The 57671-nt window shown below is 40.1% G+C and carries 45 protein-coding genes, 1 tRNA gene and 1 riboswitch (1 of these 47 running past the window's edge); of the genes, 23 read left to right on the top strand and 23 right to left on the bottom strand.

Going from position 1 to position 57671, the window contains the following annotated elements:
- Positions 1-847 precede the first annotated feature (847 nt).
- Positions 848-924: transfer RNA gene (locus tag AB4153_RS01080), tRNA-Trp, on the top strand.
- A gap of 207 nt (positions 925-1131) precedes the next feature.
- Positions 1132-1656, top strand: a complete 525-nt coding sequence (locus AB4153_RS01085; protein ID WP_102528949.1) for a DUF3087 domain-containing protein — start codon at positions 1132-1134, stop codon at positions 1654-1656.
- Positions 1657-1779: 123 nt separating this feature from the next.
- Here the strand turns inward: AB4153_RS01085 and AB4153_RS01090 are convergent, their stop codons facing one another.
- Positions 1780-2202: an organic hydroperoxide resistance protein gene (locus AB4153_RS01090; protein WP_102528948.1), complete on the bottom strand. Its 423-nt coding sequence runs from the start codon at positions 2200-2202 to the stop codon at positions 1780-1782.
- Between the two features lie 489 nt (positions 2203-2691).
- On the opposite strand from AB4153_RS01090, the gene AB4153_RS01095 reads away from it, so the two are divergent.
- Entirely contained in the window at positions 2692-3345 is a 654-nt protein-coding gene (locus tag AB4153_RS01095) for a hypothetical protein (protein WP_303513425.1), read from the top strand.
- A gap of 242 nt (positions 3346-3587) precedes the next feature.
- On the opposite strand, the gene AB4153_RS01100 is transcribed toward AB4153_RS01095, so the two are convergent.
- Positions 3588-4418: a TIGR03899 family protein gene (locus tag AB4153_RS01100; RefSeq protein WP_303513423.1), complete on the bottom strand. Its 831-nt coding sequence runs from the start codon at positions 4416-4418 to the stop codon at positions 3588-3590.
- A 32-nt stretch (positions 4419-4450) separates the two neighbouring features.
- Complete coding sequence (locus AB4153_RS01105) at positions 4451-5647, bottom strand: MFS transporter (RefSeq protein WP_371996083.1); 1197 nt, start codon at positions 5645-5647, stop codon at positions 4451-4453.
- A 182-nt stretch (positions 5648-5829) separates the two neighbouring features.
- On the opposite strand from AB4153_RS01105, the gene AB4153_RS01110 reads away from it, so the two are divergent.
- From AB4153_RS01110 to AB4153_RS01130, 5 genes are all read left to right on the top strand, one after another.
- Positions 5830-7254, top strand: a complete 1425-nt coding sequence (locus AB4153_RS01110) for a hypothetical protein (protein WP_371996085.1) — start codon at positions 5830-5832, stop codon at positions 7252-7254.
- Positions 7255-7360: 106 nt separating this feature from the next.
- The gene (locus AB4153_RS01115) at positions 7361-8530 is read left to right on the top strand and encodes an imelysin family protein (protein WP_371996087.1); all 1170 of its coding nucleotides are present in this window, start codon (positions 7361-7363) and stop codon (positions 8528-8530) included.
- 250 nt (positions 8531-8780) lie between these two features.
- Entirely contained in the window at positions 8781-10358 is a 1578-nt protein-coding gene (locus tag AB4153_RS01120) for a di-heme oxidoredictase family protein (protein WP_371996128.1), read from the top strand.
- A 276-nt stretch (positions 10359-10634) separates the two neighbouring features.
- On the top strand, positions 10635-11156 hold the full coding sequence (gene hemG / locus AB4153_RS01125) for a menaquinone-dependent protoporphyrinogen IX dehydrogenase (RefSeq protein ID WP_303513414.1): 522 nt from the start codon (positions 10635-10637) through the stop codon (positions 11154-11156).
- 128 nt (positions 11157-11284) lie between these two features.
- The gene (locus tag AB4153_RS01130; RefSeq protein ID WP_248954832.1) at positions 11285-11815 is read left to right on the top strand and encodes a cytochrome b/b6 domain-containing protein; all 531 of its coding nucleotides are present in this window, start codon (positions 11285-11287) and stop codon (positions 11813-11815) included.
- A 199-nt stretch (positions 11816-12014) separates the two neighbouring features.
- Here AB4153_RS01130 and AB4153_RS01135 read toward each other — a convergent pair whose 3' ends face one another.
- Both AB4153_RS01135 and AB4153_RS01140 read right to left on the bottom strand, forming a co-directional pair.
- Positions 12015-12761: a thiol:disulfide interchange protein DsbA/DsbL gene (locus tag AB4153_RS01135; protein ID WP_371996089.1), complete on the bottom strand. Its 747-nt coding sequence runs from the start codon at positions 12759-12761 to the stop codon at positions 12015-12017.
- 189 nt (positions 12762-12950) lie between these two features.
- The gene (locus AB4153_RS01140; RefSeq protein WP_303513524.1) at positions 12951-13598 is read right to left on the bottom strand and encodes a DNA-J related domain-containing protein; all 648 of its coding nucleotides are present in this window, start codon (positions 13596-13598) and stop codon (positions 12951-12953) included.
- Positions 13599-13803: 205 nt separating this feature from the next.
- On the opposite strand from AB4153_RS01140, the gene AB4153_RS01145 reads away from it, so the two are divergent.
- The 6 genes from AB4153_RS01145 (at position 13804) to AB4153_RS01170 (ending at position 21176) form a co-directional block, all read left to right on the top strand.
- On the top strand, positions 13804-14370 hold the full coding sequence (locus AB4153_RS01145; protein WP_102528939.1) for a phosphoribosyltransferase: 567 nt from the start codon (positions 13804-13806) through the stop codon (positions 14368-14370).
- A gap of 141 nt (positions 14371-14511) precedes the next feature.
- Positions 14512-16440, top strand: a complete 1929-nt coding sequence (locus AB4153_RS01150) for a U32 family peptidase (RefSeq protein ID WP_371996090.1) — start codon at positions 14512-14514, stop codon at positions 16438-16440.
- A gap of 108 nt (positions 16441-16548) precedes the next feature.
- On the top strand, positions 16549-16866 hold the full coding sequence (locus AB4153_RS01155; protein WP_102528937.1) for a DUF3622 domain-containing protein: 318 nt from the start codon (positions 16549-16551) through the stop codon (positions 16864-16866).
- A gap of 108 nt (positions 16867-16974) precedes the next feature.
- Positions 16975-17631 (top strand): hypothetical protein, encoded by a 657-nt coding sequence (locus AB4153_RS01160; RefSeq protein WP_102528936.1) that lies wholly within the window; start codon positions 16975-16977, stop codon positions 17629-17631.
- 243 nt (positions 17632-17874) lie between these two features.
- Positions 17875-18115, top strand: a riboswitch (cobalamin riboswitch).
- A gap of 138 nt (positions 18116-18253) precedes the next feature.
- Entirely contained in the window at positions 18254-20239 is a 1986-nt protein-coding gene (locus AB4153_RS01165) for a TonB-dependent receptor (protein WP_371996092.1), read from the top strand.
- A 184-nt stretch (positions 20240-20423) separates the two neighbouring features.
- A complete protein-coding gene (locus tag AB4153_RS01170; protein WP_102528934.1) occupies positions 20424-21176 on the top strand; it encodes an HDOD domain-containing protein in 753 nt (250 codons plus the stop codon).
- A 96-nt stretch (positions 21177-21272) separates the two neighbouring features.
- Here the strand turns inward: AB4153_RS01170 and AB4153_RS01175 are convergent, their stop codons facing one another.
- Positions 21273-22184, bottom strand: coding sequence for a LysR family transcriptional regulator (locus AB4153_RS01175; RefSeq protein WP_102528933.1), 912 nt, complete (start codon positions 22182-22184; stop codon positions 21273-21275).
- Positions 22185-22752: 568 nt separating this feature from the next.
- On the opposite strand from AB4153_RS01175, the gene AB4153_RS01180 reads away from it, so the two are divergent.
- Positions 22753-22962: a dodecin gene (locus AB4153_RS01180; RefSeq protein WP_102528932.1), complete on the top strand. Its 210-nt coding sequence runs from the start codon at positions 22753-22755 to the stop codon at positions 22960-22962.
- Positions 22963-23147: 185 nt separating this feature from the next.
- On the opposite strand, the gene queG is transcribed toward AB4153_RS01180, so the two are convergent.
- From queG to AB4153_RS01200, 4 genes are all read right to left on the bottom strand, one after another.
- Positions 23148-24296: a tRNA epoxyqueuosine(34) reductase QueG gene (gene queG / locus AB4153_RS01185; RefSeq protein WP_371996130.1), complete on the bottom strand. Its 1149-nt coding sequence runs from the start codon at positions 24294-24296 to the stop codon at positions 23148-23150.
- A gap of 146 nt (positions 24297-24442) precedes the next feature.
- On the bottom strand, positions 24443-26437 hold the full coding sequence (locus AB4153_RS01190) for a diguanylate cyclase (RefSeq protein ID WP_371996093.1): 1995 nt from the start codon (positions 26435-26437) through the stop codon (positions 24443-24445).
- The gene (locus AB4153_RS01195) at positions 26434-28359 is read right to left on the bottom strand and encodes a diguanylate cyclase (protein ID WP_371996094.1); all 1926 of its coding nucleotides are present in this window, start codon (positions 28357-28359) and stop codon (positions 26434-26436) included. Before AB4153_RS01195 ends, AB4153_RS01190 begins: the two co-directional genes overlap by 4 nt.
- 6 nt (positions 28360-28365) lie before the next feature.
- Positions 28366-30210, bottom strand: coding sequence for a GGDEF domain-containing protein (locus tag AB4153_RS01200; protein WP_303513392.1), 1845 nt, complete (start codon positions 30208-30210; stop codon positions 28366-28368).
- Between the two features lie 575 nt (positions 30211-30785).
- On the opposite strand from AB4153_RS01200, the gene AB4153_RS01205 reads away from it, so the two are divergent.
- Together AB4153_RS01205 and AB4153_RS01210 are read left to right on the top strand one after the other, a co-directional pair.
- Positions 30786-31220 (top strand): DUF3069 domain-containing protein, encoded by a 435-nt coding sequence (locus AB4153_RS01205; protein ID WP_102528928.1) that lies wholly within the window; start codon positions 30786-30788, stop codon positions 31218-31220.
- 28 nt (positions 31221-31248) lie between these two features.
- Positions 31249-31932 carry a Crp/Fnr family transcriptional regulator gene (locus AB4153_RS01210; RefSeq protein ID WP_229369450.1) on the top strand — a complete coding sequence of 228 codons (684 nt, stop codon included), beginning with the start codon at positions 31249-31251 and terminating at the stop codon, positions 31930-31932.
- A gap of 100 nt (positions 31933-32032) precedes the next feature.
- Here AB4153_RS01210 and AB4153_RS01215 read toward each other — a convergent pair whose 3' ends face one another.
- Positions 32033-33721 carry an NAD-dependent malic enzyme gene (locus AB4153_RS01215; RefSeq protein WP_102528926.1) on the bottom strand — a complete coding sequence of 563 codons (1689 nt, stop codon included), beginning with the start codon at positions 33719-33721 and terminating at the stop codon, positions 32033-32035.
- A gap of 401 nt (positions 33722-34122) precedes the next feature.
- Between AB4153_RS01215 and AB4153_RS01220 the strand changes: the two genes are divergently transcribed.
- A complete protein-coding gene (locus AB4153_RS01220; RefSeq protein WP_371996096.1) occupies positions 34123-34710 on the top strand; it encodes a hypothetical protein in 588 nt (195 codons plus the stop codon).
- Positions 34711-34769: 59 nt separating this feature from the next.
- Here AB4153_RS01220 and AB4153_RS01225 read toward each other — a convergent pair whose 3' ends face one another.
- Positions 34770-35240, bottom strand: coding sequence for a DUF1456 family protein (locus AB4153_RS01225; protein WP_102528924.1), 471 nt, complete (start codon positions 35238-35240; stop codon positions 34770-34772).
- Between the two features lie 404 nt (positions 35241-35644).
- Positions 35645-36907 carry an Nramp family divalent metal transporter gene (locus AB4153_RS01230; RefSeq protein WP_229369435.1) on the bottom strand — a complete coding sequence of 421 codons (1263 nt, stop codon included), beginning with the start codon at positions 36905-36907 and terminating at the stop codon, positions 35645-35647.
- A gap of 315 nt (positions 36908-37222) precedes the next feature.
- On the opposite strand from AB4153_RS01230, the gene AB4153_RS01235 reads away from it, so the two are divergent.
- Complete coding sequence (locus AB4153_RS01235) at positions 37223-39817, top strand: TonB-dependent siderophore receptor (RefSeq protein WP_248954840.1); 2595 nt, start codon at positions 37223-37225, stop codon at positions 39815-39817.
- A gap of 157 nt (positions 39818-39974) precedes the next feature.
- Positions 39975-40634, top strand: a complete 660-nt coding sequence (locus AB4153_RS01240; protein WP_102528921.1) for a glutathione S-transferase family protein — start codon at positions 39975-39977, stop codon at positions 40632-40634.
- A 72-nt stretch (positions 40635-40706) separates the two neighbouring features.
- On the opposite strand, the gene AB4153_RS01245 is transcribed toward AB4153_RS01240, so the two are convergent.
- From AB4153_RS01245 to AB4153_RS01260, 4 genes are all read right to left on the bottom strand, one after another.
- Positions 40707-41207: a DUF4447 family protein gene (locus tag AB4153_RS01245; RefSeq protein ID WP_102528920.1), complete on the bottom strand. Its 501-nt coding sequence runs from the start codon at positions 41205-41207 to the stop codon at positions 40707-40709.
- A 58-nt stretch (positions 41208-41265) separates the two neighbouring features.
- Entirely contained in the window at positions 41266-41670 is a 405-nt protein-coding gene (locus tag AB4153_RS01250) for an SMI1/KNR4 family protein (protein ID WP_102528919.1), read from the bottom strand.
- Positions 41671-41844: 174 nt separating this feature from the next.
- A complete protein-coding gene (locus AB4153_RS01255; protein ID WP_371996097.1) occupies positions 41845-42639 on the bottom strand; it encodes a RelA/SpoT domain-containing protein in 795 nt (264 codons plus the stop codon).
- Positions 42640-42937: 298 nt separating this feature from the next.
- Entirely contained in the window at positions 42938-45010 is a 2073-nt protein-coding gene (locus AB4153_RS01260; protein ID WP_371996098.1) for a M13 family metallopeptidase, read from the bottom strand.
- Between the two features lie 317 nt (positions 45011-45327).
- On the opposite strand from AB4153_RS01260, the gene rsuA reads away from it, so the two are divergent.
- Positions 45328-46020, top strand: coding sequence for a 16S rRNA pseudouridine(516) synthase RsuA (rsuA, locus tag AB4153_RS01265; RefSeq protein WP_102528916.1), 693 nt, complete (start codon positions 45328-45330; stop codon positions 46018-46020).
- 83 nt (positions 46021-46103) lie between these two features.
- Here rsuA and AB4153_RS01270 read toward each other — a convergent pair whose 3' ends face one another.
- Positions 46104-46373, bottom strand: a complete 270-nt coding sequence (locus tag AB4153_RS01270) for a hypothetical protein (RefSeq protein ID WP_371996099.1) — start codon at positions 46371-46373, stop codon at positions 46104-46106.
- Positions 46374-46927: 554 nt separating this feature from the next.
- Positions 46928-51928, bottom strand: a complete 5001-nt coding sequence (locus AB4153_RS01275) for a S8 family serine peptidase (RefSeq protein WP_371996100.1) — start codon at positions 51926-51928, stop codon at positions 46928-46930.
- A 448-nt stretch (positions 51929-52376) separates the two neighbouring features.
- On the opposite strand from AB4153_RS01275, the gene AB4153_RS01280 reads away from it, so the two are divergent.
- A complete protein-coding gene (locus AB4153_RS01280) occupies positions 52377-53294 on the top strand; it encodes a LysR family transcriptional regulator (protein ID WP_102528914.1) in 918 nt (305 codons plus the stop codon).
- Here the strand turns inward: AB4153_RS01280 and AB4153_RS01285 are convergent, their stop codons facing one another.
- The 4 genes from AB4153_RS01285 to AB4153_RS01300 all read right to left on the bottom strand — a co-directional run bounded on the left by AB4153_RS01285 (position 53295) and on the right by AB4153_RS01300 (position 56491).
- The gene (locus AB4153_RS01285; RefSeq protein WP_303513356.1) at positions 53295-54236 is read right to left on the bottom strand and encodes a LysR family transcriptional regulator; all 942 of its coding nucleotides are present in this window, start codon (positions 54234-54236) and stop codon (positions 53295-53297) included.
- A gap of 181 nt (positions 54237-54417) precedes the next feature.
- Positions 54418-55377, bottom strand: a complete 960-nt coding sequence (locus AB4153_RS01290) for a DUF4097 domain-containing protein (RefSeq protein WP_371996102.1) — start codon at positions 55375-55377, stop codon at positions 54418-54420.
- Positions 55374-55967, bottom strand: coding sequence for a hypothetical protein (locus AB4153_RS01295; RefSeq protein WP_371996103.1), 594 nt, complete (start codon positions 55965-55967; stop codon positions 55374-55376). Before AB4153_RS01295 ends, AB4153_RS01290 begins: the two co-directional genes overlap by 4 nt.
- Entirely contained in the window at positions 55964-56491 is a 528-nt protein-coding gene (locus AB4153_RS01300; RefSeq protein WP_229369494.1) for an RNA polymerase sigma factor, read from the bottom strand. Before AB4153_RS01300 ends, AB4153_RS01295 begins: the two co-directional genes overlap by 4 nt.
- A 342-nt stretch (positions 56492-56833) precedes the next feature.
- Between AB4153_RS01300 and AB4153_RS01305 the strand changes: the two genes are divergently transcribed.
- On the top strand, positions 56834-57671 hold the start of the coding sequence (locus tag AB4153_RS01305) for a methyl-accepting chemotaxis protein (RefSeq protein ID WP_371996104.1). 1028 nt of this gene lie beyond the right edge of the window; 838 of the gene's 1866 nt are visible here — the first part of the coding sequence; its start codon is at positions 56834-56836; the stop codon falls past the right edge of the window.

Below are 57671 nucleotides of genomic sequence, written 5' to 3' on the forward strand. Positions count from 1 at the left end.
TCGTGTCTGGCGTTTATAGCCCTATCACTTCTTGTTTATAGAGAGTGATATGGCTTTTTGTATATAAAATATTCTAACTAGTTGTTGTGGCGTCGCGGACTTTTACAAAAATAGTCCGCCTTAGCTTCGCGTTCGTAAGCTCACGGCTATCGCCGTACTCACCCACAAATACGAAAGCCTCATCGAAAGGTGAGGCTTTTTTCGTTTGGATGTTTCAAAGAAAGGTAACATGAACTGTATATTTACCCACTAAAGCAGCTACATTTTAATTTTCCCTTGTTAAAACTGGTAATGTAGCGCATATAAGAGTTATGTGGGCTCTCTAAAGTATTCAGTAGGCTTGTCATTAGGCAGGTTGCTAGTAGTTTGTCGTTAATTAGTGAAAGGCCGCTCAGCCAGTATTACGAAAAGCTCAACAGCTTTGTTAGGGGAGGGGCTGAAATATTTATTCCTTTCCTTTGCGCCTTAATCAATACATTTTCTTCACAATAACGCGGACTAAGAATGTACTTAATAAAAGCGAAGACACTAATGTTCTCATATCTTGTGTTAGCCGCTTAGTGCCGTTCAATCATGATCTAATGGTATGCTTACGGCTTTTCTCGTTTTTGTTAATTCAACAATAAAACTTTCGATATTGTATTCCTCCATTAAAATTAGAGTCTGTTAACATTTGAAAGTATGTGATCTGTTGCAGCACAAATAGCGTATTTAAGTTTAATGTCTGTGTATAAGCTAAAATGGATTATATATCGCTATATTTGGCTGAAAAACCCACAGTCAGTGCGTTTGTGATAAATAATGCTTTACCTTTTGCAGTGGTTTTAGCATAATGCATTCCGTCAACAGGGGTATAGTTCCAATTGGTAGAACAGCGGTCTCCAAAACCGATGGTTGCGAGTTCGAGTCTTGCTACCCCTGCCAAATTTAGAAAAAGCCGAGCATTAGCTCGGCTTTTTTGTATCTGTAATTTATATAAATAGCTTATCCTATGAGGTGTCAAGCCAATCTAGCTTTTTATAATATTAAGTCATATAACCTACATTAAGTTACCTTTCAATTAGTAAAAACAACACGCTGTTTGGTTTTATAGGTGTAAAATAGAAACACTATCCTTAAGTAAGGTACTTCATGCAATTTATTCCAATCGACAAGCCACAATACCGTAAACGACTTAATGTGTTGCTCATTTCATTAGTCGCTTCTCTAACGATACTTTCATTAGCTTTCGGCTCAATATTGATTCAATTTTTTGGCAGTGATGAGTTAGTCAGAGGTGAACCAACAGGGCATTTTCACCTTAATCTTATCGGTGTGTTACTTGCTGTTGTAAGCTGCAGTTTAGTGATGAATGCGATTAAAACCAAGCCTTACATGAAAGAGATTTATTGGGTATGGCAAGTTAAGCAATTACAGAACCGCATCTATCGAAAATTGAAGAAAGTGCTCGCTGCGGCAAAAGAAAACGATGTTGATGCGATTACAATTTTACTTTACTACTATCACAGTCAAAAGAAGGTGTATGAGCTAGATAATAACACTTTGACCATGGTAACTGTTGATAGTGATATTAGAAGAATAGAGGCACAAATTGCTGATTTAAACTTAACTATCACCCTTGATGATTTCTCCACTGATTTACTCGAAGAACTTTAATTGATGGGCTTTAATCACTCTAAAGTAGAGTAGGAACAATATATTTCTTGGTTCAGATAAAACAGCCTATCAATTGCTTGATAGGCTGTTTTTATAATGCTTTAAAAATGTGATATTCAGCTGTTACAGAACAATAAGCTCAACACGGATATTGCCACGTGTCGCATTTGAATAAGGGCAAACTTGATGGGCTTTTTCGACTAGTGCTTCAGCTTCATCTTTTGTCATACCTGGTAGGGTGACTTTAAGTTCGACATCGATAGCAAAACCGACGCCAGCTGTATTAGCCCCAATACCTACTGTGGCTTCAACTGAAAGGTCTGAGCTCAATATTTTCTTTTCTTGGCCGGCAACAAATTTCATCGCGCCAATGAAACAAGCTGAATAACCTGCTGCAAATAGTTGTTCTGGATTTGTTCCTTCACCACCTGCGCCCCCTAGCTCTTTAGGGGTACTAAGATTAACTGATAGCTTATTATCAGATGATACTGATTTTCCGTCTCTTCCGCCTGTAGTTGTTGCTGTTGCTGCGTATATGATATCCATTGAAAACTCCTAATCGATTTAATTCTATATTGATAATGAGTGACTCAATTGGATACCCACTATCCATTGACTCAATGATAAATACGATACGCCAAAATTAAATTGCGCGCAACTTAATTTGTGATGAATTATTGAATAGAAAATTTTTGTATTTAAAAACAATATTCTACTGGCTGTGGCTATTGCTATACTTGCGGCTTGTAGTTGGGAAAAGCAGATGATCTAAAAGAAAAGCTAATCCGTACAATATTTATCTAATTAATCCGGTCTTATTTAATGATGAGTCAATTTTAACTGCAACTTTTATATCTTTCACTGGTCATATAATAAGCGCAGTTCAATAAAGTTAGAAGTAACACATATCAGTTACTAAACCAGTAAAGTCATTCTTTTCTTTATAGTTTTACGTATATATTTGCTGATTATTTGTGCGCTAAAGTTGTACATGTTAGGATTGTTACAAAGTTTAACAGGTGGAGTGAGTAGAAAATGAATACCAATTTAACAAAAGAAGAATTAGCTTGTTTTAGCGAATTATTTGCTAAGAAGCCTTCTGCTGTTAAAGCTTCTGATGATACTCATTCTGACACCGTTGCTGTAACAACTGAAATCCCTTCAACATTAGCGAGGTTGCTTGGTAAAACTCAATTAACCCTATTGGCTGAAATTAGTCATTACAGACTCTGGTTTCCATTAAGTATTGCAATGGATGAATTGGGACAGTTTGCGCCTACACTTGGCATTCCTGAAGTTGTTGATACACGCGGAGCCGATCGCAGTTGGAGAATGAAAGAACTTGATAATGTCAGAATCATTGATTTTGATACCAACCTTGCTATTGAAGTGTTATCGCTTTCTAGTACGGGCTTAACTCTTTATGCTCCAAACATTTCGGATGATGTTGAATCACGTCGTGCTAAGTTGATTTTAACCAAAGACATCAGTTTTGAAATCGAATATCAAATTGTACGATCTGAAAATGGCGTTATTGCAGCTACTATCGTGGTGAGTGATGAATCAAGAGAAACCCTAAGACAGTTTCTATTCTCTATGCATAAATCAAAATATTCATACCTTTACGAACATCAAGCTAACCCATCTAAAGATGAAGAAGATAACATCTTAAAAATAAACCCTTATTAGGTGATTCTAACCTTTGTGTTGGTTAATAATAAGCGTCGTTATACACCTAATCTAGGATGTTATAGTCACTAAGTTAATTGTTTAAAATTAATTGCTATCTCTTAGCTCTATCTTCTCTTCTTTCTTCTTTCTTCTTTCTTCTCTCTTCTCTTCTTATCTCTTTTCTTCTTATCTAGCTCTTGTCGTTATTAAGCACTTGTTCCTCGACAAGCAAGACAGCTGTTCAATACCACTTCCTGAAATCACGTAACATTAAAATCAACTTTCAAGCTTTGGGCTAAAGCCTTAGTGAAGTCATTGTCGGCTTTAGCTTGGACTAAGATACACAGCTCATCTCCAACTGGCGTAAAGCGATAGTAACTGAATAATAAGTTATTACTTCTTGGGGATATTTTGATTTGATGGTCTGTCATGCTAAGTAAAATAGCAGCATTTTTTTCTAAAATACCGGTTTCAAATTCACTGCTATGCAATATCCCAGCATCCATTAAAGTGAGAATACTTGAATAGGGCAGGCCAAACTTTGAAAGGCCGACATTTACAGTCGATGTCTTTCTAAAATACTGCTGTATCCCACCTTGAATTCGGTAACCGTTCAATAGTTTATAACGGGTTTCGGTGTTTAATTTAACTGACATTCCCAGCGCTTTTTCAAGTATTTGCGCTTCACGTTGCGTGAGCTGCTTTAAAATAGCTAATGTTCTGAGACTAAACTTACCTGGTTTGACTATTTCACTGGCAAGGATCCTTGCCCACAAATCCTGCATTCTGCGAGAGCTGATTTGTTCAGCCATTTGAAAGAATTGATAACTCCAGTCTGGGTCAAGGTCTTCACCTGTTACATCTGAAGGGGTGTAATTGAGCGCGAGTGAAAAAATCGTTTCTAAATTTAACTGATGCAAAATCTGATTTTTTTGTAATCTGAATTGCGAACGTTCACCGATAGATGCTTGAGATGGACGGTATTCCTCTTCACTTGCTAAACCGAGCATTTTGCCAAGTAACAGTGCCTTTTTACGTGCAGAAACGCCTGCATTTGTTTTGTCAGCTTGTTTTGGATGATTCTCTGCCATTATTGCTCTCTTAGCCCAAGTACTTGACTGGGTTATATCGTATCATCATTTATTTTAGTTGATTTGCCCCAATTTGTTTCGTTTCCAGGTTGAGGCATTGACGGAATATTTAACGATAATATCAATGAACATAACGCAAACAACACACCGATCATAAATACCCATTGTGGTGAGCTTAACCATAAAATACCCAGTAAGGCTGGAATGATGACAGCAGCAATATGATTAATGGTGAAACTGACTGACATACTTGCAGCAATATCTTTAGGGTCTGCAATTTTTTGAAAGTACGTCTTCATAGCAATAGCCATAGCAAATAGTAGGTGGTCGATAACATACAAAGCTGCTGCAACTTGTGCGTGCTCTACAAAGGCGTAGCTAGCAAAGACAATGATAAGCCCGACATACTCGATAACAAGAGCATTTCGTTCGCCAATTCGTCCAATAAAACGACCAAGAGCTGGAGCAAAAAAGAGATTAACAACGTAATTTATTAAGAATAATGCAGTAATTTCTGAAACCGAGTAGCCGAATTTTTCCACCATCATGAACCCAGCAAATACCATGAAGATTTGTCTTCTGGCACCGGATAAAAATGTCAGTGCATAGTAAAGCCAGTATCGTTTTCTAAAGATAAGTTTCTTATGCTGCGGCTCAGCGATTTCAAACCTTGGGTAATAGAAAGCCATGATTAAGACAGCTATTAATCCCAATGTGCCAATGATGCCATACATCCAAACATAGTCGAGCTTCATCCAGCTCATCACTAGCCAAATACTACCGTAGCCCATCAGTGCAGCAGCTGATCGCCATGCTAACGCTTTACCTAAAAAACCAGCCGTATCTTGCTTATCTACCCACTGTAATGTGAGCGATTGGTTAATTGTTTCAAAGTAATGGAAGCCAATCGACATCAGAACAGTGGTGAGATATAAGCCCAGCACAGAAGGAAAAAAACCTGTGATGGCAATACCGATGGATAAGACAGCGAGTGAGATTAATGCAAAAGATTGTTCACGAATAAGTAATAAAACGAAAATAGCGGTGAAAGCTAAAAAACCTGGCACTTCGCGCAAGCTTTGAAGCATTCCTATTTCAGCACCACTAAATGCCGCTTTCTCAATAACAAAATTGTTGAGAAGCGCTTGCCAGACAGCAAAAACCATCGACATAACGAAGGTCATCCACAATAAAAGCTGCTGAGGGTTCTTACTCGAATGGGCTGGCATAAGGCTATTTTCCTGAATTTAATCCATTAAACGCATGGTTACACAGTTTGCAATTTTACGCCAAGTGTAAATCTATTGTAAATGAGGTTGCAAAAATAAATGTAAATTTTAATGCAAATGATTATCATTTGGAGTATTGTATTGCCGTAATAACAAAGCACGCAATTATTGTGGAGAATGAGATGAGCAAAAAGTTAACGCTGTTGGCAGTATCTATAGCGAGTGTAATTGGGTTAGGTGCAACAAATGTGGCACATGCAGCAATATCGGCTGATGATTTAGCTAAAGCAATAGCAAAGCAAGAAGCTGAAATTGCGGCACTTAAGCAACAATTACAAGAATTGGCTAAGCAGCAATCTCTTCAGAGTGAATCTCAAAAGCAAATTGAAGTGGCTCAACACGAGCAACAAGTAGCAGTTAAACAAGTCAGTGAAACGGTGTCACAAGCGGAAGAGCGTTACAGTAAATTCTCATTTAAGTCTTATGGTTCAGCCAACTTCACCAGTGATGAATACTTCGATAATGTTCAAGACACGACGCCAGAAAGAAGAAATCGTTTTGATTTAGAACGAATAGTCACTGAGTTTGGTTATCAATTTAACGATGCATGGAGCATGGAAGTTGAAATTGAATATGAGCACGGCGGAACAGGGGCTGCGCTCGAATATGATGGCTTTGATGAGTTTGGTGAGTTTGAAACCGAAACAGAAGCAGGCGGTGAAGTCGTTGTTGAAAAAGCTGAAGTACGTTATCGCCCAAGTGATGCTTTCGGGGTTAAATTCGGTAATATCCATTTGCCAATCGGCTTAACTAGCACTCTGCATAAACCTAATCAATATCTCACAGTATTACGCCATAAAAGTGAAGCGGCGATGATCCCTGCTGTATGGAATGAAAACGGTATTGGCGTTTATGGTGAAATCTCTGATTTTCATTATCAAGCACAGATCGTCAGTGGCCTTAACTCAGAATATTTCAGAACTTATGATTGGGTTGCATCTGGTCATCAAACGCGCTTTGAGCACGTAAACGCAGATGACTTAGCATTTGCGGGTCGATTAGATTACGGCAATTTCAAAACCGGTAGCGCAATTGGTGTGTCTTATTATTACGGTAATACCTCAGGCAACCGCAACAAGAGTAACAAGCTAAATGTTGATGGCACGTTGAGCATTGTGACAGCATCAGCAGCCTTTGTTGAAGGCCCATGGGTGCTTCGTGGTCAGTACATGTATGGCACATTAAGTGATACTGATGCGATCACTCAAGCGAACAAAACCACCCCTGGTTTACGTCCTGGAAACTTCGCTCAGTTAGGGTCTAAATCTCAAGCATTTTTTGTTGAAGCGGGCTTTAAGCTTGATGATTATCTCGATATCCCAATGACAGTCTTTGCCAATATCGATTATTCAAATCCATTAATGGAAGTAGAGAGCGGCACTGCAACTAAGCGTTATGAAAACACGTGGAGCAGTATCGGCGTTAACTATTTCCCAATCCCTGAAATTGTCATTAAAGCCGAAGGTGGTTTACAGCAAGTCGCTGTTGCCAGTATTCCAGATACCAACTTTTTTGCCTTAGGTGTGGGTTACCAATTCTCGCTTTAATGCAGGTGTAAAGGCTGACTGCTTTAACGGCATTCAGTCAACAAGTTTTAGAAATGAACGTGCTGAAGTTAGTCAGCAAATATTATTGATTTAAATGGAGTTTTACATGAATTTTAAGTATACAGCGATTGCATTAACTTTAATGGGTACATTGGCAGCATGTGGCGGTTCTGGCTCAGATTCGAGTGACACAGGAACAACGGATCCTGTTGTACCTGAAACGGGCTTCACTTTCGCTGCAACTGAGATGGTCACTAATTTAACTGATGATGTGATTGTTGCTGGATATGCTGATTTAGCGGCACAAGGTGATGCACTGTTACTGGCTACCCAAAAGCTATTAAATTCAACGTCTCAAGTTGATTTAGTGGCTGCACAAGATGCATGGAAAGCGGCTCGTAAACCTTGGGAACAGGGGGAATCACACATTTTCGGTCCTGTTGATTCACTGAGTATCGATCCTCATTTAGATAGCTGGCCTTTAAATACCACAGATCTTCAAACTCAGCTGGATAACAGCAATGGTTTTGACGCTGAAACAATTAAAAGCTGGAATGATGATGTTCAAGGTTTCCACACTATTGAGTTCTTGTTATTTGGTGACGGTGTTAATGACAACACTAAGTTAATTAGTGAGCTAACTACAGCTGAACGTGAATACGTGATTGCGTTATCAGAAGTTTTCCGTGACTACGCAGTGCAACTTGATGATGCTTGGCAGGTTTCTCATAACCCACAAGATACTAACGCATTACCATACGCTGACTTATTAAAAACACCTGGTAGCGACAGCAATACCATTTATTCATCAGAGCTTGCTGTTATTGAAGAGTTAATTAACGGCATGATTGGGATTGTTGATGAAGTGGGTAACGGTAAAATTGCCGATCCATTCGGTGACTCACTTGCCAATGCAGATACGTCAAAAGTTGAATCTCAATACTCTTGGAATTCATTAACCGACTTTGCTGACAACATTCAAGGTGTTCGCAATGTGTACCAAGGTGAGTTTATTGGCGGTGCTGACAAGCAAGGCATTATCGACTTTGTTGCCGCTGCAGACAGTGATTTATCAGTGCGTATAGCAAGTGAAATTGATGATTCAATCCTAAAAATCCAGGCGATTTCTGGCAGCAACAACATGCCATTTCGTCAAGCTATTTTAGATGAAGATGGACGTGCTCGTATTGAAACGGCAGTGACCGCATTAACAACCTTACAAGCCTCATTAGAGTCAGATGTTATTCCACTATTATCTGAGTGGAATGCCCAGTAATTTCTATTAAATAGTAATAACGATAGCGCTACTGATACTGAGCCAGTGTCAGTAGCGCGATTTGATGACATTGATGAAGTTGGCCGTAAGAGCATGACAAGTCAAATAAAGTGTTTTGAACACCGTCGGTAGAGATACCGGTCTTGATATAAGAGTGTCTAAGATGAGCAAGAATCCCAAAGCTGTTAACGCCCCTAATTATCCTAGTTTAAATGGTAAAACCTTACTGGCCTCCATTGTCAGTGTACTCATGTTATCTGCCTGTGGTGGCAGTGGTGATGATGAAACCCCGACAGTAACCGAGCCTCCAGTTGTCATCTACCCTGACTTTACTGATATTACTGCCAGTGGTGGTGATACCACTACTTATGATGCGGGTAATTCAGGCCATGGTTTTTCAACGCCTTCACCCAATTTAACCGAAGCCGATTTAGCCCTGCATCTCGAAGGTGACGCTAATTTTGAGATCTCGTTTACCACAGCACCCAATGAACAGCATCCAGAACAAGATGGCTTAGGTCCAGTATTTAACAATGCTGATTGTAATTCTTGTCACCAACGTGACGGCCGCAACTCAACCCCATTTTTAGCGGCAGATGAAACACGGGTTAAATTAGGCTCTGATGCGGGTATTTTTTTACGTATTAGTAAAACTCCCGATGAAGAGTGTATTACCCCAACTGCGGATAACGACTATTGTGCGCCGATTGCAGTCCCTGATTTTGGCGGGCAGTTATTTCACCGTGGCGTATTAAAAGCACGTGCTGACTGGCAGGATAATGCTTTTGGTGGTCAAGCGGATGTGTACTTGTCTTATGAGCGCAGTGCAGTGACTTATAGCGATGGAACTAGTGTCGAATTGAAAAAGCCAATTTTTGAAGTCGAGAATCCTTATGATGCTCCAGGTGAAACTAAGCAAAGCGCTAACGTCACGTCCAATCTACTCCAAGATGACGTGTTAATGGGCTGGCGAAATGGCATGCCTGTTTTTGGATTAGGTTTACTTGAAGCGATCCCTGAAGCGGATATTTTAGCCCTTGCAGATGAAAATGATGCGAATGACGATGGCATATCTGGCCGTCCAAACTGGGTGTTTGATGCTATTAAAGACCGTAACGGCGATGAAACGCCAGTATCACTAGGGCGTTTTGGTTGGAAAGCGAATACCCCAAGTGTCAGAGTGCAGTCTTTAGGTGCACTTCGCGGTGATATTGGCATTACTAATCCATTATTCCCTGATGAAAGTGTTGTTGGCACCAGCTTGCATGACTCTTACTTAACCCGTACCGGTTTTGTTGATACTGGTAGTGATGAAAATGGGGCGCCAGAGGCGGATCAGGCCTTTAGTGACGCAGTAGTATTTTATGCTGAAACATTAGCGGTACCGGCAAGACGTAATGTAGATGATAGTGATGTGCGTGAAGGCGCACGTTTATTTACACAAGTTAATTGTAGTGGCTGTCACACACCAAGCTTTACCACTAAAACGGTAGGCGATATTGGTGGTATTGAGATAATAGATTCGCTCAAGGGACAAGTCATTTACCCATTCACCGATATGTTATTACATGATATGGGTGATGACTTAGCCGATGGTCGCCCTGACTTTTTAGCCAATGGTAATGAGTGGCGCACGCGTCCTTTATGGGGCTTAGGCTTAACGCAAACCGTTAACCCGCAAGCGGGCTTTTTACATGATGGCCGCGCAGCCACAGTGGAAGAAGCCATTTTATGGCATGGCGGTGAAGCAAGTAATAGCAAAGAGGCCTTTATGGCACTAACTAAAGCTGAGCGCGACCAGTTAGTATCATTCTTAATGTCGCTATAACTTTTAAACCCGCAGTTGCCATAATCAACAATTTTAAATTGCTGATTTGAAAAAATTAAGTGGATAACTCATCAGAGTTATCCACTTTTTTGTGAGCCACTCAAAAGTCTTAACTATTAATAGTCGATGTTGCTAATTTGGCGTGATCTGATCCATGTAATTATATTTCGCTTTCTATTAAGATTAGATGTAATAGCATGGTTGGATAAAATCTTGCTGAGTCGTTAACGGTTTAATAATCGTAACTGCTTTTTCTTTATTATCGTCGAGGTGAACGTGAGCAATATTCTAATTATTTATTCAACTGTCCACGGTCAAACCCGTAAGATTTGCGATTACATGCAAGACAAGCTCACCGCAGAAGGTGAAACCGTCACCCTCGCAGCACTTGAAGATAAGCCTGATTTAACTGCTTTTGATAAAGTCTTTATCGGCGCCAGTATTCGCCATGGTAAACATCGCCCTGAACTTTATCAGTTTGTTGCTGATAACAAAGAGGTGCTTGATAGTAAGGCTAATGGATTCTTTTCAGTGAGTTTAGTGGCCAGAAAACCAGGTAAAAATACACCAGATACCAATATGTACATGCAGGCCTTTTTAAAACAAAGTGAATGGCAACCTAAGGTATTAGAAGTGTTTGGTGGCAATTTAGATTATCAATTTTATGGCCCGATGGATCGCAATATCATTCGTTTCATTATGTGGATAACTAAAGGCCCAACGGATCCAAATACCAAAGTTGAATATACTGATTGGGCGAAGGTAGATAACTACGTCGCGCAAATTCAGTCAGCGTAAATAAGTTTAAAGCCAACAATGTACTTGTTGGCTTTATTGATTAAATGACTTGCATTATTAAGCCTCATACAGCACTTAACGCTAAATGAAGAACCAAGCCCTTAGTTAGGAATGCAACAAGGAACAATATGAGCCTAAAATCATCAAAATTTGTCAAGCTGATATCAGAAAAGCTTCATGTCATTGTGATCACGTTAAGTGTTTTTCTGGTAGTGACGAGTCCGTGGATTTTAATTGGTAGCCGATTACGTGCTAAAGCCAGTATTTGGGATAGCTTACATGTTTATATTGGCTTAATCGCAGCGATTTTCGGATTGCTGTTTTTGTTGAAAAACTTACTTAATGGCCATTGGCGTCAGTTCTTTCCTTGGCTTAAATTAGACTTTTCCCAATGCGTCGATGAAATTAAGCAATTAAAACAAGGCAAGTTACCGAGTTCTGGCGGTAAAGGTATTTTCAGTATCGTGGAAGGTATTGGCTTACTATTAATGGCGTTAGTCAGTATTACGGGGATTGCTTGGTTTATCCTACAAGGCACCAGTGATGCTTTGATGTGGCGTAAATACCACATTATGTTTGCGCAAGGATTTGTTGGCTTTTTAATGCTCCATATTGTGTTTGCTGCATTTCATATTATCGACATGGTGCGTAACTCATAACACAGCTGAAGTTATGATAGTGGTTTACCGATTATTATTTTTGTCCGAGTTTACCTAGTGTTTGTTACAAACGGCATTTATAAACGGCATTTATAAAAATACAGAGATAAAAATACAGATACAAAAAGCCCGACTTTATCGCTAAAGTCGGGCTTTTTAATGTCTTAAAGAGCGCGAGTAGCGCTCATGACTAAATGAGTTACTTCTTTTCTAACGCTAAGTAATTCATCACATCAATCAAGTCACCTAAGGTCGCCATTTCGTTCATGTTGATTGCGTACTTATCGTTAACGATAAATGTAGGCACACTTTGTACTTGGAACATGACTTGCTGTTGACGCCATAGTGCTAGCTTCGCATCAGTTGCATCGCTATCTGCAATTTTGTCATAAGTTTCAGCATCAACGCCGTTTGCGGCAAATACGTTTTTGATGTCGTCACGGTTGTTAATTTCTGGCTCGTCATGGCTGTGGCCTGGAGCGCTATGGTCGTGATGACCACCTTCGCCTTGAATCGCTTGGAACATTGCAGCGTTTAACGCTTTTTCATTACCGACTTCATGAATAACAGCTAATGCGCGCATAACTTCAGTACCAATCTCGCTGTTCATAAAGTCAACGTGCTTAGTTTCGAAGCCAATCTCTTTGTTCAAGTTACCTTTGATTTCTGGCAGGTATCTAGTTTCCATGTTGTAACAGTTATGACAGTAGAAAGAAAAGAACTCAGAAATCTTAGGTTCGCTAGATGCTGGACCATCAGAAATTTTAGTGTAATGCTGATCTTCAACAAATTTAGATGGAAGAACAGCAACTGTTTCTACAGTTTTTTCAGCAGTGACTTCAACAGCTTTTTCAGCAGTGACTTCAGCAGGTTTACCACAGCCAGTAAGGGCGATGGTGAATGCCGCAAGTGCCATAGTAAATGCAATAGGTTTAATCTTAATCATTTCAGCCTCAATAAAAGTGTCGCGTTACCCGCTGGTAGTTGCGAGAAAACTTAAAATAGTCTTAATTAAGCCAATACTTAATTGCCTTAATATTAACAAGAATTATGACCTAAACGATGATTTATTTCAGGGTTAAATATGTGATGTGATGCGGCTTTCTTATAAAAATAGCTGCATCTAAGTCAGGTACTATCCAGCTTTAGATCGTAAAGTTTGCCATGCTTCACAAACCTGACGAAACTGATGTGCATCTCCGCCTGGGCGATCGGGGTGAAGTTTTAGTGCCAGCTTACGCCATTGCTTACGAATATCTTTATTGGTGGCGCTTGCATCTAACTCAAAAATACTCAGTGCATGGCTGTCATGCATTAATACTTGATTGACGCCAATATACTCTTGATAACTTGACCAAAAGGACTCCAGCATTTCTTTCACCACATTGGCACAAGTATCGTAGTGCTGCCAATCGAGATAATACTCTTTTAACGGCGTATCATGATGTTGTTGCTGGGCGATATCATTGGGTAGAATTCTGAAAATTTGAATATCCATCGCTTGCACTTGTAGCCATTGATTGGGCAATAACAAAGCTTGTAGTTCAAATAATGCGTTCATCAGTAAAAAATTACGTTTGAATAAGTCTTTTTCAGGCTCAGGATCCAGATTATGCATTAAGCCTTTATGTTGAAGTTCACTGGCAAGGTGATGGACTTTCCAGCTTTGACACGAACTCTGAAGCAGAGTGAGGAGGGGCCATATCAGCGGATTATCACTTTTCAAAGATAATCTATCTGTTTCAGACTGTTGACGAAGTTGCGCATCATTTGCTGCAAGCATAGTGTTGGTTTCGCTATGAATTGGCATTAAATTTACTATGCCACAGACATGAAAGGAGTCAATGGTGTTTTTTTGTTCAAGTCTAATTTAAGTCTTAAAGCTCATTTTGTTTAACAAATATGTCGATTAAACGTATTCCTCACAGACAAACCCTGCATATTTGGTATAAAATTCGCCGCAATAAAAATGATAGGGGCCAAAACCAATGACAGATAAACATTACATCAGTGCACAACAGCTACTGGAAGATTCTTTTAAACTTGCGGCGCAGGTTTATGACAGTGGCTTTAGACCACAATTTATTGTTGGTATCTGGCGTGGTGGAGCTCCAATTGGTATTGCCGTTCAAGAATTCTATGATTTTAAAAATGTCGAAACCGATCATATCGCAGTAAGAACCTCTTCTTACTATGGCATTGGTACTGATAAGCAAAGTAAAAAAATTAAAGTACATGGCTTACATTACATCATTGAAAATGCCAATGCAGATGACGGTCTATTGATTGTTGATGACGTATTTGACTCAGGTCGTAGTGTTGATGCGTTAATTGATAAACTACAAAAGTTTATGCGTAAAAACATTCCTACCGATATTCGTGTTGCTTGTCCTTACTACAAGCCAAAAAATACTGCGGTTGATTTAAAGCCAGATTACTTCATTCATGAATCGGAAGAGTGGTTAGTTTTCCCTCATGAGGTCTCAGGTTTAAATCCGCAGGAAATCGCTGAAGGTAAAAGTGATTTTAAGAATATTCAGCATTTGTTTAAGTAAAAGCCGCGAAACTGGTTATTTTTTGCTAAACTAGCAAGCTGAACAGTGCGTCAATGATAGTGACATACACGTGGTTTTAGTCCGTGTTTAGCTACTATCTTGATGCATTTTTTATTACCTAGAAAAAGATAAACATTGATTATGAGTTCTGTAGAAATATTTTCGCCAGCATCAACTGTAACTAAGCCTACTGAAAAGAAACAGTTAGAGCTTTTAGCGCCTGCAAAAAATGCTGACTATGGTATCGAAGCCATTCGTCACGGTGCAGATGCGGTTTACATTGGTGGCCCAGCGTTTGGCGCGCGCCATAATGCGGGTAACAGTGTTGAAGATATTGCTCGGTTAGCAGAATTTGCTCATCGCTATCATGCGCAAGTGTTTGTTGCGCTTAATACCATCTTAATGGATGACGAAATTGAGCAAGCACAAAGCTTAATTTGGTCGTTATATGAAGCTGGCGTGGATGCGCTGATTATTCAAGATATGGGCTTGCTGCAATTGGATTTACCGCCAATTGCAATGCATGCCAGTACTCAAATGGATAATCGTACGCCTGAAAAAGCGGTGTTTTTAGAACAGGTAGGCTTCTCGCAAGTGGTGTTAGCCCGTGAGTTAAACTTACCGCAGATTAAGCAAATTGCTGATACAACAAAACTTAAATTAGAATACTTTGTCCATGGCGCATTATGTGTCAGCTACAGCGGTTTATGTAATATCAGTCATGCCTTTTCTAATCGCAGCGCTAACCGTGGTGAGTGCTCACAAATGTGTCGTCTTCCTTGTGATTTGTCGACTCGTGATGGTGAAGTATTAGCTGAAAATGAGCATTTATTATCCCTTAAAGATAATAACCAAACTGAGAATTTAGAAGCTTTGATTGATGCTGGCGTGACGTCATTTAAAATTGAAGGTCGCTTAAAAGACATCAGTTACCTCAAAAATGTCACCGCACATTATCGTCAACAGCTTGATGCGATTATTGATCACCGCAATGATCTTGAGTCAATGTCTCATGGTCGCAGCGAATTTACTTTCACACCTGATCCTGAAAAAAGCTTTAACCGAGGTAAAACAGATTACTTTATTAATCAACGCACTGCCTTAATTGAGCATTTTAGTTCACCCAAATACATTGGTGAAAAGGTCGGTACTATTGTGGGTGTTGGCCGAGACTTTATTAAAGTCGACAGTGCAAAAGCCGGTAAAACCATTGAGTTTAATAATGGTGATGGCTTGTGTTTCTTCATTGATGGCTATCAGAAACAACGCTTGTCAGATAATAAAACCAAAGGCTTACGGGTTAACCGCGCCGATGGTAACACTTTATTTTTAACTGACGTCAGCAAAGATCTAAAAGTGGGTGTGGAGTTATTTAGAAACTTCGACCATCAGTTTGATGCGTTATTATCAAAAGACTCTGCCAGTCGTAAAATCATGGTTGATATGGTGTTAGATGATACCGAACAAGGTATTGCCTTAACGGTGTCGGATAACCATCAACACACTGTGACAATTGAACTTGAGTGGGCCAAAGAGCCTGCAAAAGATTATGCCAAAGCGGATGCGAATTTACGGACTCAGTTAGGCAAATTAGGTAACAGTGATTACCGTTTAAACCAGTTGCAAGTTAATTGCGCTAATCGTTGGTTTTTACCGGCTTCAGTGATTAATGGTTTACGCCGCGATGCGATTGCAGCTTTTGATGAAGCACGTATTAATGGTTATCAACGGCCTCTTAGAGGCGAGCATGATAAAGAAGCACGTTTCCCGCAAAAGTATTTAAGCTTTTTATCTAATGTGGCCAATGATAAGTCTCGTGAGTTTTACGAGCAGCATGGCGTAATCCAAATGGAAGATACTTACGAGAAAAACCAAGTACTAACCGATGCACCATTAATGGTGACTAAGCATTGTTTGCGCTACAGCTTCAACTTATGTCCTAAAGAAGTTGAAGGGATTAAAGCCGACCCTATGGTGTTAGATATTGGTAAAGATAGATTGAAGTTAGTCTTTGATTGTCAGAAATGTGAAATGATGATTGTTGGCTCAAACCAATTAGTAAAACAGTAATTTTATTGATTAAAGATAAAAGTGCTCAAAATGAGTGCGAAATAGACAATGTTCGCGTAAACTGCGCGACCTTAATTTAAGCTGAGTTCAGCTAGGAAAAACCGAATAATGAGCAAAAGTAAGAAGTACGATTTTAGAGTATTAGCAGTTGGCGATACTTTTAAAACAGAAATCACTCGTCGTATGAGTGCAACTAAAACAATCGTGTCAAAAAGCCATGATGGCTTTACAACAGAAGATGAAGCTGTTGCATGGGGTCAAAAAGAGCTAACAGCCTTTATGACTACACAAGTTGAGCGTAATAAACGTAAAACTGAAAAGAAAATTAAAGCTAAATCAATTGCTGATGCCATTGCCGCAGAAGCATTAACTAATGAGTCTAGTGAAATTGATTTGACTGATTCAGCGGATGAGCTTGAAGATTAACAGTTAAAATAATACAGTAATACAACATTTTGGTGACATAGTTGCTGTATTTCTGTTTGAATTAACTACGTTTCACCTTTCAGCACCAATACCAAGGATGATTTCGGTATGAAAGCTAGCGCTACCCTAATAATATCTGGGGGGCTGTTGTTATTGAGCCCTTCAAATAATGTAGTGGCCAAAGAGCCACCACCATACATTAACGCCATAACAGCTAATTCAGATGCTGGTGGCGGTTCTGAAGAAAAACAGCTTTCAATCTTTTCTAATAAAGTGTCATTTGAGCTGCCTGTCGGTTGGAAAATGGCCTTTAATTCAGAAAAAGGCAATATGTATAAAGCTGAGTTTGTTCCTGCCGGTGAATCCCTCAATGATTGGTCTGCTTTATTCTGTATTCAAGGATTTGAAGGCTTGGCAACCGATATTGATAGCACTCAATTTCTTAATCGTTTTGCTGATACCTATAAAGATTCTTGCCAAGGCAGTGTGACGTATGAACAGCTTGGTACGACGCAAATTGGTGGCAAAGAAGCCGTTCACGGCATTATCGGATGTACCAATATGAAGAATATGTATGGCGGTGCGACTGCGAGAACTCGTCAGGGTGAAATTGGCTATTATGCGGTATTAAAAGATACAGAAGATTTGTATCTGCTACATAAATCGATGAGAGGGGAAGTATTTAATGAATCTAACCCACCACTTAATGGCTCAAATCATCGTGATTTTATTTCTAAAATGCTGCAACTTAAATTTCAGCGTTAAGCACTCGATATAGAGACTATTCTAAGTCGTGCTCTGTTTAATTATTTAAGCCATTCCCCTAGCGCAGGTCTCATTGCGCCACCTTCATATTATTCAATCCTTATAACTAAGCGTTGAATAATATGAATGATCTTCATTCTTTATATTAAAAAGTAACGTTAACCAGTTATAATGCAGCCAATTGTTATATGGACTTGCATTTAAGCAAACATAACAATGTTATATAACCTCAATGAGAGTTATTTATAGTCAATTTTTTGTGGTGCCTATCGGCGTTTATCAATAGATAAGCAGCTAAGGGATAATCGGGAAACTAGTGAGAATCTAGTGCTGCCCCCGCAACGGTAATGGTGAGAACTGAGTGCGTAAGCTTGTTTGCTGATAATTAACCAGCAAAAGCGACATTAAAAAAATTCAGCTTCGTTTGTCATGATACATGGCATCAACCTGAGTCCGGAGACCGGCCCAAGAAATGATTTTGAGATTTCGGTGGGCAGATCTCGAAATGTAGCCTTTTTTCGTCATTGTGAATGCTATAGCGCTTATGCGTGCTATTGGGATCACAAGATGCTTTATGCTGCGGCAACTATGCCCCATTTTTCCTTTTAGGAGTTAAAGGTAAATGGGTACTAATCCAACAAAAATCGCAACAGCACTTAGCTTAGTATTAAGCTTTTCAGCTGCCTCTATTGCTTCAATGTATCTTGCTACATCAGCTTATGCTGAAACGACTGACAAGATTAAACCAGACGAAACCATTGTGGTTATTGGTCGCAGTGAAGCTAACCCATTAAATATTGCCGCGAACGTCAATGTTATCGATCAAATTGATATCGAAATGAGCGGTGCGGTGAGTTTAACAGATTTACTTCGCAGTCAAGCGGGTATTCAAGTTTCTGACAATAACTCAGGTACTGTGTTTGCCATGCGTGGTTTTACTGCATCACAAGCAGCGAGTAATACTCTGATTTTAATTGATGGCCGTCGATTGAATAATATCGATATTTCAGCTCCTAGTATTAATGCTGTACCGTTAAACCAAGTTGAGCGCGTAGAAGTATTGTATGGCAGTGCAGGTGTACTTTATGGTGATCAAGCCGTAGGTGGTGTTATCAATATCATCACTAAAGCGCCTAACGGCACAGGTGGCGGCTTTGAGCTTAGCGGTGGTAGCTTTGATACTTATGAAGCTAAAGGCGATATCTCTGGGGCGATTAATGACGCATGGCGTTATTACTTAGCGGCGAGTTATAACCAAAGTGACAACTATCGCGATAACAATGAAAGCGAAACCGGCTCTGTTTTAGGTCGCTTACAATACCAATCTGATAAACAGCAGTTTTTTGTTGAAGCCAACTACTTTGATGATAATCGTCAAGCGCCAGGCGCATTAACGCTTGAGCAATTCGAAAGTGACCCTAGCCAAGCAGCTGCATTCACTGATGATGATTACACTCATGAAATGACCACAGCGCTTCGCAGTGGTTATGAGTACCAGTTAAACAAAGAATGGGCATTGGTCGCAGACTTAACTTATTCAGATACTTTAACCACTAACTTCCTTTGGGGCAGTGCTGGGCGTATTGAACGCAATTTATTGAGCTTCTCACCTAAAGCCACTGCTAACTATCAGCTTGAACAAGGCGATTTAGATATTGTTGCTGGGATTGATTTAAGTGTTGGTGAGGCAGATTTTGATTTGGCTTACACTCAAAGAACTAACGAGCAAAAAGTTGCGAGTATTTACGCTCAAGCTTCTGTGCCGTTAACGACGACGTTATCTTATGTCGTGGGTGGTCGTTACAGTGAAGTGACCGATGATTTAACCGATCAAACTTTATACCCAAATGGTGTTGAGCTTGATAACGATGCACATGCATTTGAGTTAGGTTTAAATTACCGCCCAAGCCTTGAAAATCGTTTTTATATTCGTGCCAATGATAATTTCCGTTTCGCCAAGGTGGATGAACAAGCTTATACGCCAGTGACAACGATTGGGCTTGATCCACAAACAGGCCGCTCTTATGAAGCAGGCTGGGATTGGACCACCACAACCCAAACATTTAAGTTAAATACGTACCGTCTCGATTTAGAAGATGAAATTGTCTACGACGGTGGCCGTACAGATGGTCCCCAAGGCGGTGGTGCTAATGTTAATGCTGATGCATCACGCCGATATGGTGTTAATACTAGCTACGATATTCAATTATCTGCTGATTGGTTATTAGGGGCATCGTATGAGTATATCGATGCTGAATTCACCGAAGGCGAAAACGAAGGTAAGGCTCTGTCTTGGGTAGCGAAACACAATGGCCGTGCGCACTTAAGTTATGATATTGCTGCAGAGTGGCAAGTATTTGTTGAAGGTATATACACTGGCGAGCGTTTCATTGAAGGGGATAACGGTAACGTTGATCCTAAGTTATCTAGCTATGTATTAGCGAACTTAGCGCTGAACTACACTCGTGATAATTGGTCTGCGAGTTTACGTGCTGATAACTTATTAGATGAAGAATATGTTAGTGCCGGTTATTACTCGGCTTGGGGCAACGGTTACTACTCAGGTAATGGCCGCTCAATTCGTTTGACTGCAGGATACCGCTTCTAAAGCTTGTTTGATTAATACACAGTTATGCTTAGGCATAGCAGTGTAATTGACTAAAAACCTAAAGCCGACAAATTGCTTGTCGGCTTTTTGTTTGATTACGGATTAATTACTTGACCTTAGTGCCGCTTATGTGGATAAATTCCCTACTAGATATATAAAAATGATTAAAGGGAAGCAGTACAATATGACCTACCTTGAGCAACAAGTGCTAACTCAAGTCAAAGCCATTATTGGCAACGAAGAGCAGGTGATCGGTCGACGCGGTATTTTGATCCCTTTAAAGAAAGCACTGATTAATGAAGCTGATATTCGTATTCTCATTGATATTGTTTCAAGTGATCCTGCTTTAGCTGCCCATTTATTATGGCGCAGTAATACCGCTCAAGCTGGTGGTATTATTTCGACTAAAAACCGCAGTATCAAAGATGCGCTTATCCGTTTAGGCCAAGTTAATATCTACCGTTATGCTTTCTCATTCTATTTAAAAGAACGTTTAGATGAACTAAAAGAGCCTTATAGCAAATTGGTAAAAGGTTACTGGACGTTAACAGAGAATATTGCTGTTGATGCGGTTCAACATTTACGTGATATTGAAGAAAGTGACCAACCCATAGATATCGACGCTGATGAAGTGCAAACATTGGCGCTATTCAGTGTCTTTGGCCAAGTGATTACCTTAAGTGCGTTTGCATTTTTGAATGATGCTTCAGAGAAAGCGATTGCATTGCAAGTGATCAAAACCTTAATTGATACTCAGCAGCAAAGTTTGTCTATTGAAGCTTTTGAAGCATTAGGTTTAGATGATGACTTACGTAACGAATTTATGGTCGCCCATAATATTAATCAAACAGATAATCCTAACTCGGCAGGCATGGTGTTAAGGCATGTGCTTGCTAAGCGTAATGTATTGATAAACCCTCTTGCTGAGTTTGAATAACCTTCAGTAAGAGTGAATATAAAACCTTCAAACAAAAATGCCACTCAATGAGTGGCATTTTTATGTGTTAACTTTCGTATGATGGAAGCCTCAGCTTTAGTGTTGCTGACTTAAACGTTGTAATTTCAAGCCTTCAGCAGCCACTAAGGTTAACCACTTTTGGATTAATGTGGTATTGGCAGCATTACGACGATAAGCCGCAAATAGTGGTCGCTTTAACCCTTCAGCGCCTAATTTAACTGAGGCAAGGTTTAGCCCATGGCTTTCATTGATCGACCAGCTTGGTAAGGCAGCGATGCCGTCATTGCAAGCGACACGTTGCAGTAACATTGCGGTTAAGTCACACTGCTTTTGCTCACCGGCTTCAACACCAGCAGGCTCTAAAAAGTGTTTATAAATATCCAGACGTTGCAATGGTACTGGGTATGAAATCAAAGTTTGCTTAGCTAATTGCTCTGGTTTAATAAAAGCTTCTTTTGCCAGCGGGTTTTCATTAGCCACGACTAACTTTACCTCAAAATCAAATAGGTGCTGATAAGCCAGCGCATGACCAGGGACAGGATCTGATGTGAGTACAATATCGAGTTCGCCCATTTCTAATGCATTTAATGAGTCGAAAAGATGTCGGCTTGAAAGATCAATTCTGCCATCGGGCGCAAGTTGTTTAAATGCTTCTGTTACCGGCATTAACCAACGAAAACAGCTATGGCATTCAATACCCAACTTCAGTGATTGTGACTCACTATCCAAACCCTTTTTAAGGTCTGATTCAGTCACCATGACTTTAGGTAAAATTTCTTCAGCAAGATTTAATAATCTAGCGCCTTCTTGCGTGAATGACAGCGGTTTACTCTTTCGAATAAAAATAGATGAGTTAATACGGGTTTCTAATTCTTTAATCTGATGTGATAACGCTGATTGAGTGACGAAACGTTTTTTCGCGGCACCAGCAAGGCTACCACTTTCTTTAAGCGCCATAAGAGTACGAAGGTGTCTCAGCTCTATCATATTATCCTCACATGAATTCTGTTCAACTTGCGGGTGAAATCTATTCGATTGATTAATGGCAGAGTAACACAATAAACTTCTAGACGTCCAGACGCCTGTGTAATTAATTTACATTAATGTAGGTTAATTGTTAATTTATTGGTTGTTTTGATATGAAAATTACAAACTTAGGCTTTTTAAGTGTTTGAAGAAAATGGTAGTGAACAAGTAAATATCTGTGATAAAGCGCTATATTCAGATGGAATTGCTTAAGAATCTTTAACAATAAGGCCTAAAAAACATATAGCGAAGAGTTATCACCAAAAGGATAAGCCGTAATAGCACAAGCTTGTGTTCAGTTATTTTACGTAAAGCGACCGTATTGAATTAAGCGACTAACCATTAGTGCTTAAAGCCTCAAGTGAGACCGTTGTAGTCTTAATCTACTAGGGGACTGTGGCAGGCAAAGCCACTTCAGAGTTTATTGTTAACTATATGCGTCATGTTCATTTATTATCTTGAAGTTACGCAGATTTTTATAGGTTATCTATACTCAGTCAATGTTCATAACAATACTGACGGAGTGATAATGAGCCATACTTATAAACTGATTGAACTGACAGGATCATCACCCATTAGCTCGGATGATGCGATTAAGAATGCGATTTCTGCGGCGAACAAATCTATTAAGCATATGCGTTGGTTTCAAGTAGTAGAAACGAGAGGACATTTGGAAGAAGGCTTGATTGCCCATTGGCAAGTGACCGTCAAGGTAGGCTTTACCTTAGATCAAAGTTAATACGTTCAATAATCAATTCACTTGAGTCGTCTAAACGAAAAAGCTCAGCAGTGGTTATTTACTGCTGAGCTTAAAATTTATCCCACAACTATTTTGACTGAAGGTGTTGTGTTCAAGATGTTGTGATCAAGGTGTTGTGGTCATAGTGGTAAGTCATGACCTATTTGAACAACAGGCCGTATTTATTATGCATCTCGTGGTAAGCCTTTCTCAATAGCTCGAACCACTCGCAGTGTTTTACGGCTGATTAACTCGGCATGAGCTTGTGACTGCTGTTTGAGTGCCCAGTCAATATGTTCACTGACCATGTCATCAACTTCATCAGATTGTTTGCGTGTATTAAGTGCGGTCACGATATCATCATTAAAAGGTGCATTACCCAGTGCGACAGCAATATTTCTGAGCCAATTTTTATGGCCGATACGTCTTATAGGGCTGCCTTCGGTTAATGACAAAAACTGCTTCTCTGACCAAGCAAATAAGGTTAATAATTCTGGCTGAATTAACTGATTGCGAATGTGGAAATCGGCTTGCTGAGTTAACGGTGCTTTGGCATTGATAGGACACACGAGCTGGCAATCATCACAACCATAAATACGGTTACCAATAGCGCGTCGAAACTCTTCAGGAATAGCACCTTGTAGTTCGATAGTTAAATAGGAAATGCATCGCCGACCATCAACCACATTATTGTCAAGAATCGCATTGGTAGGGCATGACTTTATGCAGGCTACACAAGTCTTACAGCTTTGATTGATTGGGATATCAATCGGTAGTGGCAAGTTGATTAACACTTCACCTAAAAAAAACCAGCTGCCAGCATCGGGGTTTAGTAATAACGAATGTTTACCGGTCCAGCCCAAGCCAGCCTTTTCGGCTAGTGGCCTTTCAAGCACAGGTGCTGAATCGACAAAAGGTCTAAAATCAATACCTGTCACGCCGATTTGTTGGCAATGGGCAACAATTCTATCACCCAGTTTTTTGAGTTGTTTTCGGATTAACTTATGATAATCACGGCCGCCAGCGTAGCGGGAGATATAACCTAAGTTAGGATTCGATAGGTTACTGGCAAATCCAGCTTCTGGGGGTAAGTAATCCATTCTGGCACTTAACACACGTATAGTGCCTGGATGTAGCTCATGGGGGCGGGCACGCATCATGCCATGATTCGCCATATAACTCATTTCACCATGATAACCATTATCAAGCCATTGTTGCAGTTTGGGTTCTTCAGCTTTAAGGTCAGTATCCGTAATCCCTAATTGAGCAAAGCCTAATTCCTGCGCCCAGTTTTTTATTTGTAGCGAAAGCTCAGATAATTCTAGCGAAGTCATCTCACGGCTGAGACTCGATTCAACCGTTAATAATCTTGACGATTCAACAGATGGTTGATGCTCAATTTGAGTATCAGTTTTAGAATTTGGCATGCAGGAGTAACAGTGGTTTATGATGACTAAGAGTTATTATACTCGCTATCGCCTTAGGCATCATCATGAAAGTAAACTACCTGATTACGGCCTTGATTTTTTGCTCGATATAACGCTTTATCTGCTTTTTTGATTAACTCTGTCAGGGTGGTTTCATCTTTAAACGTTGCTACCCCTGCGCTAATCGTGACAGAAAGATTTTCGTTAATATGGCTAAAATCAAATGAATGTATGTCATTTAGAATGGACTGGGCTAGGTTAATTGCAGCTTGAGATCGCGTATTGGGTAGCAGTATTAAAAACTCTTCACCACCGACACGACCGATATGACTTCTACCGGTATGACTTTTACTCGTCATAGATGAATGCTGTTCAGACAAATGGACAACAGATAAGTTTTCTAAGCAAATTTGAGCTACAGCTTTGAGAACTTTATCGCCAGTGTCATGACCATGTTGATCATTAACGAGCTTAAAGTGATCGATATCGATAGAGATAATAGACAATGGTTGTTGGCGCTCTGACAATCGGGTAAATGCATTTTGTGCATTGCGATAAAAGCTTAATCGATTGGGTAATTGGGTTAATAAATCGGTTAATGCAAGTTGCTTTAATTGTTGAGACTTTTTATTAAAATAAAGACTAAAAATGATGAGTAATAATACGGATGCAAAGCCTAGAGCCAGCGTTAAAATTTGCAGCCTTTCATTGTCTTGTTGAATGATGAATTGTTGATCTTTCAACTCGTGATATGCCACTAACTCTGCATTTTCAGCTTCTATTTTTTCACTATCAAATTTAACCCGCATTTCTGTGCTAGCTTGATTTTCAAGGGCTTTATCTAACTTTAAATGGATTTCATACAGTGCAAGTTGCGCTTGATAAGCTTGTTGCCACTGTTCCAAAGATTCAAAAATTTCAACCTTGAGTTTAAGTAGCATTTCATGGCCACGTTTATTGTGGTTTTTATTAAAGCCGACAGTGGATTTTTCAAGGTGAGGCAGTGCTTCCTTTGTTAACTTTAAGCCATGTTTTGCTTGGGCTTTATATAGATGTAAAAAGCTATAATGGGTATCAACCGATGGGCTAATGATGGCTTCGTATTTATATAAATAGTCTAGTGCTTGTTGATACTGTTCAAGTTGGATGAGCGCTGAGGACATATCCACAGCAACACGGGCGACAAATGTTGGGTCGCTTTGAGTTTCTTGGTAATAATTATAAATAGCTAAATAGTAATCAGCGGCTTTTTGAAATTCATCAATATCTTCAAAAGCATACGCCATGTCATTTTTGACTAGCATAACTAGAGCTATTTGATCGCTATCGCTAAAGGCTTGTTCGAGCTGGGAATAATATTTGAGAGCGGTTTCTGTTTCGCCTAAGCGGCGGTAAGTAATCGCAAGATCAAGTAAAGTTAAACGTTCTAAAGTCACTAGCTTGAGCTTTTGATAACCCTCATAAGCTTGGAGTAAATTCTTAAGGGCAACTGCGAAATCACCTGTGTAGGAGGCGATTTGACCTAAGATGGAGTAAGCATCTGCTGTCAGGCGCTGATCATTTATTTGCTGTGCATCAATAAGGGCTTGTTGCACCATCTGGTTGGCATCAGTAATTTCTCCTCGATAGCGAAGTAAGGTCGCCTCACAAAGTTTGAGGTTGATTCTGATGTCGGCTGGCATCTCAGAGTAACGCTGATAAACATCGGTTAAGAATTTTTGCGCATTTAGGTTTTGTTGTTCTTCTAAAAAATTATACGCTAAGCATTGTTTGGGCAGTAAGCGGTAAGTACGAGCAATATCGCCATCATCAATAAGCTGCGCCATTTCGTCAATGAGGTTAGGGTAACTAGCATCATTGATATCGCCATTATCGATTAATATAAATATCTGTTCAAACTCAGGGTTATCGAATGCTTGAGTCGCTTCGTTAGCCCCTTTTTGTTCTGTTGCAGATACGGGCAAGGTCACGTTGAAAAAGAGTACAAACGTGATAAGACATACCATTTGGCGTAGGCTACAAATCCGAAGCATCAGAAAGTGCATCATTGGCCGTCCTCTCGCTGAAAATTAACTGGACTTTGATAATTCACATAGCCATCTCGGCCTGCATTTTTGGCTTGATAAAGTGCAATATCTGCTTTTTTAAGTAATGGGGAAATACTTGTTTCATTGCTTGTTGTTGCAATGCCGATACTGACAGTAAAACATTCGCTCATAGACAATGAATCAGTATCAATTAACTTAACTTGATTGGTTACTCTTCTAGCCAAACTTATCGCATCTTCAGCTTGCGCATTAGGCATAAGTAGGAGGAATTCTTCACCTCCTATTCGGGCCAAGGTGTCTTCTTTACGGCAAACTTCACTGATAGTGTGGGCGATTAACTGCAATGATATATCACCGACATCATGACCATAATTATCATTAACCGCTTTAAAGTGGTCGACATCGATCAGTAGAATCGAAAATGCCTGCTGTTTTCGAAATAAATGCTTAGTCACTTTATAAGCATAAAGTCGATTTGGCACCTCGGTTAACGGATCGGTTAATGCTAACTGTTTATATTGTATAGACTTTCTAATTAATTTTATAAAGAAGAACGCTAATATCACCAGCAAAATAAAGGTTAAGGCTATAGCGGCATATTGCAGCTGCTGTTTCTTTGTTAAGGCTTCAAGCTGAGTGGCTTTTAGGGTTTGAAATTCAATCAATTGTTTTTGTTGTTTTTCAAGTTGGTGTGAGTCAAAGCGGATACGCATTTCTGAGTTAAACGTCGCCCAAGCGGCTTCATCCATTTGATTGTGAACAGTAAGAAATTCATGGTGCCAATGGTTTGCTGATTTAAAGTCGCCTTTTTCGGCAAATAACTCAGCAATGATGGGATAGATAATTGTTAACCCTTTCTTATTGTTATATTTGTCAAAACTGTTCTTTGCTTGATTAAAATGCTCGATTGCTTCCAGGTATCGTCCTTGGTGTAACCGTAATTCGAGGTAATAGGCATGCATATAGCCGAAGTGAGAGTAATTAATTGGCGTAATTAAAGGCTGTGCTTGATTTAGCCAACGCTCAGCTTCATCTAAACGATCTAGTTTAATGAGCGGAGCTGACATATCTACCGCCATTTCTGCTGCGTATAAGGGATTATTAGCAGTATTGGCCGCTGCATATATTTTTTCAAAGTAATCAAGAGACTCTTGATAATCGCCGTTATCTAGCTTGATGTAAGCTAATGACTGCTCGACGATAGCCAGTAAGTTAGGTTTATCATTTTTGGTGAAATGCTCTTCAACAATATTGTAGTAATAGAGGGCTTTTTTGTTATCGCCTAAGCGTCGATATGAACTTGCTAGAGAGATAATATTAATATTGGCTGTGTTCCAATACCCAAGTTGCTGATATAGCTCAAAAGACAATGACAAATTGTCAATTGCACCTATAAATTGCCCTTTGAATAAGCTTAACTGACCAATAGAGAAGTACGCATCAGCAGTTAATTTTGCATCTTGTAGTGTTTGTACTTGAGTTAACACATCTTGATTAATTTGAGCTGCTTGCTGCAAATCGCCTAAATACATAAAAGCTCTTGCGCGGCACAAATTTAATAACACAGGTGTAGAGGGGACCGAAAAGCTTCTTGATGCTAAGTCATCAGTTTCATTTACAAAATCTTGTAGCTGATCTGGCTCGCCGGAAGGAATATGCGGGCAGGTTAGTGTTTTATACTGCTGCCATCTTTGGTGGTCATCCTCAGCAATCAAGGCTTTAAGTTCTAGTAGTTTTTCATCAATATATAATGAGCTCGTCAGTTGATCACTTTCAAACTGACTAAACAATTCATCAGCTGCTTCATTTTCTAAAGTATTTGCATCGGCTTTAAATGGTAATTGGCCGACAAACATTAAAATAAATAAAACTAAACCGATGAGGTAGTGTGTATTTTTGCGACAACGAATAAGTTTCTGCAAGGTGATTTATACCGTCTTAACGCAGTTTCTACCTGCTGACTTTGCTTGGTAAAGTGCATTATCAACTCGCAATAATAATGCTTCCAATTTGTTCTCATTGTTAAACTGGCTGACACCAGCACTGATTGTTTGGTTAAGCTCTGGCGATATAGCATGCCAATTGGCATCAGCAATTTTATTGACTAATCTCTCGGCTATTTCTTTAGCCTGTTGTTCATTAGCACCAGGTAATAGAACCAAAAACTCTTCACCACCCACGCGGCCGACCGTATCAGATTTACGCATTAATTTTCGTGATACTTCTGCCATTAATACCAATACTTTATCACCAATATCATGACCTAAGCTATCGTTTACTTTCTTGAAATGATCAGCGTCAAATGAGATTAACGAAAAGTGAGTGTTATCTTTACGTGCTTGTTCTATATAGTCTTTTGCTAAGTTATATGTTTGACGACGATTAGCTAATTGTGTGAGCTCGTCAGTTAATGCGAGACTTTTAAATAATTGTTTTCTTTTAACTTGCTTAGCGGCATAAAAAGTCATAATGATTAAAATTATTGCTACAAGAAAGATAATCACTTGCTGTAATTCTTTATTTTTTTCCAATACTTTTAATTCTTGTTCTTTAACTCGCTGCAATGCTTGTAAAGTTTGATTCTCTGATTCTATTTTACCGGTGTTAAAGCGTGCTCGCATTTCGCTATTGCGATTACTTAAGCTTTTCTGATCAAGTTTAAGATGCAGTTGCAAATAATCTGACAAGGCTTCATGGGCTGACTGATAGTCTTCTAAAACCAGGTAGATTTTATTTCGTAGAGTATAAACTTGGCTTAAGCCACGTTCATTATTACTGACATCAAATGCGGTTTCAGCCTCTTGTGCAAAACTTAATGCTTGCTCGGGTTGATGTTTGAGTAATGCAGCTTGTGCTCTAAAGAGTTTCATAAAACTGAATAACCCATCGATTTCTTTAGTGATGATTTTTTCGGCATTATCTAAGGTTTCAATAGCGGCATCAACTTGACCTAGTTTTAATTGAACTCCCGCAATATCAACGCCAGCACCCGCAGTGAGGATAGGTTTGTCTTGTTTATTCCAGTAATGATAACTTTTTTCAAATCGTGCTAGCGCAAGTTCGTTTTTCCCAAGTTCTTCGTAGGAATAAGCAATCTGAGTATTGATGTCGATAGCATCCATTAGCTGATTGTTATCTAAATAGGCTTTTTCAAGTTTCTCCTGATAGGAAAGTGCCATTTGTGGATCGCCAAAGCGGCGGTAACTATTGGCGATTTCACTTAAGTTTACCCTGGCCCAATAGTTTAACTTGAGTTGCTCATACATTGACTGCGCAGGGATTAAATCTTCCAAAGCCCCTGTGTAATCACCTTCATAAGACAACATAGCACCTCGTAAACTCCTACCATCGGCGATTAAGCGCAGGTTTTCAATTTGATAGGCTTCTTGTATTGCTGCGTCGTAATCAAGTTTGGCTTGTTTTGGATTGCCTGAGTATTGGTAGTGAGATGCACGGCAAAGTAATAGTTCTGTATGCAGCGTTGACGGGTAGCTTTTTTGATGACGCAGCATCAAGTCTTCTGCATGCTTTATCGCTTGTTGAAATTCTTCAGAGGTTTCTGATGGGTGGTACCAGCAATGCAATGGAATGAGCTTTTCTTGTTGCTTGAGATCTTCTTGAGGAATTAGGGTTTCAAGCTCAATTATATAACCAGCTAGTTTTTCAAGATCACCTTCTTCACCCTCATCGAATATATCAAATAAATGATCAATTCTTTGCTGATTGTTAATGTCATTGGCATTAGCTGAAACAGTGTTAATTGCAAAACACAAGGATATAGCTAATACAAAGTGCAGCAGGGTTTTAATCGAATAGTTCTCATATAGGTTTCTATGCCTAGCATTATTATGACATATAATTTGGTTTGTACAATTAAAGCCACTCAATGGGTTATTTGTATCTAAATGATCGATAAATTAAGCCAAATTAGGGTCTTAATGTTATCAAAGTAACAATGCTTATTGATGCAAAGGTTAAAATCAGCTGAATGAAATGAGAACGACTAGTCAGGTGTGTACTCACTTTGATAGTCTCTTATTTCATGTTTACTTGTTGATATGTCATTTAGCAATGAAAGACATTTAATCCAACCTTTCTGAGAACACGTTCGTAAGAATGTAGTCTATGCACAATGGACTTAGATAAAGGTTAATCAAACCGTTATAAAGTCAATTTAACAGCCAATTCCGTATATTACTTAATTGTACTTCTTTGGATATATAATGGCGCTTTACTGAATGAGTTGAAGCCATTAAGGTATGCCGCCTTTGCAGGATATACATTTATAGCAAACATCTCAGTAGCATTTGAATTTCAGCGGCACTATTAATTAAGAGAGAAATATACAATGAGTCATGTGACAGAAGAATATAAAGCAACAGCAAAGCAGGTGTCTTTTAATGTAGCCAATAAAGTACTGCCAATGGATAAATTACCAGAGACATTACTTGAAGCTTACGAAGGCTTGTTTAAAGAGTTAATTGAAGATAATGCTGGCTTGTTTAATAAAAGTTGGCAAGCCATGCCGGCAAGTGCGCAAAAATTGATGCCACAAGCTGAGTTCCATGGTTTTTATATTGCGAATGCGTGGATGCAGTTAAGCCGAGTAGCTCAAGAGATTGCTGACGATGCAGATTCTGACGAAGCGATTGATGAAAAAGAATATGACGGTGTATTTGGTCGTTTAGCTGAGCAATCACTGAAAGAAAGTATTAGAAAGTTAAAAAAAGCCCGAACGGATCGTTCGATGTTGAATAGTTTTAAACAAGTTATGTCGGCATAACTTGTTATAGCAAATGTTTGGAAACCCAATGACATCAATATTAGCCCACCAAATCAGTTGGCCTTGTGAACTAAGCGAGCAAACCAAAGCTGAGATTTTAGATCTTGCTATTGAGCTTGAGGGCATTGAAAAATACGCCACTCTTTTAGACGGTGATCATCAGCGTGGCTTATTTTATTGTGCACAGGGGCTGGGAACATTTGCGACCACAAGTTTAGATAATCGCCCATTGGCCAGTTTCATATTTGGCAAACAAATGTGGGTTGGCGCTGTGGCGATTGAGATTTTCCCTAAAATCAATTTATACACTTGTGAGCTTGAACCTATTAGAAGTTTATTTTTCCCTAAAAAGGATTTAAATGAACTAGCAAAAACTAACAGTGAAATTTATAAACTGTTATATAGCATCATGCGCACGAATACCCCTAAGCTTGTTCAAGGCATGCATTTATCTTTTTATGGCATAGAAGAGCGCATAGCATTTTTCTTACTTGAACTCGCTCGCAGTAAAAAGAATACGGATTTACCTAGAATTGAAATTAAAATTACTCAGCAGCAATTAAGTGAAATTGCTAATGTCAGCCGACCTAGAGTCAATGAAGTGTTGAATAAGTTTTCTCAGCGAGAGCTTATTGAATTAGTCCGTGGCAAGATGATTATCAGTAACTACGCTGGTTTAAATAAAGCATTAGAAGATAAAGTCGTCATGTAATCGATGGTTTTACCTAAAAGAAAAGCCTAGCATTTGCTAGGCTTTTTCGTTTCGTAAGGTGCTGGTGTTAAGTAAAACCAAAACCTTAAACTTAAGTCATTTAGAAAGAGGTACGTCTATAACGACGGTACTCAGGCTCCCAAAAGTTACTATCAATTTTTTGTGTTAATAGTTCATCTGGACAAGGTAAAGCAAGCTCTTGTTCAATGGCTTTTTTCGCTACCGCAAAGGCAATGTATTTACTGACTTCTTGAATATCTTCAAGTGCCGGCAATAATGAGCCTGTACCATTTTTACCAAGTGGTGAGCACTCTGATAATGCAAGGCTCGATGCCATTAACATTTCGTCAGATACACGGGTTGCGCCACTCGCTAGTACACCTAACCCAATACCTGGGAAGATAAAGCTATTGTTGCACTGGGCAATTTCGAAGGTCTCACCGTCAATAACTACGGGTTCAAATGGACTGCCAGTAGCAACCAATGCTTGGCCAGATGTCCAGTGCAGCACATCTTTCGGTGTTGCTTCAACGCGGCTAGTAGGATTCGACAATGGGAATACTATTGGGCGCTCACAATGGCTGTGCATGGCGCGAATAATTTCTTCAGTGAATAATCCTGGCGCACCAGAAACACCGATCAATACCGTTGGTTTAGCGTTGTTGACTACATCAAGTAATGAAATATGATCGCTAAAGCCATCCCATTGCTCAATATTGATCGTCTTTTGCGCTAGTTTTTTCTGGAAATCCAGTAAGGTCGGCATGTTATCAAGCAATAAGCCCCAACGATCGACCATGAATACTTGTGAGCGAGCTTGCTCATCTGAAATGCCTTCTGCCACCATTTGCGCCACAATGGCTTCTGCAATTCCGCAACCTGCGCTCCCCGCGCCTAAGAAAGCAACCCGTTGCTTACATAACTGCGTATCAGCTGCCTTACATGCCGCCAATAACGAACCAACAGTTACCGCTGCAGTGCCTTGAATATCATCATTAAAAGTACAGAATCTGTCCTTATAACGTTCAAGCAATGGCATGGCATTTTTCTGAGCGAAATCTTCAAATTGAATAAGTGCTTCAGGCCAGCGGCGATTGACTGCTTGCATGAATTCTTCGATAAAGTCAGCGTACTCTTCGCCGCCAATACGTGGATGACGAGAGCCCATATACATAGGATCATCTAACAGATTAGGGTTATCAGTCCCCACATCTAACGTAATTGCGAGGCAATATGCAGGGCTGATCCCGCCACAGCTGGTGTATAAGGATAATTTCCCAATTGGGATCCCCATACCGCCAATCCCTTGGTCGCCTAAACCTAAGATACGTTCACCATCGGTGACCACAATCACTTTCACTTTGTGGCGTGTCGAGTTATTTAGAATATCGTCAATACGATCTTTGTTATCGTATGAGATAAACAAACCGCGGTTACGGCGATAATTCTTCGAGAAACGCTCACAGGCTAACCCCACGGTAGGGGTATAGATGATAGGCATCATCTCACTGATATGGTTTCGCACTAATCGATAAAATAGGGTTTCGTTAGTATCTTGGATATTACGCAGATAAATATGCTTATCGAGGTCATTACTGAAACTTTTATACTGTTCATAAGCACGTGATGCTTGTTCTTCAATTGTTTCAATAACCCAAGGAATAAGCCCTTCAAGGTTAAAGTAAATGCGCTCTTCTTCGCTAAAGGCGGTACCTTTGTTTAGCAGAGGAGACTCAAGAATGGCTGGACCTGCGAAAGGAAGATAGAGAGGGCGTTTATTATCGTCCATTGGAAACCTTATTATCAGTGTCGAATTACTGTTATTTATAGCTAGGATTAGACGGCGATGACTGTCTAATAGTAGACGTTTTTTGTTATCGGAGAAGGTTAACACAAGTTATATTTTTTGTGGTCTGTTAAGTGAGCTATTTCACACTTTTTTTCTATTTGAATGTGAGCCGTGAATATTGAAAACGTTTGCTGTGATTTGTTTGCGACTCAATGCTAATACCGATATTAACTGGATTGTAATAGGGATTGTGGCAGACAAGACTAGTGTGAGGGCAAATACGTCAATGAGTCATGACTCGTAACACTTTAGCTACTGACTAAAATTAGAAAGGGACTCGATATTGATTAAATTAGATGCCATGCTGATTATGTACACAATTTCTACACTGTGAGGTACAAATGGCTCTTCCTTTAATTTGGCTTGGTACAGCGGCGGTAGGTGCAATTTTACTTGCTGATGATCGTAAACAGCGCAAGTCACTACAACATGAACGCCGCATGGGCCGCTCCCCAAAAGTACCTAGTGAAAAGTCTGCGAGCCCGTTAACCCCAAGTATTTGGCATACCAGTGATGTATGTGTCGAAGCGGCACCTGGAGGCATTGTTTGTTGTTTTGTTTTTGGTGTGGTTGAGCATAGCGGTATTTGGGTGGGCGATAATCACTTGGTTGAACTTCATGGCAGCGGGTTAATAAGACCCGTATCAGCGCAGCGTTTTTTACAAGACCGGACAGGTAGACGCATATTTCAAGCATGTAATCACTTACATCAGCCTTTAATATCACCACAAGCACAGAAAAGAGCAGAGCAGGCAATATATCAATATCGCGAATATGATTTATTTAACAATAACTGTCATCGATTTGTATGGTCGTGTGTAAACGGAGAGGAAGTCGCAGTAAAGAGTTTCGAAAAACTGAATGCTTTATTAGCCGAAGAGTTTAAACAGGCCATTTATTGGGATGAAGTGACACTGAGCGAGCGATAAAATGACATAAAAAAGCACAGCCATTGCTGTGCATTTCAATGTTACATCAAACAGGGGAGTTACAGTTCAACACCACGGTGTTTGATTGATAGTCCATGTAAGAAGTTACGTAAAATCTGATCGCCACAAGTTTTGTAGTTCTTATGATCAGGGTTACGGAACAAGGCACCTAATTCTGACTTACCGATAACGAAATCAGCTAAACCACAAATTTCAATAATATCATCTTCACGAAGCTCTAAAGCAATACGCAATTTTTTGAAGATTAAGTTATTTGTTAGGTTTTTAACAGGCGCTGGAACTTCACTGCCTTCACGTAAACCACGTTTTTCGATAATTAGTCCGTCTAAGAACTGACACATGACTTTGTCATTACAGGCTTTATAACCTTCTTCAGCTTCTTTCTTCAGTAAGCTAATGATTTCATCTGTGCTGACTTCAACATTGGCTTGAGCAAAAACTTTAATCATCTTTGCGTTTGAATAATCGAATACAAAACGTAGACGGCGAATAATATCGTTGTTAATCATATAAGTCTCTGGGCGCGGCTGCGCAGTTTTTTAAGCTGAGGATTATTAAACCTAAGCTTAAATAAAAATTGGATGCGGATTATACCCATGATACTTCAAGATGCAAAGTCAGCAAGGCAAATAGTGCCAAGATGCTAGGCATAAAATTGAAGTATAGTTATTCTACATCGATATTTTATAACAACGCAGATTGGTGCTATTTGCCTTGCCCTATGGGGCGCAAGCTCGAAAACCACTGCTACGTTGTAAGCTTTGAAAAGTGAACAACAATTACCTCAGCTTACGCCTTGCATTGTTATCCGAGATTGCGCCTGACAAAGCATCTTGAAGTAACATGGGTATATACCTGAAAATGGAGTAATAGTTCAGATTATCTGCAATTCATCGTCATTAAGAGAAGCTATTTATTGTATCGCAAGCTTCCAGTAAATGAATACCGCCGAAAACCCAACCAGATACACCAAGCCAAACCATGCCAGTAGTTTCATTTTTATACCGTAACGGTGTTTTTCTGGTAAGGCTTCACTGGTCATTAAGCGTAGATTAAGCCACGCAAAAATCACTGTGGTTAGAAATGCCAATGTCATCACAAACTCAAGTAAAGGCAGCAGCGCTCCTTTAAAAAACAGAATAAGCCCTAGTCCTAATGCAGAAACAAGCAACATCACTCTCGTTAATCGCTTAGCGCAATCCTGTTGATTGTTGAGTAACTGCCAACCAATATCTAACGTTCGGCTATAACCGTCAATGACGGTCACCGTGGTACTAAAAATACATAAAAAAGCGACAGCAGCGATTAAAAATCGGCTTTGTTCACCCATGACATCGCTATACAAATCAATAAGCTGGCTTGCGAATTTAGCACCAGAATTAGAAAATACTTCGCCACTGCCATGCATCACTAATGCACCAAGGGCTAAAAAAACTACCGCTAAAATAGCGGTGACAATAAAGCCCAAGTTGAAGTCGAAAATGGCTTGCTTACTGGTCACCGTTTGGGTCTTTTTCTTCTCAATTAACCACAAAGAGTTCCAAGCACTGACTTCAATTGGCGCTGGCATCCAGCCCATCATAGCCACTAAAAAACCAACATAAGCCCATTGCCAAGGGCTCTCGGCCACCTCCGTTATAGCCGGTGCTTGGTAATGTTGCCAAGCAAGTGCGACTGCAATCAAGGTAGTTAAGGTTAAGGCCAGCATGATGACTTTGGTCATTTTATCCAGTAATTGGTAATGACCCAATATGAGAATTGCCAGTGAGCTCACTAGTACTAGGAATGCGAGTACATCAATCGGCAGAGGCACAAATTGGGTCAGCATAGCAGCAGTTAACATGCACACCCCCGCTGTACTGGCAATCGCTGCGATAGTGTTTAAGCAAGTAAACATCAGCAAATAGCCGCGTCCTTGCTTTAAATATCCATGGAGTAAACTTTCATCTGTGGCTGCGGTGTACCGAGCGCCAGCAGCAAAGAATGGGTATTTGAGTAAATTAACGAGTAATACCACCCACACCAATTGCCAGCCAAACTCAGCACCAGCTCGGGTAGAGGAAACTAAATGTGATGCGCCAATAGCGGCGGCGGCCATCAAAATTCCTGGGCCAAGGCTGGCAAAAAATGTGGCGGCTGAGTAATTACTGCTGGTGGCTTTTTGAGTCGTCGGCATTATGTTCTTATTGTTTGAGGTGAGATTACTATTCAGTTTCAAGATGATGTATGACTATGTCATATTTTGCTGAATGCGCAAAATAACAAATTGTTTACAAGATGTAAGTGATAAAGCGTTCTGTTACAACTGTTTAAAAACTAACCATTGACTTCTGATGTGGATTACTTATGTTAGAAAAACATGATGCGCTAATATAAGCGCGCATGAGATGAACCGAAATAGGATGATTTGTAAGTCATTCTTATTAGGAACATAAAGGCTTAAAAATGATGTTGAGCCTATTTAAAATAATAATTCATATTAGGGACAATTATGAAAAGACCTCAATTTTGGCAGAGCGCCTGCGCTGCTGCTGTATCACTCATCCTCACACCTACCGCTTTTGCTGCCGAGCCCGAAGTCGAACGCATTGAAGTGACAGGTACTCACATTAAACGCACGGATTTAGAAGGCGCTTCACCGATGACGGTGTTAAGTGCTGAAGATATTGCCCGCTCAGGCGCACAGGATATTTCGCAGTTACTGAGTAAGTTACCTGTTTCAGGGAGTGGCACTTTCTCAACCCAAGGTAATAACTCAGATGACACCGCTAATGGTGGCGCTGCTGTGTCATTACGTGGTTTAGGCGCAGATGCCACTTTAGTATTGTTGAACGGCCGCCGTATTGCGGTGTCATCTTTTGCTAAATCCATTGATACCGCGTTTGTGGATATTAACTCAATTCCTATTTCTGCAGTGAAACGTATCGATATCGTTAAAGATGGCGCCTCAGCAACCTACGGTTCTGATGCTATTGCGGGTGTGATAAACATCATCATGAAAAAGGATTTCGAAGGATTCGAAGTCAACGGTAAACTTGCTGAAACTGTCGAAGATGGCGGTGGTCAGCAAGCGGGTTCAATTTTGTGGGGTACAGAAGCCGCTGACGGTAAGTCGCATACCACCGTAATATTTGATTACTTTAAAGAACGTGAAACTCTCTTTGCCGACCGAGACTATTCAAGCTCTGCCGATCAAACACCAAATGGCGGTGATGATTTTCGTTCATCTGCAGGTAATCCTGGTTCATACATTCCTGCGACAATTGGCGCTGATGGCTCCATAACGCCAAAGTCTGATTTATTCAGCTGGACGCCAGATGTCAATTGCCCAGCGGACAGTGTAAAAGGAAATTATTGCCGCTATGACTACGCACCACTGATGACATCAGTGCCAGAATCGACTCGCATGGGGTTATCGGTATTTCAAGATTACGAGTTTAACGATGAGTTGAGTTTGTTTGCTGAAATGATGTATCAGCATAATGAAAGTGTGGTGAAAGGGGCGGCAAGTCCATCATTCGGTGAGTTTTATATGCTAAATGATAATCCACTGTTTACTAGCGGCGCTGCGACTAATCCTTTTCCTGGTGAAGACTTAACCATGCGCCGAAGACTCACTGAAACGGGACCTCGCCAAAAATCATCTGAATCAGATAGCGCTAGAATTGTATTAGGGTTAAATGGCATGTTATCGGATTGGGAGTGGGAACTGGCTTATACCTATTCTTATAATCGTAATCATGAATATGGTGAACAAGGTTTTGTGTGGACACCACGTTTACAAGAAGCCATTAACTCAGGCGCGTTTAATCCATTAGCAACAAGCCAGCAAGGCGATGTGATTGATGATATTAGCGTCAGTACCACCCGTAATGGTAAATCTACCACTAATGCGTTTGACGGAAAGATTGCTGGTGACTTGTTTGATATGCCAGCGGGCAGTGTCGCGATGGCGGTTGGGTTTGAATATCGTGAAGAAAAATTATCAGATAATCCTGATGAGCTGTTTAAGCGCGGCGAAATATTTGGTACCGAAGCGACTGAAGCCTATGGCGAGCGCGATCAAACCTCATTATTTATTGAGCTTGCTGTACCAGTATTTGAAAAACTCGAAGCACAATTAGCATTGCGATACGAAGACTATAGTGACTTTGGCGATACGACTAACCCTAAAATTGCTCTGCGATATACCCCATTAGATAATTTAACCTTCCGTGCAAGTTGGGGCGAAGCATTTAGAGCACCATCATTAGTGCAATTAGGCTTAGGCCCATCACAGGAATCTCCGGGATTAGTGGATGCGGTACGTTGTCCATTAACAGGGCTTGAAGAAGACTGTACCGCGCAAGAGCGCACGGTTATTTTTTCGGGTAACCCTGATTTACAACCTGAAGAGTCAACTTCTTATAACTTTGGCGGGATCTGGGAAATTACCGATGGCTTAAGTGTCGGGGTGGATTACTGGAATTATGATCAAGAAGGTTTGATTACTTCTGATACTCAATATTTGGTTAATACTCAAGGTGATGATCCAAGCGTTGTAAAACGTGAGCCTACCGATGCCAATGGCGTACCTGGACGTATTATCGAAATCTATGACCAGTTTGCTAACTTAGGTAGCCAGACGACTGATGGTGTTGACCTTGATGTGCAATACACCATGAATACGCAAAGTGCGGGTGAGTTTGGTTTTAATTATAACCTCACTTGGGTCAATAGTTTTGATCAAGTACGTGAAGACGGTTCGACCCGTGAACTTGCAGGTGAATACCAACACCCTGAATATCGCTGGACGGGTGGCATGGATTGGGGCTACACCAACTGGCAAACCAGTGCGCGCTTAAACTATATTGGTGAATATCAAGATAATATCGATGCGGGAGCTACAGGAACCATAGATTCAATGATGACTTTAGATTTAAATGTCACCTATATTGGTTTCGATCATTGGTCACTGACGTTAGGTGCTAATAATGTATTGAATGAAGAGCCTTCATTCAGCGCCGCTGATTTCATGGGTTACGATCAGGCAACCCATTCTGCCATCGGTGCATTATGGTACGGTAAAGTCAGTTATCAGTTTTAAATAACTGAACATATGTTAGGTTAACTCCTAGCTCAAGACAGAAGGCGAGCTTTAGGCTCGCCTTTTTATTGGTATCATTTTCGATGACACTCATTTTAAATCTGTTTGATTTTACGAAGTCTGGTTCAGTAGGTAATTAATCAAAGGAAAATAGAACATGGAAATAGAAGCAAGCACAGGTATTACCTTATATGGCACTCCGCGCAGCAGAGCGCTGCGGGTTTCATGGTTATTGGAAGAGCTCGGAGTTGATTGGCAGTTTTGCTTTCTTAACTTTGCCAAAGGCGATAACCGTTCTGAAGAATATTTAGCGCTGAACCCAAGCGGTAAAATGCCTGTAATTACTGATGGTGATTTTGCGCTAACTGAGTCAGCGGCTATTTTGCAGTACCTAGCGGAAAAGTATGGCAATGGTGCTTTTTTACCAGAACCTGGCACTGAGCAAGCGGGCTTGCATCACCAATGGGTTAGCTTTGTTATATGCGAATTAGAGCAACCTTTATGGAGCATGGGCAAACATCGTTTTGCGCTGCCAGAAGAGCAGCGTGTAGATGCCATGCTACCGGTAGCAAAATTTGAGTTTGATAAAGCGGCTAAGATAGCTGAACAATGGGTACCAGAAACAGGTTATGTTTGTGGTGATGAACTCACCATAGCTGATATCTTACTGACTCAAACGCTTTTGTGGGCGACAGTATTTGAGCAAACTATTCCACCAAAGTTGACGGCATATCGAGATAGAGTGAAACAACGACCTGCAATGACTAAGGCGTTAGAAAAGTCAGAAGCGATTGCGAAGGCTGCTCAAGAAGAGTAACGATCAAATCGTGAATTTTTGACATGAAAAAAGGAAGCGAATGCTTCCTTTTTTATTTATCTACTCAGCTTATTAAAGCTGAGTCGCAGCCCATTTAGCTCGGCTTTCGCGAGATTCACTCATGCCATTATCAGCGCGGAAACTTTTGTAAGCTTCAATTTCAAGTGGAATAAGGCTGACTTCTACTTCTAATACAATTTGGCATTCTTTTTTGATGCGCCATGCTGCAGTATTGTATAGCTCAGTAAAAGGCAATGAGCTTAAAAACTCAGGATTGTACTGAGTATAAATAGCCTGAGTTGGGTAGACCACAAAGGCTAAACGTCGCTTTGGTTCGGTTTTGAATAGCGCTTCAATACCGTCAGTGGTATTGAGTACTTGCATCTCAATGGTATCTTCAATTTCAAGTAACTTCTTTTGTGCAACTTCTGGCGCATCAGTTTCGCCAGCTTCCCAAGCAGTAACTGCTTCAGCAGTTGTTTTAGTTAGTTCGGCAATTTGCTCGACACTTAACCCTAATGATAAGCGTAAACACTGCATTTCGATTGCATTCAAGTTATTTGATTTAGCCATGGTTTTTCCTATTTAATCTTGTCGTGTTGTGGTGCAAAACATACGTGAATCAAATTAATTACTTACGTTTTAGCCAAATATCTTGAATCCAATCCCAGAGAGATTCCCACATGATGTCTGCCATGCGACCATTCTTGAAAAAGCGCACATTGGCTTCTTGGTCGATACAGTAAAAGTTATCCCCTTGCTGACAAATCGCAATGTACTCTCTTGGCATACCCACAGACCAAGCGTAGCTGGTCACTTCAGGTAAATAGGTATGAGAATATGGGTCAGATGCCGTAACCATTTCAATAGCACCGTAAATAACATCACTACCAAATAGCAGGTATTCTTTTAGGTCGTTGGGCAGTGAAATTAAAATTTGCTCTTCAACTTCTACCAGTTGCTCGAATGTCGGTAATTCAAGTGGTACAGGGACCGTTTCGCTTAAGTCTTGAAGCATTTCAATGATGTCATTCATCAGTGTTTCCAGTTATCGGCAATAATGGCGGGAGTATAGCTTGTATGGCGCTCTTAACCAATTTGAATTAATCGAAAAACCAACAAAACAGCAAAAAATAATAAAAAAAAGCACCTTAAATTAAGGTGCCAAAATGGAAGGGGGTTGAACGGAAATAGGCAAAGCTTAATGGGGTTAAGCTGCTTGGGTTTGGTCTCCTATGTGTGTGTTGTCAAATTGGGCAAGGCTTTGGCGTTTATAGCTAAGCCAAGCTTTGTGATAAAGCTTATGTGATGACTGACGCAGCTTAACAATTTGCATTAACTCTAAATCAGTTAGGGCGCGGTGTTGGGTTTGTGCGACAGCTTCAATATGCTGTATTTGTTCATAGACTTGATGTTCTGGGCCGCTTTTAATCTCAGCGATTTTGCTCAGATGTAATTGCACTTCTACAATCATTTTTGTTTGCGGTAATTTCACTAATAAATTTAAGTCGCGATAGCCTGATGCTTTGGGGTCTGCAAAGCGGTTTTTAACTTGCACAACCTCTGTGGTCTCAGCCAAGGCATCATAACTGCGCATTAATGTTTCAACGTCATCGGCAACCAACGTTGCTCTGGCAATATCGGTAATGAAACTGGCATCGCCATTGAATTTTCGTTCAATTTTTTGTTGCGCCCTTTGGTAACTTTTAATCTCAGGCATCAGTATATGAGTATGGCTTTCTTGACTGATGTTGTTGAGTAAATTACTCAGTTCTGTTTGCGCTAAAGGGGCGCGTTCAAATAACTGTTGTAAGCTATCAGTTTCTTGTTGCGGCGCAGTACCTGAAGTACTTGCTAGGTTTAATAGACTGTCTAAATCATCAACAAGGGTCTGGTTAACATCGTAAACGGGTTTAACAGGGCTAGTATCAACAGTAACAGCTATGGCATTTCGCGTAGTGAGTAATAATAAAAATATAAAAAAGGTACGAAAAATTCTGTTCATTTGCGTTACCACTGACTCTAAAGTTATGAAGGCATGAGTAATAAAGTATTCGTTATAACCCTTTTGGGATATGTGATTACTTTAACTGGTGGAAGCTGAATCAAAGCTGAATATTTTTTCGACTATGGACAGGTTTACCAATCTTTACAAAGTGATTATTAAGACTGTGATATTGAATATTGAGCAGGCTTTGATTTGCTAAATCTAGAATGTTAAAAAGCAATAAAAAGGACATCGAAATGATGTCCTTTTTAGTCGTTCTACCCTTTAAGAAATAAAGGGTAGCTCAAGTGAGTGACTACCAAATCTTTACGCGTTTAGCTGGTTCGATATACATTTTATCGCCTTCTTTCACGTCATAAGTTGTGTAGAACTCAGGCATGTTAGATAGGGCACCTAAAGCACGGAAATGGCCTGGTGAATGTGGATCAGTTGCAACACGGTTACGCAAAGCTTCTTCTTTCATTTTCACTCGCCAGATTTGAGTGAAGCCCATAAAGAAACGTTGATCGCCCGTTAAGCCGTCAATCACAGGTGCTTCTTTACCGTCTAATGACATTTTGTAAGCTTTATACGCAATAGTCACACCCGATAAATCACCGATGTTTTCGCCTAATGTAAGCTCGCCATTAACGTGTAGATCATCAAATACTTGGTAACCATCATATTGGGCAATTAACGCATTCCCTTTTTTGGTAAAGGCGGCTAAATCAGCTTCAGTCCACCAATCACGCATATTTCCTTCGCCATCGAATTTAGCACCTTGGTCATCAAAACCATGACCCATTTCGTGGCCGATTACTGCGCCGATGCCACCGTAGTTAACCGCATCATCTGCTTGCATGTTGAAAAACGGAGGTTGCAAAATTGCCGCTGGGAACACAATCTCGTTCATCGTTGGATTGTAGTAAGCGTTGACGGTTTGCGGCGTCATGTGCCACTCGCCTTTATCAATTGGGCCGCCAAGTTTAGCAATATCTTTATTGTGGCTTTCAACGCTTGCACGCTGCGCATTACCGACCAAGTCATCGCCTTTAATGGTTAGCTTGCTGTAATCTTTCCATTTATCAGGGTAACCAATCTTTGGATTAAATTTGGCTAATTTGTCTTTAGCGGCCACTTTAGTGTCAGCACTCATCCAATCTAACGAGTCGATGCTAGTGCCGTATGCGCCACGTAAGTTTTCAACTAATACACTCATGCGATCTTTGGCTGCAGAAGTGAAATGACGCTTAACGTACACCTTACCTACAACTTCACCTAAAGTGCCACTGACTGTGTTTACACCACGTTTCCAGCGAGACTCTTGCTCTTCTTGACCGTTTAAGGTTTTAGAGAAGAAAGCAAAGTTTTCTGCATCAATGGCTTCAGACAAGTTACTTGCTGCATGGGTTAATACGCTCCACGTCATGTAAGTTTTAAGGGTGTCTAAATCTGTTGCACCAATCACTTCACTCAAGCCGCTCACGTAACTAGGCTGGTTGATGATGATATCTTTTTGCTCTGCAACACCCATAGTTGTCAGGTATTGGTTCCAATCAATGTTCGGAGCAAGCTCTGCAAGCTCAGCTATTGTCATTTTATTGTAAGTTTTAGTGCTATCGCGGCTTTCAACCACATCCCAATGCTTTTCAGCAATGGCAGTTTCCAGGGCTAAAATAGACTCAGCAGCAGCCTTACCATCTGCAAGACCAGCTAAGTTAAACATTTTTTCAATGTGCTCAACGAAAGCTTTACGAATATTAACGAAACGTTCTTCTTCGTTAAAGTAATAGTCTTTTTCTGGCAGGCTTAGGCCATATTGCCAGATATGGGTGGCGTAACGGGTTGAGTCTTTTGCATCAACATTAACGTAAAAAGCCAGTGGGGTGCCGTAACCGTTAACTTGGCTATAGGCAAAAAAGTTAGTGAGGTCAGCTTTTGATGAAATAGCAGTGATTTTATCAAACTCAGCTTGGATAGGTGTGACACCTAATTTATTTAACGTTTCAACATCCATGAACGCGCGATAAAGATCGGCCACTTTTTGTTCATCAGTGCCAGCTGTCAGAGTAGGCATTGCTGCCACTTCTTCAATGATTGCTTTCACGTCTTCACGAGCATTTTCACGTAGGTCGTAAAAGGCGCCAATATTAGTACGATCGCCCGGGATTTCAGCTGTTTTTAGCCAAGTGCCGTTTACATATTCATAAAAATCATCTTGTGGACGTACTGATTTATCGATGTTTTGAAAATCGATACCTGATGTTAATGCAGTTTGAACTGCTTCAGCCGTTGCCGTTTTGGTGGTGTTCTGCACTTCATTATTACTACAAGCACTGAGACCTGCGATCAATGAGGCACAAAGTCCCCCAATAACAAACTTATTCATGTTGTTTCCTTTGCATTCTTGAAATCAAGTATTAATAAGCTCTTCAATGAGCTTTAGATGCTGATTTTTCATTTATTCTTTTAAACAGCAAAAGTGTAAATAGAAAATCAGTCTTTATTGTTGTGAACCCCATGTTAAGTGTTGAAAAGGGCATTTAACAAGGGGATAGGGCATTTTTGTTGATAAAATGTGAGCTTTTCAGTAACTGATATGTAACTAAAAATTACCGTTTTACTGCAGAAGCGGAATATTTGTTTTTCATTTGATGGTTCACGGCTCATAATAGCGGCTAATTAGACACTCAATTGGTTGTAGTAATGCGTTTAGATAAGTTTATCTGTGAAAGTACTGAGCTCACTCGTTCATTGGCAAAAAGAGTATTAAAGTCAGGTGAAGTTACCTGTGATGGCGTGGTGGTAAAAGATGCCAGTTATAAAGTCGCTGAAGATACTGAAGTGTGCATCGAGGGACGTCAGATAACCATTATCGGTGAACGTTACATCATGATGAATAAGCCGGTCGATACGATTTGCTCAACCATTGATGAAGAATATCAGTCGGTACTGAGTTTGATGGATATTGAAAAGGTCGATACGTTACATATTGCAGGGCGACTTGATGTGGATACCACCGGGTTAGTGCTCATTACCAGTGACGGTTTGTGGTCGCACAAAATCACTTCACCTAAGAAAGACTGCGGTAAACGGTATTGGGTTGAGGTGGCTGAGCCACTTGATGAAGCTTTGATTGAGACCTTTAAAGAAGGGGTTCAGTTACGTAGCGAAGATGGGTTAACCAAACCCGCTAAGCTTGAAATTCTAGATGACACTCATGCTCGTTTAACCATCAGTGAAGGCAAATACCATCAAGTAAAACGTATGTTTGCCGCTGTGGGCAATAAAGTGGTCAATCTTCATCGTGAAGCGGTCGGCAGTATTGAAATGGAAGATGAATTGCTTGAAGGTGAATGGCGATTTTTAACTGATGAAGAAGTAAAGTCAGTTAAATAGTTTACGACCCCCACGATTGATAATCGGCCATAAAAAAGGGCCTTCTTTACAGAAGGCCCAAACACTAGTTTTGGAACGCTATATTAGTGTAGTTTACGACGTCGCGCAGCGCCCAATAAACCGACCAAAATAAGACTAAAGACCCCCATGCTACTGCCTGAATCAGATTTCGCAGGTGTTTCTTCTGGCGCCTCTTCTGCTGGTGGTGCTGCATCGATATCATCAGAATTCACCATTAACATAAAGCTTGTGCTGGCTTGGTCATGTTGATTAGCCGAATCCATCATTGTCATTGTCATTGTCATTGTCATTGTCATTGTCATTGTCACAGTCACAGTCACAGTCACAGTCACTTTAGCTTCTGTTTACCATACCAATCAGTATCTGGAGTGATAGTAAAGCTCATTCCGTCTACTTAATCGACACGTTTTCACTGTGCATGTATTCCACTGTTAATTCTTCCATGACTTCATTTGCAGCCATTTTCTTACTCGGTATGCCGAAAGCGGTAATGTTGGTTAGGTTAAAGTAGCCAATACTACTTCAAGCTGTAAACCGATATTGAATATATAAAAGGAAGATAAATCCTTAAGAATATAATGTGAGCTGATTCTTCATTCATGTTGTAACTGTTGAAGTAAAGGTGAGGCGTTAAGCAAGGTCGAGTTAATTGTAAAAGAGTTAAAGAATCAACCTGACTCATCTAGTGTAGTGCTTGAGCAGCGCTTAAATAGTATTTGTATAAGACTAAGTAAAACCAAAATAGTCAATTACATCATAGGCTCTTAGCCATGATGTTCAATTATGCTAAGTCAATCAGCTTCTAGAATAATATGTTTTTGGCTATTTATAAGCATAAAAAAGGCCTTCATCTGAAGGCCTTTTGATTGATTATATTAATGAATTATTAGTGGTACTTTTTACGACGACTTGCGCCAAGTAATCCTAAGAAAACTAACCCTAATAAACTTAAACTTCCTCCATCGTCATTATCTGGAGTTGCTTCAGGTTCAATTGGATTCTCTGCTGCTGGTGGAGTTGGCTCCACACCATCAGAGTTAACCGTTAACATGAATGTTGTCGTGCTCATATCATTCGGGAACAAGTTATCAGACACTGTCACAGTGACCATGGTTTCACCCCAGAAATCAGCTGCTGGCGTAATATCAAAACTTGAACCTGATGTATGACCATTGACTACAGCAGTCACATTTTCGCCAGTGACTGTAATGGTGTTAGCAGACATGCCACCATCATTATCAGTATAGTGAACAGTAATGCCTTCAAGAGTCATGTTTTCTTCAACCATCTGGTCATCGATTGCTAACATGTTGATATTAGATGCAACGGTTATTGTTTGTGTTGCACTAGCATCAGCAATCCCATCAACTGTTCCTGTTACTGTCATTTCTTGATCCATACCTAAGGCAGCATCAATAACTTCAGCTTGGAATTCAATCGTGATACGACTAGATTGTGGGCCATCGATGTTATAACAAACCACTAAACCGTCTTTTAACTTATCGTTTAAATCGTTATAAGCAAATGATTCACCTTGGTGACCATTTAATGGCCACATGCCAGCACGCGGGCCATTGTAACCACGTACACCAATTGAACCGCTACCGTCTTGGCTGCCTACATCAACATTGTTATAAGCCATGATGTATTCATACTCACCGTCTACATGTCCTGTTCGCTCACGCATGAAGACTTGGAAATCATAACTATCATCACGTGGAGTGATAGTTTGTTGCCAGTTTTCATCGTAACCGAAGTCATGAGTTGACGCTTTATCCCACTCTACTAATGTGTAACCTTCAAAGTAAGCAACGGTAACCCCTTTCTGTAATGCAGGATCCCAACTTGGTTCATACATAGAAAGAGTGGTTTTTTGGTTCCAGTTTTCATCTTGCGAAGCATTCCATAACGGCGCTACGATGAAATCCGCAGGTGTAGTATATTCAGTCGCAGGTAGTTCCAAATGAACTTCCTGCGGCATGATGTCCCACGGGTTGTACTGAACATAATCAAGTTGTAACCAACCACGAGAACTTAGTACCACTTGGTCTGTCACGAAGTATTCTTCATTATCGAAAGGTGCCATAGCATTATCGATAGTAGGAATTATGATTTCATGAGTCCAAGTACCCCAGCCCCATTCATTGACTTCATAGAATGAGCCCCAAGAAGGTGCCATACCAAATCGTGCAAGGTCAACATACTCGCCGTCTATTGAGCTACCATCGAGGTACTCAATGTTCCAAGGTGTACGACACATTGCATCAGTTTCATTGGTTGTAACGATATAGTCAGTCTGTTTATCTGCAGTGTTTAACTGCTCAACTTGGACTGTAAAGCCATTATCGGTAGCAACGACTCCTGCAATACTTTCACTTAGTGAGCCATCAATAATACGTAAGCCGTCAGATAAGCTTGCTGCGATGTCAACTAAACGGTTCTCGCCGCTTTGGTTTGCCTGAACAGTTAAACGCATATCGATAATATCACCAACTCGAGCAGCATCTTGTGTGCTATCAATTGACACTGTGTTTTTACCACGAGTCATTTGCATAGGCACTAAGGTCAATGAACCTTCTTCATTAGCACCTGCATGAATAGCTGCTGCTGAGTAGTAGGTTTTGCCTTCTTCCATCATCATATCCCACTCAATGTTCAACGAAGAATTAAGTTCTTCAGAGTCAGAGAATGATAAATGAATGTCAGAAGTAACATCTTTTGCGACAACAGCATAAGACATCTCATAGGTATCAACACTTTCCCATGGGTACATAAGATAGTTTTGCACCATGATGACGTACTCGCCAGCTTCAGGATTTTCTAGTGAACAGTATTCCCCAATGCTAGTTTGTGGCAGTTGCGAACCACAAATCGCTTCAGAATAGTGGTACATGCCATCGCCATTGAAATCACGGAAAATCATGATGTCAGCATCGGCAAATATATCGTATTCCGTATTCATTGAAGACTTAATACGGTCAGTGATTTCAGCTCTAAATACTGCAGAGTTTTCAGGGACAGTGACTGGGAAAGTGGTAACACTTGCCAAATCGGTATTCCAAAAACCCTGATCATCAACAAATTGTTCACCGAACTGAAGACGTGCCGAATCAAATTCGATTGTTGTTGCTTCAACAGGGGTATAAACAACTCCTGATAACGTGTTTGCTGGCACACCAAATGGTACGTTTTCAATCATGTGGCTAGCAGTGTCATCATGGGCTTTAACATTGATAGTGTTAGGCAATGTTGTACCAATGAATGTAGCTGAATACGGCCAGTGAGATGCAGGAATAGTTTCATCAGTAGCGATGAAATGAATTTCACCTTGAGCATTGGCAATGGTGCCATCATGCCAAGCCATATCTGACTCTTGGAACGAGCCGTTAATGGTTAAGGTAATTGATTCACCTTTCTTTAAGCTAAATTGCGACGGCGTTACGCTGACGTTAGCGCTAGGGTCTAATGAGTAATCCCAGTAAGGTTGGCCTTCACTTGCACGAGCCACGCTCACATCCCAAGTGCCATCTTGTGTTGCTGTAACCGTTCTTAACCACGAGCAATCACGACCACAATCGTTATTAATTAACTGTGGTAAGTTCAAGTCTCGGACTAAACCGCCATTTTGTGGGTTAGCACGGCGGAAGTTATCAGCTGTTTCATCCATGATCAAACCAGCATTAATTGCACGCTCGACATTGGCTAAGCCATGTCCTGCACGATAGACGCCAGCGACTTTTGTTTCGCCAGTATTAGGGTGCAGTGTTTTGATAGCCATGCTATCAGCAGTCATTTGCAGGGCAGACTGTACTTGGCTTGCTGTCCATGTTGGGTTAGCTTGGCGGATCAACGCCATCATACCTGCAACATGTGGAGATGCCATTGAGGTACCACTGATAGCGTTATAATTACGGGTATCAGCTTGCGAATTGAATGGGTTTTCATCATTCCATGCGGCAAAGATATCTACACCTGGAGCTGCGATACCTGGACTAAATAATTCTTCAACTGTGCTAGAAGGACCACGAGAAGAGAACGTTGCTAACCAATCAGCATCGTCTGGGTTTATATCGCGTGTTGCACGAGATGCAGTAATGGTACCTGTTAATGTTTCGCCTTCAGCTGACATTAACCAAGGCTGTAAGCCTTTCACATTCCAGCTACCGAAATATTGAGTAGCGGTTAAATGAATACCTGGGATCACATAAGCATCGTCAAATACATCATCACCTTCATCCCAAGTGTTATAAAGTACAAAACCACCTGCGCCACCAGCTTGAACATTTATTGCTTTTTCAACACGGGCAATATCGCCGCGCTCACAAACAACAATATCAGTTTCTTGGAATGTATCTGCAGCAAAAGGCGTATTACAACGAGCATCACCATGATCGCCAGCAATAACAAAGTTGCCACTAAATTCACCAGAAACGCCAGCGCCATCAAGTTGCTCAGGGGTTAAAGTCGTGTCGCCACCAGCAAAAGCATTTAGGGCTTTATCATGAATATTGATTGAACGTGAATGCGTTGTCGCTGCAACGTTTAATACCCAAGGCGAAGTGTGGTCGACAGTGTATAGACTATCAGTACCATAAGCCGCACCAGAGTTACCTGCTGACAATGCAACGGCAATGCCTGCTTCACGGGCTGATAAAAATGCCATTTCAAATGCGTCATTCCATGGGAAGCTTTCGCCGCCACCAATAGACATGTTAATCGCATCGACACCATCAAGGATTGCTTGTTCAATACCAAATAATATCGCATCACCAGGACAACCATCATCAGTACATACTTGATAAGAAATGATGTTGGCATGTGGAGCGACACCAGAAATCATTGGCATTTGCACACCAATTGAGTTACCTGGCCCGCCACCTAAAGATGTAGTTACAACATCGACATCATACAAGATGTTACCAGCAACGGTGCTGGCTACATGGCTTCCGTGTCCGTTGTAATCTTCACCAAATTGCAGTGACTCAGGGTACTGGCCGGTAATCGATTCATGGGTGTAAACACCGATTAATTTATCATTACATTTATCGGCAAAATCAGCTTCAGCACAACCGCCAAAATAATTACCTGCACCTAATGGGTTAGTATGAACGTAGCCATCGCCGCCAACAGCAGCAAAAGAAGGGTGGTCAGTATTCACACCAGTATCGATAATACCAACGACCATACCTTCACCTTGGTACTTTTGACCGTCAGGTGTTTGGCTGCCGTCCCAAATTCCGCTAGCGCCTACATGTTCAGGGCCTACATCTGTGTGCAGTTGTAGTTTGGTAGAACGTTGAATATAAGCAACTTCCGACTGCTCAGCCATGCGCATAGCATCTTGCTGTGTCATTTTGACTGTAAATGCGTTAATTGCGGCTGTGAATTGTTGATTCGGGGTCACGCCAGTGGCGGAAATAACTTGCTGCTGTTTAGATAAAAGGTGTGATTTATACGTAGCAATAGATTGCTGATCCATTGAAGCGGAATTTGTACTATTTTGCTGAGTGCTTTGACGCAAAGCTTGTTTGGTCGAAGGAAGACCAGGAATAGTCCCGTTATAAGTTGCAATGGGCTTGTCGTGTAATCGAACAATGTAAGTGTGTTCGCCAGTAATACCTTCTTCAATATTAATCTTATCAACTGCAGATTTAGGTTGATAATGGATATTACTTAAACTACCACGGCGTAATGGGGTTGTTCCCATTTCAGTTTTATACTGAGTTGCTTGTTGTTTTTGTTTATGAAGCTCCATCATATTAATACTTGTTGGTATTTGCGGTGGAGTATCCAATGTAGAGTGCTGTCCATTATCAGCGACTACATTGCCGACACCACCTGCATATATCGCAGCCAATGTCATCAATGTCAATTTTTTAATTCTCATGATGAGTTCCTATTAATTATTATTTTAATGACCACGAATAAAAAAGTGGTTAATCAGATATTGCAAAATTGTTACCAGATAATCCAATGCGAAATTAAGCATTAAATAATGCATAAAAGCTATTAATAGGAATTGGTTGTTTAATCTTAATTGATGCAATTTTTGTATCAGATTAATGCGCAGTTGTAATTAATTAATTGAATATTAAGTGATACGTTTTGATACATTTGCGTGTTTATATAAACCCTTTATTTACAGTGGTTTATGGTTTTAGCTTGAGGTTTTGCATCAATTTTAATTATGGTTGAACTAAGAAATTAATTCTGTTTTAATATTGATGTTTTATCACTTTTATTAAAATTTGAAATGTTTTTTTATAATGAGTAAGTTGACGTAATTGCTATTAATACTTCGGGTTTTCTGCTTTTTTTTATAATTGGGTATGTTAATGGAATTACGTCATTTAAAACATTTTCTTGTTGTTGCGGATTTAAAACATTTCCATAGAGCTGCACTCGAATTAAATTTGGCACAACCATCTTTGTCTAGAAGTATTCAAAAAATGGAAGATTTATTAGGAGCTAAATTATTAGAACGGACTTCACGCTCGGTGACATTAACCCCATTTGGCGAAGTAGTTGTTGAACATGGTAGCCGTATCGTACGAGATGTTGAGTATCTAAAAAGAGAAATCAAAGCGATTCAAGGATTAGAAACCGGGGAGTTAATGGTAGGGGCGAGCGCAATACCATTAAATAGCATTGTAGGCCCGAGTATTGGCCAATTTATCAATACATTCCCCAACGTCAATGTTGAATTAAAAGTAGGTAATTGGCTGAGCTTGTATCAAAAACTGTGTAAAGCTGAAGTGTCATTATTTATCGCTGAAACCAAAGCGACGGAACTGGATTTAAGAGATGACATTGAGGTGATTCCATTACCCAGTTTTCAAGCGGTATTTTGCTGCCGTGCAGGGCACCCTTTAACTGATAAACCTCAAGTTACACTTGATGATATTAAGCAGTATCCGATTGCGATTCCATCAGCCTTACCCAAACCGTTATTTGATCAATTTGGCGATCTATTTTCTAAGTATCGCGATGACTTTTCAGGATTAGTGAAATTTGAACAATTTCAGGCGATTAAGGAGTCGTTGACTGAATGTGACTTAGTGGCATTAGCGCCAGATATCTCCATCGTGCGAGAGGTAGAATCCCAGTCTTTAGTGGAGCTACCTGTGATGGATATTCCTGACATAAAAGCATCTTTTAGTATTGTTTATCTTAAAAATCGACGCTTAACGCCTGCGGCCAAAGCTTTTATCGACTTTATTAACCCTGAACCTTTAGCGATTTCAGTAAACTAATTAACGACTTCTTTCTGCTTTATTTTGCTCAGTAATAATCTGATTAATGGTGTTATATAGCCACTGAAAAAGCGGCTTGTTTCTGTGTCGATAATGATGGCAGAAATAGCTATTTAATTCGACAGGTTTACCATCGATATGTATCACCTTACTGGTGACTTTTTCTGTGCTTATACCATGATATTGTGTGCCGACAGCATGCATTAACTGGGTTTGTGCAACCACACTGAGCACTGAACTTGGATGAGGGTTACGATAAGCAATAGTTGGGCTTAAACCACGGCGTTTAAGATACTTTTCCACATAGGTTATATTCTCGTTCCAACCTGGCACATGTAACACCGCTAATGGGTACTGAGTAAAAGCCTGTTCATCGATAGTTTTATCTATCAACGGGTGCTGTTTGTTTAAATAAACCCTCGCAAACAAACTCGGCAGTGTTTTTATGCTCATTTCTTTGGAGAAGTCTGGTTCCATCATCGTAATGGCAAAGTCTTGTTTACCTAATAATAAATCCTGCTCCGTTGCGCTATTCCATACCGATACGACTAATTCTACTTGCGGAGCAGTCTGATGCAGAGCGAGAAATAACTTATCGCTGATCAAACCTATCAAAGCTGGGTGAATCGTGACGCAGAGTTTACCGGTTAGTTTTTTGAACTCAAATTCGTCGACATGATTAATGATATCAGCCAACTCTTGCCACGTATTTGGCAGCCTTTGGGCTAAAAAGTGGGCTTTATCTGTTGCCGATAATCCGTGTCTAGTCTTAACAAAAATAGGATCGTTAAAGGCATCACGAAGTTTTTGTAGTGTTCGACTGACTGCTGGTTGACTCATGTGCAGTCTTTCAGCTGCTTTATGGGTGTTGAGCTCTTCGTACAAGATGAAAAAAACTTTGATTAAATTCAGATCGAGTGACTCAAATGGGGTTTTATTCATTGTGTTTGAAGGCAAGTAAGACAATGGGTATAGACAGTGTATTGCGGATTAGACGAAATGTCGAAATAGTGCTAATGAACATACCAATTAACGCTTGAATAACTATACAAAAAAGCCCCTAACAATCATCATTATTAAGGGCTTACTGAGTGTTGAATTATTTCATTAAACTTAGGTTAAGTTATTTCTCTAAACTGACTTTTCCGCTGATGGTGCTGGCATTAAAGCTACCATCACCTTGCTGAGTTTTAAATTGAATAGACTGACGTGATGAATACTTGGTTTTCATTGGTTTATCGTCAGTTAAACGATTTTCAATTCTTCCACCTGGACCACCATCAATCTCGAATGCTAAATTTGGCATATTGGTAAACTTAACTTCAATGTCACCGCTGACAGTATCGAATAATACTTTAGTGATGGCGTCACTCAGTTTAACTTCAATATCGCCGCTAACAGTAACCACTTTAACTTTTTCCGCAGCAGTAAAACTGCCTTCAACGTCACCAGAAACTTGGTCAATGCTTAAGTCTGTGACTAAGTTATTTTCAGATTCTAACTCACCACTGACCAGGCGATATTTTGCTTTACCTTGCACATCTTTGTCTTTGATATCTCCTGACACCGTTTCTAATTCAATTTTACCGTTAAGCTTTTCAGCTTTGATGTCGCCTGAAACAGTGTTTAAGCTGATTTTACCTTCAATATCTTCAACTTCCATACTGCCACTGACTAAAGATAATTGAACTTTACCAACTAGTTTTTCAACTTCGTAGTCAGCAGAAACCCCTTCGGCTTCCAGTGCTAAATTTGATGGAATACGAATAACTAAGTTTGAACCTTGATCATTGTTACCGCGGTAGCTGCTTGGTAGCTTATCCTCTATGATAATATCGCCGCCTTTTTTTTCAAAAACAAAGCCCTCTGATAGTTCATCAAGCTGACCCTTTACGCTAATAATATCCTTATCCCAACCAATAATTTCGACCTTGCCACGTTGTACTTTTAACTCAATATTAGGGTTGGCAGAAACGGTCATTTCACGCTCTATCTGTTCGACTGCTTGCGCCATCAGTGGAGTCATTAACAGACTGCAGCCGAATATCGTTCGACTGACTAGCTGGTTAAGGGTGATATTCATATTTGATTTCCTTGAGTTGATGGAGCTGTATTCATTGGTGTGCGTTGCTGTTGTTGTAACAATTCTATTTCGCGTTTCATAATCCAAAGCCATAAATCCCAAACTTGTTTATTATTAGGGTCATTCTTTAAGGCTTGCTGAATCTCTTTTGAGGCAAGTTCTAGTTCTGAAAACCCTTTATTGAACGGGTTAGTTTGATTATCAAGCTGCATACCTACGGTGTATTTGTTGTCTTCAAATGAGGAAATTTGTTGCTGATGCGTCTGGGCAATTTGATCGACCAGTGCAATTAAATCTTCGGTGGACTGGTTTGATAATGCGTTATTGACCGTTAGGGTTTCAGTGGAGCTGATGTTTGGCGTCGACAGTTTCCAGCCTAATACCATCACAAATGCAAGGCTTGCGGCCATTGCAATCATTTTCCAATGTGAATCCCCTTTGACCATGCTTTTTTGTGTCATATTGCTGTTGGTTTTAGCACTAATTTGGTCATCAATGTCTTGCCAAAGATCGGCCTTAGGACTGATTTCTTTGGGTAAACTGGCTATCAAATCGTCAAGGTTCTCTTGTTGTGGTTGGTTTTTTTTCATGACAGCATTTCCTGTAACATCTGTTTTGCTCTGTGGTACTGGGTTTTGCTCGTTCCCACTGCAATATTCAATATTTCTGCAATTTCCTGATGCTGATAACCTTCAATGGCGCTTAATACAAATACCACTCTGGTTCTTTCTGGTAACTTCATTATTAACTTGTCTAAACGGTGATATTCATAATGCCGACTTGCTTCTTGTTCGTTTTCATCGGTGATACTGCTATCAGGTAAAAAGCGGTGCCAAAAACGCTGTTTGGCTTTCATGCTGTTAATGGCTTGATGAACCGATAATTTATGCAACCAAGTGGTGAACTGACTTTGACCATTAAACTGTTCTAATTTTTGCCACAATCTAACAAAACAGTCCTGACAGATTTCATCGGCATGATCATGACTACCACTAAGGCGAAAACAAATGGCATACACTCGTCCCTGGTGACGCAAATATAACTGCTTAAATGCAGCTTTATTACCTGACCTGGCTAGATTCACTAATGTCTCGTCAGGCGTAAGCCCATCGATTTGATCGTGATTAGCCTGATTTTGATCTGTTTCAGCGTTTTTACTTGGCTGCTGAAACTGGCAATCAATGTCAGTAATGTTGTTGGAGTTCAGGGTCACCGTTTTATCCGTTTGGGTGCGAGTTACTAGATTAGACATTAGCAAGTTAGTAAAAGGTTTACTCGTATATAAAAAATAATATCTAGAAAACCAACTTTTGGTCGATAAAGATACAGTCAGTATCCTGAAAGCTAATACATTATTAGCTTATACAGGCTATAAAAATTAGTTTGCTTAAAAGTTGTCTAATAGGTAATTAAGCATCTATATTTTTAATGTACCTTAAGGTTATTAGGGATTTATATGCTAATTCGTACCAAGTTAATATTGAGTGTTGTGGTGTCACTAGTCGCATTTGTCGCGATGTTTTTATTGCAACTCTATACCAGTGATGTGAAATCGACTTTGGCAGGCGCTGCCAACAATATTACTGAAATTGAGCGAGAAGTTTTACAACTTCGAGTGACGGAAAAAGATTTTTTTGCCCGGTTAGACAGTAAATATATTGATGAACATGACAATATTTATGTCGATATTAATAATACGATAGCTGCGCTTAATGAGGCATTAACCGATCGTGGTTTATCCACTCAAAGCTTATCGAGTTTTAACCAAAGTCTGGACACCTATAAAACCATGTTTGCTGAGTTAGTGACTTTACAAACAGAAATAGGCTTAACACCGAAGACGGGTTTATATGGGGATTTACGCAAGTCAGTTCATAATGTTGAAACCATTTTAAAAGAGCAAGGACAAGCGGAGTTATCAGTCACCATGTTACAGCTGCGCCGTAACGAGAAAGACTTTATGTTACGCCGGACCCAAAGCTACCTAGATAAATTCGAAAAGAATTTAGATTTATTCCAATCCCAACTTCAGTCTTCATCTCTCAATTCATCAACCAAGAATCAACTATCAGGATTGGCTGATGCTTATCAAAAAAGTTTTATCTTATTAACTGATAAAGAAAAGCTATTTGGTTTAACCGCTTATGATGGTGACATGCTGAAACTAAGAGAAGCCATTAAAAGGACGGATACCGATCTTATTCATCTGCATGAGCAAACTAATGCTCAAATTGCAGGAGCTGAAACTAATGCGCTGATTTTGGGGGTAAGTATTTTTGTGCTTATCTCCGTGA

This window comes from Shewanella sp. 10N.286.52.E4 (assembly GCF_041468785.1).
Taxonomy (GTDB): Bacteria; Pseudomonadota; Gammaproteobacteria; order Enterobacterales; family Shewanellaceae; genus Shewanella; species Shewanella electrodiphila.

Bases quoted from the DNA above. Each gene is read 5' to 3' on its own strand.
- AB4153_RS01170 (WP_102528934.1), top strand. From the start codon at position 20,424: ATGACCTACCTTGAGCAACAAGTGCTAACTCAAGTCAAAGCCATTATT.
- AB4153_RS01225 (WP_102528924.1), bottom strand. From the start codon at position 35,240: ATGATTAACAACGATATTATTCGCCGTCTACGTTTTGTATTCGATTAT.
- AB4153_RS01085 (WP_102528949.1), top strand. From the start codon at position 1,132: ATGCAATTTATTCCAATCGACAAGCCACAATACCGTAAACGACTTAAT.
- AB4153_RS01135 (WP_371996089.1), bottom strand. From the start codon at position 12,761: ATGATTAAGATTAAACCTATTGCATTTACTATGGCACTTGCGGCATTC.
- AB4153_RS01130 (WP_248954832.1), top strand. From the start codon at position 11,285: ATGAGCCTAAAATCATCAAAATTTGTCAAGCTGATATCAGAAAAGCTT.
- rsuA (WP_102528916.1), top strand. From the start codon at position 45,328: ATGCGTTTAGATAAGTTTATCTGTGAAAGTACTGAGCTCACTCGTTCA.
- AB4153_RS01140 (WP_303513524.1), bottom strand. From the start codon at position 13,598: ATGCTTGCAGCAAATGATGCGCAACTTCGTCAACAGTCTGAAACAGAT.
- AB4153_RS01255 (WP_371996097.1), bottom strand. From the start codon at position 42,639: ATGAACAGAATTTTTCGTACCTTTTTTATATTTTTATTATTACTCACT.
- AB4153_RS01215 (WP_102528926.1), bottom strand. From the start codon at position 33,721: ATGGACGATAATAAACGCCCTCTCTATCTTCCTTTCGCAGGTCCAGCC.
- AB4153_RS01260 (WP_371996098.1), bottom strand. From the start codon at position 45,010: ATGAATAAGTTTGTTATTGGGGGACTTTGTGCCTCATTGATCGCAGGT.
- AB4153_RS01240 (WP_102528921.1), top strand. From the start codon at position 39,975: ATGGAAATAGAAGCAAGCACAGGTATTACCTTATATGGCACTCCGCGC.
- AB4153_RS01190 (WP_371996093.1), bottom strand. From the start codon at position 26,437: ATGATGCACTTTCTGATGCTTCGGATTTGTAGCCTACGCCAAATGGTA.
- AB4153_RS01120 (WP_371996128.1), top strand. From the start codon at position 8,781: ATGTTATCTGCCTGTGGTGGCAGTGGTGATGATGAAACCCCGACAGTA.
- AB4153_RS01155 (WP_102528937.1), top strand. From the start codon at position 16,549: ATGAGCAAAAGTAAGAAGTACGATTTTAGAGTATTAGCAGTTGGCGAT.
- AB4153_RS01150 (WP_371996090.1), top strand. From the start codon at position 14,512: ATGAGTTCTGTAGAAATATTTTCGCCAGCATCAACTGTAACTAAGCCT.
- AB4153_RS01205 (WP_102528928.1), top strand. From the start codon at position 30,786: ATGAGTCATGTGACAGAAGAATATAAAGCAACAGCAAAGCAGGTGTCT.
- AB4153_RS01250 (WP_102528919.1), bottom strand. From the start codon at position 41,670: ATGAATGACATCATTGAAATGCTTCAAGACTTAAGCGAAACGGTCCCT.
- queG (WP_371996130.1), bottom strand. From the start codon at position 24,296: ATGACTTCGCTAGAATTATCTGAGCTTTCGCTACAAATAAAAAACTGG.
- AB4153_RS01280 (WP_102528914.1), top strand. From the start codon at position 52,377: ATGGAATTACGTCATTTAAAACATTTTCTTGTTGTTGCGGATTTAAAA.
- AB4153_RS01295 (WP_371996103.1), bottom strand. From the start codon at position 55,967: ATGAAAAAAAACCAACCACAACAAGAGAACCTTGACGATTTGATAGCC.
- AB4153_RS01100 (WP_303513423.1), bottom strand. From the start codon at position 4,418: ATGGCAGAGAATCATCCAAAACAAGCTGACAAAACAAATGCAGGCGTT.
- AB4153_RS01235 (WP_248954840.1), top strand. From the start codon at position 37,223: ATGAAAAGACCTCAATTTTGGCAGAGCGCCTGCGCTGCTGCTGTATCA.
- AB4153_RS01230 (WP_229369435.1), bottom strand. From the start codon at position 36,907: ATGCCGACGACTCAAAAAGCCACCAGCAGTAATTACTCAGCCGCCACA.
- AB4153_RS01110 (WP_371996085.1), top strand. From the start codon at position 5,830: ATGAGCAAAAAGTTAACGCTGTTGGCAGTATCTATAGCGAGTGTAATT.
- AB4153_RS01290 (WP_371996102.1), bottom strand. From the start codon at position 55,377: ATGAATATCACCCTTAACCAGCTAGTCAGTCGAACGATATTCGGCTGC.
- AB4153_RS01175 (WP_102528933.1), bottom strand. From the start codon at position 22,184: ATGATAGAGCTGAGACACCTTCGTACTCTTATGGCGCTTAAAGAAAGT.
- AB4153_RS01245 (WP_102528920.1), bottom strand. From the start codon at position 41,207: ATGGCTAAATCAAATAACTTGAATGCAATCGAAATGCAGTGTTTACGC.
- AB4153_RS01115 (WP_371996087.1), top strand. From the start codon at position 7,361: ATGAATTTTAAGTATACAGCGATTGCATTAACTTTAATGGGTACATTG.
- AB4153_RS01090 (WP_102528948.1), bottom strand. From the start codon at position 2,202: ATGGATATCATATACGCAGCAACAGCAACAACTACAGGCGGAAGAGAC.
- AB4153_RS01165 (WP_371996092.1), top strand. From the start codon at position 18,254: ATGGGTACTAATCCAACAAAAATCGCAACAGCACTTAGCTTAGTATTA.
- AB4153_RS01210 (WP_229369450.1), top strand. From the start codon at position 31,249: ATGACATCAATATTAGCCCACCAAATCAGTTGGCCTTGTGAACTAAGC.
- AB4153_RS01285 (WP_303513356.1), bottom strand. From the start codon at position 54,236: ATGAATAAAACCCCATTTGAGTCACTCGATCTGAATTTAATCAAAGTT.
- AB4153_RS01220 (WP_371996096.1), top strand. From the start codon at position 34,123: ATGGCTCTTCCTTTAATTTGGCTTGGTACAGCGGCGGTAGGTGCAATT.
- AB4153_RS01145 (WP_102528939.1), top strand. From the start codon at position 13,804: ATGACAGATAAACATTACATCAGTGCACAACAGCTACTGGAAGATTCT.
- AB4153_RS01180 (WP_102528932.1), top strand. From the start codon at position 22,753: ATGAGCCATACTTATAAACTGATTGAACTGACAGGATCATCACCCATT.
- AB4153_RS01105 (WP_371996083.1), bottom strand. From the start codon at position 5,647: ATGCCAGCCCATTCGAGTAAGAACCCTCAGCAGCTTTTATTGTGGATG.
- AB4153_RS01095 (WP_303513425.1), top strand. From the start codon at position 2,692: ATGAATACCAATTTAACAAAAGAAGAATTAGCTTGTTTTAGCGAATTA.
- AB4153_RS01275 (WP_371996100.1), bottom strand. From the start codon at position 51,928: ATGAGAATTAAAAAATTGACATTGATGACATTGGCTGCGATATATGCA.
- AB4153_RS01160 (WP_102528936.1), top strand. From the start codon at position 16,975: ATGAAAGCTAGCGCTACCCTAATAATATCTGGGGGGCTGTTGTTATTG.